Genomic DNA, 55405 nt, shown 5'->3' on the forward strand with positions numbered 1-55405 from the left:
AAAAGGAAATCCTGCGCACGCCGGTGATTGGTCAATACGCCAAGCTGTTGGACTGTGTGGCGGTGGACCGGGGCAAGCGCGGCGCCGCCATCCAGAAGATGGTTGCCGACGTGCATGCCGGGCGGCAGGAGGCGGGCCAGCTGGTGATCTACTCGCAAGGCACCCGCGTGGCCCCGGGCGTGAAGGCCGAGTATAAGGTCGGCACCGGCGTGCTCTACGAACAGCTGCAGCAAACCTGCGTGCCGGTGGCCACCAACGTTGGTGTGCTATGGCCGCGCAAGGGTATCATGCGCCGCCCCGGCGTTGCAGTGGTGGAGTTCCTGGACCCGATCGAACCGGGGCTGGAGCGGCAGGAATTCATGAAGATATTGGAAGAACGGGTCGAAGAGCGATCCGATGCATTGATGCGCGAAGCGGGGTTTGAACCGGATGGATTACATCGAAACACTTGAAGATCTGGAGGCGCTTTACGGGGAACCGGGAGCGCCTTCTTTACGTAAGGTGGCGCGTCGGATGACGCCGCTTTATCGCAAATGGATCATGGCCTCGCGGCTGTGCGTCCTCTCGACGGTCGGTCCCGAAGGCACCGATGCCAGCCCGCGCGGCGACGATGGCCCCTGCGTGCTGGAGCTGGACCCCGGCACCCTGGCGCTGCCCGATTGGCGGGGCAACCAGCGGATCGACTCCTTGCGCAATATCGTGCGCGATCCCCGGGTATCGCTGATGTTCTTCGTGCCCGGTTCAAACAACGTTGTGCGTCTCAATGGTCAGGCTCGGATCACCGCCGATGAAGCCCTGCGCGCCCGCTTTGACCGGAACGGCAAGCAGCCCGCCACGGTGCTGGTGATCGCCATCGACGAGATCTACAGCCAATGCGCCCGCGCCCTGATGCGGGCGGGAACCTGGACCGCAGGCGATCAAAGCGAAGGCCTGCCCAGCATGGGAGAGATCCTCGCCGAGCAGACCAATGGTGAGGAAGGCGGCAAACCCTATGACGATGCCTGGGGTGCACGTGCCGCAAAGACGATATGGTGAGAGATTAATCCGGCGTGGGTGGTGCCTTGAATGACAGAGAGCTGCCCGCGCTATCTCCCCAATCGGGGTAGGCAAAATGATATATTCCCCACCGTCCCGGTGAAGAAAAGCTGCCGATGAACCAGCCTTTGGCGAGGGCTTCATCGCCCATAACTGCCTTGGGATCATATACCAACTGGGGGAAATCTCTCGCGACGATGACGCCAGTCAATTCCAACAACTCCTCTGCCTCCTCAAAGGTCAGAGCATGGGGCGCGTAGGTGGACACAGTACAGCTGGTCGCAGCAACGCGCAGGAAACTGCCAGATTGTGTGTCGATCCACCGCTGTGCGGTACCCTCGTCATGTGTTCTGGTCAGGCTGGAGAACAGTGCATCGGGACTGTCGCCAGTCAATGCAGGCGCAAGGCAGATGCCATGAAACAGGTCTGCCATGCGTTCAGCGCGCGTTTGCTTCGGCCAGATTTGTGATGCTCCGCCGAGGCCTACCGCTAGGCCTGCTGCAACAATTCCGAGTAAAACGCGTTTCTTCAAAAATGCGGTCCTAAATTGCTAGCGGGTGGCACATTTCAGCCACCGCCACTTATTTCAGTTCATCAACAATTCGCCCACGAGGATCTGTGGGCGGATGTTGGTGAAATTGGCAACATCATCAATGATCACGCTGCCCTTTTCACCCATAGCAGTATTAAGCGCGTCATCGTTGGGAAAGGTGATTGTCGCGATCAGCAGATAGGGCGGTGGCACATCCGGGCCTCCGGCTAGCCCGCGCGAAGCCTCGACCGTTTCAATCAATTCGCCCCAGTGCTCTTCGATCAAAGGCAGATGGGTCTCGACGTAATAGTCATAGTCAAATGTCGCCTCATCGGAGGCGGGGTAAAGCACTTGCAGGCTGATGGTCATGGCTGTCTCCTGTATCAGACGGAAACGGCCCGCCAATATGGGCGGGCCGCTGAATTGGTGTGGAACGCGAACGCATCGCGTCGCCCGAAGTGGGCTTAAGCGTGTATCGCGCCGTCACCACAGGCGAGGGCCGCTTCGCGCACCGCTTCGGAGTAGGTCGGGTGCGCGTGGCAGGTCAGGGCCAGGTCCTCGGCAGAGGCGCCGAATTCCATGGCAACGCAGATCTCGTGAATCAGATCACCGGCGCCGGGGCCGATGATGGCTGCGCCCAGAATGCGGTCGGTTTCCTTGTCCGCGATCAGTTTGACGAAGCCTTCGCCCTGGTGCACGGCCTTGGCGCGGCCATTGCCCATGAAGTTGAACTTGCCGACCTTCAGCTTGCGGCCTTCGGCCTTCAGCGCGTCCTCGGTGGCGCCGACGGTGGCAACCTCAGGCGTGGTGTAGACGACACCAGGGATCACGCCGTAGTTCACGTGGCCATGCTTGCCCGCGATCACCTCGGCCACCGCCATGCCTTCGTCCTCGGCCTTGTGGGCCAGCATCGGACCCTCGATCACGTCGCCGATGGCGTAGATGCCTTTGACGTTGGTGGCCCAGTGGGCATCCGTTGCGATCTGGCCGCGTTCGGTCAGCTTCACCCCCAGCGTATCAAGGCCCAGCCCCTCGGCATAGGGTTTGCGGCCGGTTGCGACCAGCACCACATCGGCGTCAAGTACCTCGGCATCGCCGCCTTTCTTGGGCTGGTAGGTCACCTTGCCCTTGGTCTTGGTGGTCTCGACACCCTGAACGGCGGCGCCCATGATGAAGTTGAGGCCCTGTTTTTCCAGGATCCGCTTGAAGGTACGCTGCACGTCCTTGTCCATGCCGGGGCAGACCGCGTCCATGTACTCGACGACGGTCACCTCTGAGCCAAGGCGGGCATAGACCGAGCCAAGCTCCAGCCCGATGACGCCCGCACCGATGACGACCATCTTCTTCGGCACCTTGGGCAGCTCCAGCGCGCCGGTGCTGTCCACCACGATGCCCTTGTCGTTGTCGACCTCGACGCCGGGGAGGGAGGAGGGAACCGAGCCGGAGGCGATCACGATGTTCTTGGCCTCGTGCACATCGTCGCCAACCTTGACCTGACCGGCAGCGGGGATCGAGGCCCAGCCTTTCAGCCAGTCGATCTTGTTCTTCTTCATCAGGAATTCGACGCCGCCGGTGTTCTGGCCGATGACATCGTCCTTGTAGGCCTTCATCTGGTTCCAGTCGACGGAGGGGCTTTTGCCCTTCAGACCCATCTTGGCAAAGTTGTGCTCTGCCTCGTGCAGGGAGTGGGTCGCGTGCAAGAGCGCCTTGGACGGAATGCAGCCCACGTTGAGGCAGGTGCCGCCAAGGGTTTCGCGCCCTTCGACGATGGCGGTCTTCAGGCCCAGCTGGGCGCAGCGGATGGCGCTGACATAGCCGCCGGGGCCGGCGCCGATGATGATCACGTCATAGGAAGCCATAGGAGGTCCTTTCGTTGGAACTAAGGAAAGGGCAGGGGCGATGGTCATGCATCGCCAGCGGCCCGTATTCGGGAATATGGGGAGGAGCGCTGCGCATCAGATCAGCGCCGCGATCAGCATGAGGGTGGTGGCCAGGAAGCCCACCGACCAGACGACCGACCGCCAGGGCGTGAGGCCGAATGCATAGGCAGGCACGTAAAGCACCCGGCTCAGCAGATAGACCCAGCCGCAGGCGGCGGTGAAGGGGGTGGACTGGCCGCCAAGGGTCACCACCACGCAGGCGATGGTGAAGAGGATCAGCCCTTCGAAGTGGTTGTTCAGCGCCCGTTGCAGACGGCCTGCCGTGCCGGTCAGCTGCACTGGCGTGTCACGCGGCCCCATTGCTACCTTGGGGCCGACCTGCCGGTTGGCGGTGATGGAATAGGCGAAGAACTGCAGAACCTGCAGCAGGGCGGCAAGTGTGAGGGCGGTGAGTTCAGCGGTCATTCCTAGCCTCTTCGTTTGCCCGGCAGTGCCGGGCAGCGCCCGACCCTCCCCACGGGAGGGCGCTTTCGCACCCACCCAGGGTCGGGCGCTGCCCTATGTTCTTTACAGATCCATCAGCAGGCGGCGGGGATCTTCCAGCGCTTCCTTGACGCGCACCAGGAAGGTCACGGCGCCTTTGCCGTCGACGATGCGGTGGTCATAGGACAGCGCCAGATACATCATCGGGCGGATCACCACCTCACCATTGATGGCCATCGGACGGTCCTGGATCTTGTGCATGCCAAGGATACCCGACTGCGGCGGGTTCAGGATCGGCGAGGACATCAAGGAGCCATAGACACCGCCGTTGGACAGGGTAAAGGTGCCGCCCTGCATTTCCGCCATCGACAGCTTGCCGTCACGGGCGCGCTTGCCCTTCTCGGCGATTGCCTTTTCGATCTCGGCAAAGGACATGCTGTCCGCATCGCGAATGACCGGAACCACGAGGCCGGTGGGGGTGCCGGCAGCAACGCCCATGTGCACGAAGTTCTTGTAGACGATGTCGGTGCCGTCGATTTCGGCGTTGACCTCGGGAACCTCTTTCAGCGCGTGGCAGCAGGCCTTGGTGAAGAAGGACATGAAGCCGAGACGCACGCCGTGCTTCTTCTCGAACTGGTCCTTATACTGATTGCGCAGGGCCATCACCTCGGTCATGTCCACCTCGTTATAGGTGGTCAGCATGGCGGCGGTGTTCTGGCTGTCCTTCAGACGCTTGGCGATGGTCTGGCGCAGGCGGGTCATCTTCACCCGCTCTTCGCGTGCGGCATCATCGGCAGCAACCGGCGCGCGCGGTGCGGCCGGGGCAGCAGCAGGCGCGGGGGCCGAGGCCGCGGCGGCGACGGCGCGGGCGACGTCATCCTTCATGATGCGGCCATCGCGGCCGGTGCCTTCGACATTGGCGGCGGAGATCCCGGCTTCGGCCATGGCTTTTTCCGCCGAGGGCGCATTGGCGACGTCCTTGGCCGCGGCGGCAGGTGCCGCAGCTGCAGCGGGCGCAGCAGCCGGGGCCGCCGCCACCGCAGCACCGGAGCCCGAGATCACGCCGAGTTTCGCCGAGGCATCCACGGTGGTGCCTTCGGGCGCGGTGATTTCGGCCAGAACACCAGCGGCGGGCGCGGGCACTTCGACAGAGACCTTGTCGGTTTCCAGCTCACACAGCATTTCATCCTGCGCGACAGTGTCGCCGACCTTCTTGAACCAGGTGGAGACGGTTGCCTCGGTCACGGATTCGCCAAGGGTCGGCACCATCACGTCGGTGGAGGCACCGTCGGCCGCGGCGGTGTCATCCCCGCCTGCGGGGGCCGCTTCGGCCTGGGCTGCGGCCTTGGGCTGCGGCGTCTCGGAGCCGGCGCTGCCTGCTTCGGAGATATTCGCCAGCAGCGCATCAACGCCCACTGTGTCGCCTTCGGCGGCAACGATCTCGGCCAGCACCCCAGCGGCGGGGGCGGGCACTTCGACGGTGACCTTGTCGGTCTCCAGCTCGCAGAGCATTTCATCGGCAGCAACCGCATCACCGGGTTTCTTGAACCAGGTGGCCACGGTTGCCTCGGTCACGGATTCACCCAGGGTGGGTACGCGCACTTCGGTGGTCATATCTCTTTTCCTCAGATGCTCAGCGCTTCATTCACAAGCGCGGCTTGTTGGGCTTTGTGTTGGCTGGCCAGGCCCGTCGCGGGCGAAGCCGATGTGGCGCGGCCGACGTATTGGGGCCGGGTGTGCTTGGAGCCGATGCGGGTCAGCACCCATTCGATGTTGGGCTCGATAAAGGTCCAGGCGCCCTGGTTCTTGGGCTCTTCCTGGCACCAGACCACTTCGGCATCCTTGAACCGCTCCAGCTCCTTCACCAGGCTGATCGCCGGGAAGGGGTAATACTGTTCGATCCGCATCAGGTAGATGTCGTCGATGCCACGGGCGTCGCGCTCTTCCAAAAGGTCGTAATAGACCTTGCCCGAGCACAGCACGACGCGCTTGATCTTGTCGTCGGCAGCCAGTTTGGTTTCCGAATTGCCGTGCTGGGCGTCATCCCACAGCACCCGGTGGAAGCTGGAACCGGTGGTGAATTCCTCGGTCTTGCTGACCGCCAGCTTGTGGCGCAGCAGCGACTTCGGTGTCATCAGCACCAGCGGCTTGCGGAAGGTGCGGTGCAGCTGACGGCGCAGGATGTGGAAGTAGTTCGCCGGCGTGGTGCAGTTGGCGACGATCCAGTTGTCCTGTCCGCACATCTGCAGGAAGCGTTCCAGACGCGCCGAGGAGTGCTCGGGGCCCTGACCTTCGAAACCATGCGGCAGAAGGCACACAAGGCCGGACATCCGCAGCCATTTGCTTTCACCGGAGGAGATGAACTGGTCGAACATGATCTGGGCGCCGTTGGCGAAATCGCCGAACTGGGCTTCCCACAGGGTCAGCGCGTTGGGCTCGGCCAGCGAATAGCCGTACTCAAAGCCCAGAACCGCGTATTCCGACAGGGCGGAATCGATCACCTCGTATTGCGACTGGCCCGCCCGGATGTTGTTGACCGGGTAGTAGCGTTCTTCGGTGTCCTGGTTCACGATGCCGGAATGGCGCTGCGAGAAGGTGCCGCGGGTGGAGTCCTGCCCGGCCAGACGCACCGGGTAGCCTTCGGTCAGGAGCGAGCCAAAGGCCAGTGCCTCGCCGGTGGCCCAGTCGATGCCAGCACCGTTTTCGAACATCTTGGCGCGTGCATCGAGGAAGCGACCGATGGTCTTGTGCACCGGGAAACCGTCGGGCAGGCGGGTCAGAGCACCGGCAACCTCGTTGAAGGTCTCTTCGCTGATCGAGGTCTGACCGCGCTGATAGTCGTCCTTCTGCTTGTCCAGATGCGACCAGCGGCCATCCAGCCAGTCGGCCTTGTTGGGCTTGAAGTCCTTACCGGCTTCGAATTCCTCGTTCAGCTTGGCCTGGAAGGCGGCCTTCATGTCCTCGATTTCGCCCTCGGGGATCAGACCGTCCTTGACCAGACGCTCGGTATAGAGGCTGAGCGTGGTCTTATGGCTCTTGATGTTCTTGTACATCAACGGGTTGGTGAACATGGGCTCGTCGCCCTCGTTGTGACCGAACCGGCGGTAGCAGAACATGTCGATGACCACGTCTTTGCCGAACTTCTGACGGAACTCGGTCGCGACCTTGGCGGCGTGCACCACGGCTTCGGGATCGTCGCCGTTGACATGGAAGATCGGCGCCTCGACCACCAACGCGTTGTCGGTGGGGTAGGGCGAGGAGCGCGAGAAATGCGGCGCGGTGGTGAAGCCGATCTGGTTGTTCACCACGATGTGGATGGTGCCGCCGGTCTTGTGACCGCGCAGGCCCGACAGGGCGAAACATTCCGCCACAACGCCTTGACCGGCAAAGGCCGCATCGCCGTGCAGCAGGATCGGCAGAACCTTGGTGCGGGTGGCGTCACTCTTCTGGTCCTGCTTGGCGCGGACCTTGCCCAGAACCACCGGGTTCACCGCCTCAAGGTGCGAGGGGTTGGCGGTCAGGGACAGGTGAACGGTGTTGTTGTCGAACTCGCGGTCCGAGGAGGCGCCGAGGTGATATTTCACGTCGCCCGAGCCATCCACGTCTTCGGGCTTGAAGCTGCCGCCCTGGAATTCGTTGAAGATGGCGCGATAGGGCTTCTGCATCACGTTGGCCAGAACCGACAGGCGGCCACGGTGCGGCATGCCGATGACGATTTCCTCGATGCCGAGGTTGCCGCCACGCTTGATGATCTGCTCCATCGCCGGGATCAGGCTCTCGCCGCCATCCAGGCCAAAGCGCTTGGTGCCCATGTATTTGACGTGCAGGAACTTCTCGAAACCTTCGGCCTCGACCATCTTGTTAAGGATCGCCTTGCGGCCCTCGCGGGTGAACTGGATTTCCTTGCCGAAACCTTCGATCCGCTCTTTCAGCCAGGAGGACTGCTCGGGATCGGAGATATGCATGTATTGCAGCGCAAAGGTGCCGCAATAGGTGCGCTTCACGATGTCGATGATCTGCCGCATTGAGGCGACCTGAAGCCCCAGCACGTTGTCGATGAAGATCGGCCGGTCCATGTCCGCATCGGTGAAGCCATAGGTTTTGGGGTCCAGCTCCGGGTGCGGGGTCTGGCCGCGCATGCCCAGCGGGTCCAGATCGGCGGCCAGATGGCCCCGGATCCGGTAGGCGCGGATCAGCATCAGGGCGCGGATCGAATCCAGCACCGCGCGTTGGATCTGTTCGTCCGAGACTTCAACCCCGGCCTTTGCGGCCTTTTCCGCGATCTTCTTGCCTGCGGCCTTGGCCTCCACCGGAGCGGGCCATTCGCCGGTCAGCGCACCGGTCAGATCGTCATTGGGCGCGGGCGGCCAGTCGCTGCGGGCCCAGGACGGGCCTGCGGCCTCGGCTTTCACGTCAAGCTCGGCATCGCCCATCTGGCGGAAGAACTCGGCCCAGGCGGCATCTACCGCACTCGGGTCATTGGCATACTGGGCATAAAGCTGCTCCAGATATTCCGCATTGTGTCCTTGCATGAACGAGGACGCATGGAAAATGTCATTTGGGCTTTGGTCGGTCATCTATAACTCCCGAAGAGTCGGTATGCGGTTGTGGGGTCAGATCAGGGTTCGCACTGGAACGTGACTTGTTCCTTGGTCGGGTCAAGCGCCGGTTCCGGGCCGGAGGTAATTGTTATGGAACTGGCGCCTTTGCAGATTTCGTTTGCGAGGCGGGCTTTGATGTCCTCGATGGGGGTGCCGGGTTCGAAATTCAGAACACCCTGCATCGGGGCGGTGATGGCCGCAGCGGAGGTTGCGGTCAGCACGGAAAGACACAGCGCGCCTGCAGTGGTGTGCAGCCGCGTGCGGAATGAGGACGCAGGAAAGACATCATCTGGGTTGTGTTCAGTCATTTGGGCGCCTCTTGCAGGGTGGAACCGTTTGCGACGTGACCTGTGGTCATTCGGAGCAGACTGGCCGACCCGGGTTTCCGAAAGGTGAAGCCGCAACGGGACGCTGCTGCAAAAGATGCCGGGATGGCCTCTTCAGCAACAGGGTCCGGGTGAATGTGATTTGTCAAAACTGAAGACACCGCCCGGCGGCAACGCCGGGCAGCGCCCAACCCACTCCATGGGAGGGCGCTTTCGCACCCCCCCAGGGTCGGGCGCTGCCCGTGGCTGATATGGTCAGCCGCAGACACGTCAGCCCAGCTCGATCGCTTTCAGCACCGCTTCGCCCAGGCCCGCGGGGCTGTCGGCGACCACGATACCGGCCGATTTCATGGCTTCGATCTTGTCTTCGGCGCCGCCCTTGCCGCCGGCGACAATCGCGCCTGCGTGGCCCATGCGGCGGCCCGGAGGGGCGGTACGGCCGGCGATGAAGCCAGCAACCGGCTTCCAGCGGCCCTTTTTCTTCTGCTCGGCGAGGAAGGCTGCGGCTTCCTCTTCGGCGGAGCCGCCGATTTCACCGATCATGATGATCGACTGGGTCTCGTCGTCATCGAGGAACATGTCCAGCACGTCGATATGCTCGGTGCCCTTGATGGGGTCACCGCCGATGCCAACCGCAGAGGACTGGCCGAGGCCGATATCAGAAGTCTGTTTCACGGCTTCGTAAGTTAGGGTGCCGGAACGGCTCACAACACCCACGCTCCCGCGTTTGTGAATGTGACCGGGCATAATGCCGATCTTGCAGGCGTCGGGCGTGATGACACCGGGGCAGTTCGGGCCGATGAGGCGCGATTTGGAGCCTTCCAGCGCGCGCTGCACCTTCATCATGTCCAGAACCGGGATGCCTTCGGTGATGCAGACGATCAGCTCCATCTCGGCGTCGATCGCTTCAAGGATGGAATCCGCCGCGAAGGGGGGCGGCACGTAGATGACGGATGCATTGGCTTCGGTCACGTGCTTGGCCTCGTGCACCGAGTTGAAGACCGGCAGGTCAAGGTGGGTCTGACCGCCTTTGCCGGGGGTCACGCCGCCGACCATCTTGGTGCCATAGGCGATGGCCTGTTCAGAGTGGAAGGTGCCCTGCGAGCCGGTGAAGCCCTGACAGATGACCTTGGTGTTTTCGTCGATGAGGACTGCCATTTGGCGTTCTCCTTAGAATTCTGAGCTTTGGGGAAAGGTGGGTTGTCACCCACCCCAAGGATTAGCCTTTGACGGCCTTAACGATCTTCTCGGCGCCGTCGGACAGGTTGTCTGCCGCAATCACATCGAGGCCGGAGGTGTTGATGATCTCCTTGCCTGCTTCGACGTTGGTGCCTTCGAGACGCACGACCAGCGGAACCTTGAGGCCGACTTCCTTCACCGCGGCGACAACGCCCTCGGCGATGACGTCGCAGCGCATGATGCCGCCGAAGATGTTCACCAGGATGCCTTTGACGTTGGGGTCAGAGGTGATGATCTTGAACGCCTCGGTCACTTTCTCCTTGGTGGCGCCGCCGCCCACGTCGAGGAAGTTCGCAGGCTCAGCGCCGTAGAGTTTGATGATGTCCATGGTGGCCATCGCCAGACCCGCGCCGTTCACCATGCAGCCGATCTCACCGTCGAGCGCGATATAGTTCAGGTCATACTTGGAGGCTTCGAGTTCTTTGGGGTCTTCTTCTGTCTCGTCGCGCAGGGCGGCCACATCGGGGTGGCGGTAAACGGCGTTGCCGTCAAAGCCCAGCTTGGCGTCAAGCACCTTCAGATCGCCGCCATCGGTCACGATCAGCGGGTTGATCTCCAGCATCTCCATGTCTTTTTCGACGAAGGCTTTGTAGAGCTGACCCATCAGCTGCACGCACTGCTTGACCTGCGCGCCCTTGAGACCGAGCGAGAAGGCGATGCGGCGGCCGTGGAACGGCTGGTAACCGGTGGCCGGATCGACCGAGAAGGAGAGGATTTTTTCCGGGGTCTCTGCCGCGACTTCCTCGATGTCCATGCCGCCTTCGGTGGAGCAGACAAAGGAGATGCGCGAGGTCTGGCGGTCCACCAGCAGCGCCAGGTACAGTTCGGTCTCGATGCCGGAGCCGGCTTCGATGTAGATGCGGTTGACCTGTTTGCCCGCCGGGCCGGTCTGGTGGGTCACAAGGGTGCGTCCCAGCATCTTCTTGGCTTCTTCGGCGGCTTCTTCGACCGATTTGGTCAGGCGCACGCCGCCTTTTTCACCGGCATCGGCTTCCTTGAAGGAGCCCTTGCCGCGGCCACCTGCGTGGATCTGCGCTTTGACAACCCAGAGCGGGCCGTCCAGCTCGCCGGCTGCGGTTTTTGCTTCATCGGCTTTCAGCACCACGCGCCCGTCGGACACCGGAGCGCCGTAGCTGCGGAGAAGGGCCTTGGCCTGATATTCGTGGATGTTCATAGAAAACTGTCCCGTCTGGCTAAATTGGTCGTCACTATAACGCCGTCATAGAGCAAAGGTTTAAAGGGTTTTCTGACGGCAGTCCGAGAAATGATGAAGTTTTTTCGTATTTGTGATCACACGTTTGAGGGCTGTGATCACAAAAATGCCGACGAGGCGCTTGATTCGTCTGGCGCTGAAAATTTATTCAAAATACCGAATGTCGTCACCCTCGCGCGGGCGCCACTGCCAAGGCCCGTCACCATGGCACCCCCCGGAACAACACGGTGACCAGATCGTCAGCGCAACCCCGGAACGCAAAACGGGCCTCATCCCCTTTTGATTGAAGAAGGGATGAAACCCGCAAGACCCGGTTCTGGAGGTGGGTGGGTTAGTGCGCCGCCATCGGCTGGGCCGTGTCGACAGATCGCCCGCGCCGCAGCAGGATCAGCGCGCCAAGGACAAACGCCCATTCGGTCACCGTCACGATGATCAGTGCGGCATCCGGGGTACCGTCAAATCCGATGCTGACGATGCGGCCCAGCCCGTAGCCCGCATAGATCAGCAGGGACAGCAGCAGGGCAGGTTGCATATCCCGTCCGCGCAGCGCCGCGCCCAGCACGAAAAGGCCGGAAATCAGTACCACCACCCCGCCTGCGCGCAGGTCCGATCGGATCATGGTGCTATCCGGCAGGATTTGGGCAGAGCTGGCATAAAGCGCTTCGGGCGCAAAGCTGAGCATCACCCCGACGAAGAGCAGGACTGCAGCGGACAGAAACAGATAGGGTTTCACGTATTTCGACATGAGAATGCCTCCTTTGACATGGTGTAAGATTTGTGATCTTGTGGCGCATAATCTTACATCGTGTCAAGCTGGAATCTTACATCGTGTCAAATAAGCGCGTGCAAACCCGCAATCTACTCCTTGAAACCGTCCTGTCGTTGCTGCTGGCTCCCGGGGGATCGCCCCTGCGGATGGTGGATGTGGCCAAGGCCGCCGGGGTGACCCGGCAAACGGTCTATGCCCATTTTTCTAACCGTTCGGAGATGCTGATCTCGGCGATCCTGCATTTCGGCGATCAGCTCGATATCGAGGCGCGGCTGGCGCCCAGCCGCACGGCGCCGGACGGGCGCAGCCGCCTGGAGGCCTACACTCGGGCGATGCTGGAGTTCTTTCCGGAGATCTACCCGCTGAAACAGTCGTTGATGCGGATGGGCGCGAGTGATGAAGAGGCGAAATCCGCTTGGCAGGACAGGATCCGCGCCATGAAGGAAGGCTGTGCCGAGGCGGTGAAGGCGCTGAAATCAGATGGCGACCTGCTGGAGCATCTAAGCGAAGCAGAGGCGACGGATCTCTACTTCACCCTGCTCAGCATGGATGGATGGGCGCATTGCGTGCTGGAAAACGGCTGGTCCGATGCGGACTACCTGGCCGAGATGCAGCGGGTGATCACCCTGGCGCTGGTCAAGCAGTGAGCCGCTGATCCGCAACGAAAAAGGGCCCGGAAAACCGGACCCTTTTCCAAATCGCTTGATGCTGGTCTTAGGCCAGCGAGGCGTCGATGCCTTTGCAGGCGTCGACCAGACCTTTGACTGCGTTGACCGAGTTGTCGAACATGGCTTGCTCGTCTTTGGTCATCTTGATGTCGATGACGCGCTCGACGCCGCCGGCACCGATTACGGTGGGCACGCCCACGTACATGCCGTTGAGACCCAGGGCACCGTCCACATAGGCGGCGCAGGGCAGAACGCGCTTCTGGTCTTTCAGGTAGGCTTCGGCCATTTCGATTGCCGAGGTCGCCGGTGCGTAGAAGGCGGAGCCAGTTTTCAGCAGGCCAACGATTTCGGCGCCGCCATCACGGGTACGCTGCACGATGGCGTCCATCTTCTCTTGTGTGGTCCAGCCCATCTGCACCAGGTCGGGCAGCGGGATACCGGCAACGGTGGAGTAGCGGGTCAGCGGAACCATGGTGTCGCCGTGGCCGCCCAGAACGAAGGCGGTGACGTCTTTCATGGAGACCTTGAATTCTTCGGCCAGGAAGTGGCGGAAGCGGGCAGAGTCCAGAACGCCGGCCATGCCGCAGACTTTCTCGTGGGGCAGGCCCGAGAATTCGCGCAGTGCCCAGACCATTGCGTCCAGCGGGTTGGTGATGCAGATCACGAAAGCGTCGGGCGCGTTGTCGCGGATGCCTTCGCCAACGGATTTCATGACTTTCAGGTTGATACCCAGCAGGTCATCGCGGCTCATGCCCGGCTTGCGCGGCACGCCGGCGGTGACGATGCAGACGTCTGCGCCCGCGATATCGGCATAGCTCTGGGTGCCCTTCAGCGAGGCGTCAAAGCCTTCGGAGGGACCGGATTCTGCGATATCCAGCGCTTTGCCTTCCGGGGTGCCTTCGGCAATATCGAAAAGAACGACGTCGCCGAGTTCTTTCAGAGCTGCGAGATGGGCAAGGGTGCCACCGATCTGACCTGCGCCGATAAGGGCGATTTTGGGTCGTGCCATGGGGATGTCTCTCCGGTCCGGTTGAATTTGCAGCGATGCCTAAGCCCTAACGCGCCGCCACGCAAGCCTTCTGCGCTGCGGCGTGGGGTTTGCGCGGCTTGCGGGCCAGTGGATAGGCGGGCTAAATGATTTTGAAATAAAGGAGTTCTGCTGCGTGCCGATGGTGGATGTCAGCCCGATGTTTTTCGCCGTTGCGGTGCCTGCTGTGGTCTTTGCTGGGGTGTCCAAGGGCGGCTTCGGCTCGGGCGCGGCCTTTGCCGGAGCTTCGATTCTTGCGCTGATTGTCGAGCCGGGTCAGGCGCTTGCGCTGATGCTGCCGCTGTTGATGCTGATCGATGTGGCCTCTCTCAGACCCTATTGGCGGCGCTGGAATGGGCGCGATGGTCTGTTGCTGATCGCGGGCGGGTTGCCGGGGGTGGCGCTGGGGGCCTGGCTGTTCTCCGCAATCGAGGCCGATACCATGCGGCTGTTGATCGGGGGGCTGTCGATTGCCTTTGTGATCTGGCAATTGCGCGGCCGCATCGGGCTGGCCATGCGGGCGCAGCGCGATCTGCCGGGGTGGAGCGGAGTTCTGGCCGGGGGCATTGCGGGCTTCACCAGCTTCGTCAGCCACGCGGGCGGGCCGCCCGCCGCGGTCTATCTGCTGAGCCGCCGCCCTACGAAAACCGAATATCAGGCAACCACGGTGCTGGTCTTCTGGGTGCTGAACATCGCCAAGGCCGTGCCCTATGCCGGACTGGGCCTGTTCAGCGCCGAGACGCTGAAACTGGATCTGATGCTGGCGCCCTTTGCCCTATTCGGGACATGGGCGGGGGTGCGGCTGCACCACAGCATTCCCGAAAGGGTATTCTTTGCCTTGGCCTATGTCCTGCTGACGGTGACGGGCGTCAAACTGATCTGGGACGGGCTGACCTGAGAGCTACGCCCTGCGCATCCCGGCCCGTGTCAGCAGGCCGTATCAGGCGTCATTGTCTGCGTTGGGTAGGGCTTCGGCCAGCGCCTCGTAGGATTGGCCCGAGGCCATCAGGCAGGTCATGCCATTGGGCATCGTCACGGTGATCGTCCAGGTGCCGGATTCGGTCGAGGCAAAGGTCTCCATCACCACCCCCTGACCGCCAATGCCGATGCTTTGGCGGCTTTCGCCGTATTTTTCGGCCAGTCGTCCGACGACGACCTCGCGCGGGGCGCAGTTGCGGCCCTGGGCGAAGGATTGCGTTGCGGTCAGCACCAGGATGGCCAGACCTGCGGTTGTTTTGAACATCGTCTTCTTCATGGGTTTTACCCTTTCCCGAACGGCCTGACAGGGAAAGAGACAGCAACCTGCGCTCTTCCGAAGTCCCATGTGTGGGCCGGTGTGTGAGTGACGTAATCGTTATGCGGGCCTTTGGCCCAGGGGAGTGCTGCGGACCGCCGGGTCAGCAGGTTCAATGCAGGCCATTCCGGCCCCGTGCGGGCGGATCACAGTCGGACTGAAATGGGCTGGCCGTGATCACCTGCGCGATAGGTAAACTGTGCCAAGAAGGTGCTGATAACAGGTTAACCCTGTGCGCGCCCACGATTCGGTTGGAAATTCAAGGACTTTGTTGCGCGGATTTTGTGCTTTCTGCACTGCGGCAGGATTTTTCTTGAAAGTATCTGGCCGAATCTGTACCGGTTTGCGCAACAAAATAACTTGGAGAGATCAGATGGACCCGCGCACCCGCCCTTATCGTTCGGTTCTGTATATCCCCGGCTCAAAGCCGCGCGCGCTGGACAAGGCCCGCAACCTGCCGGTTGATGCGGTGATCTTTGACCTCGAGGACGCGGTTTCGGTCGAGGAAAAGGAAAACGCCCGCGACACGCTGGCTGCCGCGCTGGCCGAAGGGGGGTATGGCGCCCGGGTGCGGATCGTGCGGATCAACGGGCTGGACACCCAGTGGGGCCGCGCCGATGCCGAGGCGGCGGCAAAGATGGATTGCGATGCGATCCTGCTTCCCAAGGTTTCCTCGTCGGCTGATCTGGACGCGCTGGCCGAAATCACCGGTGACAAGCCGCTCTGGGCGATGATGGAAACCCCGCGCGGCATGCTGAATGCGGCGGAGATCGCAGCGCATCCCAAATTGCAGGGCATGGTGATGGGCACCAACGATCTGGCCAAGGAGTTGCAGACCCGGTTCCGCGCCGACCGTCTGCCGATGATGGCCGGGCTGGGCCTGTGCCTGCTGGCGGCCAAGGCCGAAGGCAAGATCATCGTCGATGGCGTCTACAATGCCTTCAAGGATGATGAGGGGCTGAAAGTTGAATGCGATCAGGGCCGCGACATGGGCTTTGATGGCAAGACGCTGATCCACCCGGCGCAGGTTGATGTGACCAACACCGCCTTTGCCCCGTCTGAGGCCGAGATTGATCTGGCCCGCCGCCAGATTGCCGCCTTTGAAGAGGTCGAAGCCTCGGGGCAGGGCGTGGCCGTGGTTGATGGCAAGATCGTCGAGAACCTGCACGTCGCGACGGCGCGGGAGATTCTTGCAAAAGCGGATGCAATCGCAGCCATTTCGGCCTAGGTGTGAATCAGTTTAACACCTAAATCGGAGACTGATATGGCACTTCTGGTCCTGGGCATCCTGCTTTGGTGGGGCGGGCATATGTTCAAACGCCTCGCCCCCGACGCGCGCGCCTCCCTTGGCGACAAAGGCAAGGGGATCACCGCATTGGCCATCGTGGCGGGCATTGTCCTGATGGTCATCGGCTATCGCGCTACAGATTTCATCTACGTCTGGGCGCCGCCGTCCTTCATGGTGCATATCAATAACCTGCTGGTGCTGATCGCCATCTATATGATGTCTCCGGCCCCGAAAAAGGGCGCGCTGCTGTCCGGTATGCGGCATCCGATGCTGACGGGTTTCGCGCTTTGGGCGATTGCGCACCTTCTGGTCAATGGCGATCTCGCCTCGATCGTGCTGTTTGGCGGTATGCTGCTTTATGTGCCGGTGCAGATGATGCTGATCAACCGCGCCGAGCCGCAATGGACGCCCGGCCCCAAGGGCAGCATCGCCAAGGATGGCATGTTCTTTGTCGCCTCGATCGTGCTGCTGGCGGTGATCGGCTATATTCATGGGCTGATCGGCCCCACACCATTTCCGGGATAACTGAGCCATGAAACTTTACCGCTTTCTGAGCGAAGACGACACTTCTGCCTTTTGTCACAAGGTGACCGATGCGCTGAACAAGGGATGGGAGCTGTATGGCAGCCCCACCCAGACCTTTGACCCGGTCAAGGGCATCATGCGTTGCGGCCAATCCGTGGTGAAAGAGGTGGAGGGCACATACACACCTGACACAAAACTAGGAGAGCACTGATGGCCAAGACCACAGCTGCGAAAACCAATCCGGGGCGCTTTTTCGAAGACTACAAGGTGGGGGATGTGATCGCCCACGCGGTGCCGCGCACCGTTTCGGGGGGCGAACGGGCGCTGTATCACGCGCTCTATCCGGCGCGTCATGCGCTCTATTCCTCGGATGAATTTGCGCGCGGCTGTGGTCTGCCTGCAGCGCCGCTGGATGATCTGGCGGCCTTCCACATCGTATTCGGCAAGACGGTACCGGATATCTCGCTCAATGCCGTGGCGAACCTGGGCTATGCCGAGGGCCGCTGGCTCTTGCCGGTCTATGAGGGCGACACGCTGCGCTCGGAATCCGAGGTGATCGGGGTCAAGCAGAACTCCAACGGCAAATCGGGCGTGGTCTACGTGCGGACCCGCGGGCTGAACCAGAACGACGATGTCGTGATGGAATACGTGCGCTGGGTGATGGTGCGTAAGAAGGACCTTGATGCGCCCGCGCCCGAAACCGTGATCCCCGAGCTGAGCAAAGTGATCCCGGCCTCGGATCTGAAGATCCCTGGCGGGCTTGATTTCAGCGACTACGATTTCACCCTCGCGGGTGAGGCGCATCGCTGGGGCGATTACGAGGTGGGCGAGACCATCGACCACGTCGATGGTGTGACGGTTGAAGAGGCCGAGCATATGCTGGCCACCCGTCTGTGGCAGAACACCGCCAAGGTCCATTTCGACGCCACCGCGCGGCCCGATGGTACCCGGCTGATCTACGGCGGTCACGTGATCTCCATGGCGCGGGCGCTGTCCTTCAACGGGTTGGCCAATGCGCAGATGATCGTCGGGCTCAACGGCGGTGCGCATGCGAACCCCTGCCTGTCCGGCACCACCATCCGCGCCTGGTCCGAGGTGCTGGACAAGGCCGATACCGAAGCCCCCGGCGTCGGCGCCATCCGCCTGCGTCTGGTCGCCACCAGCGGCGGCGCCCCCTTCGCGCTGAAGGGCGAAGACGGCAAATACCTGCCCGAGGTCCTGCTGGATCTCGACTACTGGGCGCTGATGCCCAAGTAAGCTCAAAAGGCACGCCCCCGCTTGCGACCCGGCTGTTGCCCAGGACGGTGCGGGGGCACTACACTTCTGACATCGAAATACGGATATATCGTCGGCCAGGCGGAGCCGAAGCGCCGCAGCCGTGATTCTGCGCGATTTTTGGGAAACCAAGATTTGTGATCACTTATCTGACCCGCGTGATCACAAAATCCGGCTTTTCTGCGATGCAGTACAAATATGACCCGATTTTTACCACTCGTTTGCGTGACAGCGCGCAAAAATCCGCTAAAACGTGAGCAGCTAACCGGAAAGGAGCCAACATGGCCGATGTAAATCGGGGCAATCGCCCGCTTTCGCCGCATCTGTCGATTTACCGCCCGCAGATCACCTCTGTCACCTCGATCCTCACGCGGATCACAGGCAACGCCCTGATCGTGACCGCATTGCTGGTTGTCTGGTGGTTCCTCGCTGCGGCGACCTCTGCTGAATATTTCGCAATCGCCAACGGAGTGCTGACCAGCTGGTTCGGCGATCTGGTCCTCAGCCTGTCGGTCCTGGGCATGTGGTATCACCTGCTGGCCGGTGTGCGTCACCTGCTCTGGGACAACGGCAAGATGATGGATCTGGAACCCGCGCAGAAACTGGGCTGGGTTGTCGTCATCGGGTCGGTCGTCCTGACCGCCATCACCCTGATCATCGTCTGACGCCAAGGGAGAGAGAAAGCTATGCGATATCTTACAGACCGCAAGCGCGCCATTGGCATGGGCGCCGCGAAATCCGGAACCGAGCATCATTGGTCGATGCAGGTCAGCTCGGTCGCGCTGCTGATCCTGGTGCCGCTGTTCATCTTCACCTTCGGCTGCGCGCTGGGCGGATCCTATGAAGAGATCACCGCCTATTACGCGCGTCCCTTCCCGGCGATCATCGCCGCGCTGACCATCTGGGTCGGCATGATGCACTTTAAATCGGGTGCGCAGATCATGCTTGAGGATTACGTCCACGGCTTCAAGGGCCGCCTGGCGATCATCCTGATGACCTGCCTGTCCTACGCCGTCGCCGTGACTGGGGTTTACGCCCTCGTCCGTCTGGCCCTTTAATCCCCGAGGTTCCCAATGGCTGCTTACGAATACGAAACACATGACTATGACGTGGTCGTGGTGGGTGCCGGCGGCGCCGGTCTGCGCGCGACTCTCGGCATGGCCGAACAGGGGCTGCGCACGGCCTGTGTAACCAAGGTTTTCCCGACCCGCTCCCACACGGTTGCGGCGCAGGGCGGTATCGCCGCCTCGCTGTCGAACATGGGCCCGGACCACTGGCAGTGGCACATGTATGACACCGTCAAAGGCTCGGACTGGCTGGGTGACACTGACGCGATGGAGTACCTCGCCCGCGAAGCGCCCAAGGCGGTTTACGAGCTGGAACACTATGGCGTGCCCTTCTCGCGTACCGAAGAGGGCAAGATCTACCAGCGTCCGTTTGGTGGTCACACCACCGAATTCGGTGAAGGCCCTGCCGTGCAGCGGACCTGTGCTGCGGCTGACCGGACCGGTCACGCCATCCTGCACACGCTTTATGGTCAGAGCCTCAAGAACAACGCCGAGTTCTACATCGAGTATTTCGCCATCGACCTGATCATGTCCGAAGACGGGCAGTGCCAGGGCGTTGTCTGCTGGAAGCTCGACGACGGCACCATGCATGTCTTCAACGCCAAGATGGTCGTGCTGGCCACCGGCGGCTATGGCCGTGCCTACTTCAGCGCCACCTCGGCCCACACCTGCACCGGCGACGGTGGCGGCATGGTGGCCCGTGCGGGTCTGCCGCTGCAGGACATGGAATTCGTGCAGTTCCACCCGACCGGCATCTATGGCTCCGGCTGCCTGATCACCGAAGGCGCGCGCGGCGAAGGTGGCTATCTCACCAACTCCGAAGGCGAACGGTTCATGGAGCGTTACGCGCCCCAGTACAAGGACCTTGCCCCGCGCGACTATGTCTCCCGCTCCATGACCATGGAGATCCGCGAAGGCCGCGGTGTGGGCGAACATGGTGATCACATTCACCTGAACCTGTCGCATCTGCCGCCCGAGGCTCTGGCCGAACGTCTGCCGGGCATCTCGGAAAGCGCCAAGATCTTTGCCGGTGTCGATGTCACCAAGGAGCCGATCCCGGTTCTGCCGACGGTGCACTACAACATGGGCGGCATTCCGACCAACTACTGGGGCGAAGTGCTGAACCCCACCGCTGAAGATCCCACCGCCGTGGTGCCGGGCCTGATGGCCGTGGGCGAAGCGGGCTGTGCCTCGGTGCATGGTGCCAACCGTCTGGGATCGAACTCGCTGATCGACCTCGTCGTGTTCGGCCGCGCCGCTGCGATCCGCGCCGGTAAGGTGGTGGATGCAGATGCGCCGAACCCGGTGCTGAACCAGTCCCAGATCGACAAGGCCTTTGACCGCTTTGACGGGCTGCGCAACGCGAGTGGCGGCATCCCGACCGCGGATCTGCGTCTGGAAATGCAGCGCACCATGCAATCCGACGCAGCTGTGTTCCGTACCTCGGAAACCATGGCCGAAGGCGTTGAGAAGATGACTGCCATCGCTGCGAAACTGGGCGACCTCAAGGTTACCGACCGCTCGCTGGTCTGGAACTCTGACCTGATGGAAACGCTGGAGCTGACCAACCTGATGCCGAACGCGCTGGCCACCATTGTTGGCGCAGAGGCCCGCAAGGAAAGCCGCGGCGCCCACGCGCATGAGGATTTCACCACCCGTGACGATGAAAACTGGCGCGTCCACTCGGTTGCCCGCGTCGAGGGCAACTCGGTTGACCTCAGCTATCGTCCGGTGGTCGTGGATCCGCTCAGCACCGAAGCCGAGGGCGGCATCAGCCTCAAGCGGATCGCGCCCAAAGCGCGGACCTTCTGAGGCAGAGCACCCATGCCTCTGGTCGCATATCCCTTGCATCACGCAGCGCGTCCCCTTCCGGGGGGGCGCCTGCCTGCATGCGGGGCTATGCGGGCCTGTGATATTGCCTGTGACGGGAGGGGCATCTGATGGCCTCTGTCGCATCGCAACCGGTCTTTGCATGGCAGCAGTTGGGGATTATCCCCGGCGTTGCCCTGCGCCTGTTCGGCATGCGCCGCTCGGGCAACCACGCCATCGTGGGGTGGATGCAACGCAATGCGCCGGGCGGACGGTCGGTGTTCCTCAACAATTGCAAGCCGGGCAGCGATCCGTTCCGGTCCTTTCGAGGGATCGAAGTGGATGGGGCCCATGCACCTCAGCACAAGGCGCTGCGTGATATGGCTTCGGTTGCAGGTACTGCAGGCAATGGCGCGCTTCTGGTGATGTCCTACGAGGATACCTCTCCGGCGGAATTCACCGGCGAGCGGCAGGTCTCCGGTCCCTTTGACGAGGGGCTCTTGACGCGCAACGTGGTGATCTATCGCAGTTTCCTCAACTGGTCTGCCTCGCTTCTGAAAAAGATGCAGGGCAATTCCGGTTACAGCCTGGTGCGGCGCAATGCGATCCTGCTGCGCGCGATGGACACCTATACCCGGCTGCTGGGACTTGTCGAACAGGCCCGCGATCTGGCGATCAGCTGCATCTCCTATGATCGTTGGTGCGGTGAGGACGCCTATCGCGCCGCGCTGCTGGCGGAGCTGGGTCTTGAGACCCGCGACAATACCCTTGGCTCCGTGCAGCGCTATGGCGGTGGCTCCTCTTTCCAGAAAGAGGCGCAGAGCGCCGAAGACCTGCAAACCGATCAACGCTGGCGCCAGATGGCCGGGGATGCGGAATATCAGGCGGTGCTGCACCTTGCGGCGCGCGATACTGCGCTGACTGACCGGCTGTCGCGCCTGTTCCCCGCAGATGCTGCCGTGCTGTCCGGCATCGCGGCCAAGGCACCGATGGCAAACGGAGGGCTGGCATGATGGCCCCCGCAGAGAACAACGCTGACGCCCTTTTGGGCGCAACACTCGTTTTCCGGCAGGGTCGCCCCGCGCCGGTTCATCCGATCTCCTGTCTGCAGGCACCGCTTTGGTCCCTGACGATGGGCGGCTAAGCAAGGAGACAGATCTATGGTCGAATTCGCACTTCCGAAAAACTCCAAGATCACCACGGGTAAGACGTGGCCCAAGCCTGAAGGCGCAACCAACGTTCGCAAGTTCCAGATCTATCGCTGGAACCCGGATGACGGCAAGAACCCGCAGGTCGACACCTATTTCCTGGACATGGACAAATGCGGTCCCATGGTTCTGGACGCGCTGATCAAGATCAAGAACGAGATCGATCCGACGCTGACCTTCCGCCGCTCCTGCCGCGAAGGCATCTGTGGCTCCTGCGCGATGAACATCGACGGGATCAACACCCTGGCCTGTATCTATGGCCTGGATGAGGTGAAGGGCGACGTGAAGATCTACCCGCTGCCGCATATGCCGGTGGTGAAAGACCTTATTCCCGATCTGACGCACTTCTACGCCCAGCATGCCTCGATCATGCCGTGGCTGGAAACCAAGACCAACCGCCCGGCAAAAGAATGGAAACAGTCCATCGAGGACCGCAAGAAGCTCGACGGTCTGTATGAATGCGTGATGTGCGCCTCCTGCTCGACCTCCTGCCCGAGCTACTGGTGGAACGGCGATCGCTACCTCGGCCCGGCCGCGCTGCTGCACGCCTACCGCTGGATCATCGATAGCCGCGATGAAGCCACTGGCGAGCGGCTGGATCAGCTGGAAGACCCCTTCAAGCTTTACCGCTGCCACAGCATCATGAACTGCGCCAAGACCTGCCCGAAGGGCCTGAACCCGGCCAAGGCGATTGCTCATATCAAGCAGATGATGGTCGAACGCGCCGTCTGATCCCAATAACGGTTTTGAAATCTGATCCGCCGCGACGAGTCCCTCGTCGCGGCGGTTTCTTTTGGGCTGGGGGCGCCGCGCCTCCTTGCCGCGCTTTGCCAAACCTGTCTAAGTCACCGGCATGGATCCTTTCATCTCTGCCCTTGTTCTGGCTGGTTTTGCCGGCTTGGCGCTGCCGATTGGTGGTGTGCTGGCGTGGATCGAGAACATCCGCGATGCAGAGCTTCACAAAGCGGTGCTGTCCTGGGTTACCTCCTTTGGCGGTGGCGCCCTGCTGAGCGCGGTAGCGCTGGTGCTTATCCCCGAGGGAACAAGAATGCTGACGCCGATGGAAGCCCTGTTCTGGCTGGGGGCAGGCGGGCTCGCGTTCTACTGGATCGACAAGGGCATGTCCCGGGGGCAGGGCAGCCTTGCGCTGCTGTTTGCCATGCTGCTGGATTTCCTGCCTGAGGCGCTGGCCCTTGGCGCCATGCTGAGTGCGGAGGATGGCACCGCGCTGTTGCTGGCGCTGATGATCTTTTTGCAGAACGTGCCCGAAGGCTTTGCCGCATTCCGCGATATCTGGCGTTGCGACAGTCCTGCCTGGCACGTGCTGCTGCTGTTTGTCGGCCTGGCAGCCCTTGGCCCGCTTTGTGCCGCAGTGGGGCTGATCTGGCTGGAACAGCAGTCGCATATCCTGGACGTGATCATGGTCTTTGCCTCGGGCGGGATCCTGTATCTGCTGTTTCAGGACATTGCTCCGAAAGTGCATGAGGCGGGCAGTTCGGCGCCGTCTCTGGGGGCCGTGGCAGGCTTTGCGCTTGGGCTGGCCGGGCATCTGCTGATCGGATGATGTGCGGGCTGTGCAGCGATGGCCCGTTTGTGGGGCGGCAGAGCTGCCGCTGCGCCAGGTCTTCTTGGGTCAAAGGTTTGTCATTTCTGCATGGCGACTTTGCTCAAAAGCGGCCTGCTCACGCCTGCGTTCCTTGCATATGTTCTGGCCAAGGGAGGAAGCAGCCTGAACACAAGGACATGTTTCCATGGAAAATACCGTCGCACAGACCGCCAAACTCATCGAAGACAAAGCCGCCGCAGCGCTCAAGGATCTGGAGCAGGCATGGGCCTATTTCACCCCCGCTGCCCTGCCGCAGCCGCGTGAAGAGCAGCCGGTTGCCGCCTACGCGCCTTACTACGAGGCAGCCTGACCCGGGCACCTTGGCTGAGGCCGGATTGATAGGCTTGCAGGAGGGCGCTAGACAGCGCGTATGCCCATTCTTCTGCTGATCCTTCTCGCCGGTGTCTTTGCCTATTTCATTTGGCGCCATAACACGTCTTCGCTGACCCGCAACTGCCGCTGGCGCGCAGAGCGCAGCAAGGGCCAGTGGCGCTGCACCTTCTGCGGTGCGGTGCAGCCGGGTGATGCGGCGCCGCGCCAATGCCTGAACCCCGCAAGACAGGGCAGGGGAGGGCGCTGATCGGGGCGCCGGGGGACCTCCCGCGCACGACACAGCAGCCGAGGCTGCCTTTCGCCCTTGGGCGTAGCGCCACGCGATACGCGGCGCGGGACACGCGGCAGATGGCGTGTTTCTGACGCGAGGGTTGCACCCCTAGGGTAGGGCCGGGCGTTGCCGATTCAGTGCAGCTTTCGGGGCGCTGAAAAAATCCGCAGCCTCGTGCAGAAAACCACTTGAACGACTCAAAGGTTTGCCCGATATGCGCGCTTAAGACGCCAACGCACGCGCCTCTGTCGAAAGGGCTCAAAGCCCTAGGGTTACGTAGCGACGGTAACGTCTCTGATTGAAGTGAGCGGTCATAGATGGCCGGGTCTTTTGGAGATGACCATGAACGCAAACGTCACCGGGCAAATCGCCCGCGAATGTGAAGTCGTACCTACAGCACGCCACATCGAGCATATCGCGAACACCGCTTTCGCACGTCCGACCCTTGTGATCGACGGCGCCGCAGTGTCGCGCCAGTATCAGGCGCTGGCAAATGGTCTGGGCCGCGCCCGCATCCACTATGCGGTCAAGGCCAACCCCGAAGCTGCCCTGCTGCGCCGCCTCGTGCGCTCGGGTTCCAACTTCGATGCGGCCAGCCGCGCCGAGATCGAGATGTGCCTGGCCGCCGGTGCCGCGCCGCATCAGATCACCTTTGGCAACACCATCAAACGCCCGGCTGACATCGCCTTTGCCCATGGCATTGGCATCCGTCATTTCGCTGTCGATGCGGTGGAGGAGCTGGAGAAACTGGCCGAACACGCCCCCGGCGCCCATGTCTGTGTGCGTCTTCTGGTGGATGCGACCGGCGCGGACTGGCCGCTCAGCCGCAAGTTCGGCTGCACCCCGGATATGGCGTTGGCGCTGATGGATCGTGCGCGCACGCTGGGCCTCGTGGCCGATGGTCTGTCCTTCCATGTCGGATCGCAGACACGTGACCCGATGATGTGGGGTGCAACTCTCGATCAGGTCCACGTTGTCTGGCAGGCCGCAAAAGATGCAGGCCATTCCATGCGCCTTCTGAACATCGGTGGCGGTTTTCCGGCGTCTTACGTCAATACCGTGATGGGGCCGAGTGACTATGCCCGCGCGGTGATGGCGCAGGTTGATGCACGTTTCCCCGATGCGTCCGAGGTGATGGCCGAGCCGGGCCGCGGTCTGGTGGCCGAGGCAGGCGCCATTGTGGCCGAGGTGCTGCTGGTGTCGAAAAAACACGACGAAGATCTGCACCGCTGGGTTTATCTGGATATCGGAAAGTTCTCGGGGCTGGCGGAAACCATGGATGAGGCGATCCGCTATCGCATCACCTCTGACCGCGATCATGAGAGCACTGGGCCTTGCGTTCTGGCGGGGCCCTCCTGCGACAGCGCGGATGTGCTTTATGAAAAGCAGCCCTACCAGCTGCCGCTTGGCCTCAAGGCAGGGGATCGCGTGGTGATCCATGCTTGTGGCGCCTATACCTCGACCTATGCCTCGGTCGGGTTCAATGGCTTCCCGCCGCTGGATGTGGTGGTGATCTGACCCCGGCGCGGGCCATGATCAGGGAAATTTGAAGGTCGCAAGGGCGTTCGGGGCTTGTACCCGGACGCCTTTGGTTTTTTGAATGCAGAGAACGACAACCGGACACCGCGCCCATCGTCGCAGATCGACCGCTTGTTCGGCCTTAGGCCGGACAGCCCCCGCCCGCCCCCAAGGCGGGGGCTTTGCCCCCACCACGGGCGAGGCCTGTCCTGCGCGCAATGGAAGAGGAGACACGGTACCCAGACACGAGGAGCCCTTGCGACCATGACCCATACCCATCATCCCGCCCCGGCAGACGCCGAGGCCCGCAAGGCCGTCAAACCGGTCATCTGCTATCCCAATGAAACACTGCCGGTGCCGGATCTACCGCTCTACCGGGCGGCGCGCGAGGGCGCGGAGAAGACCGGCGAGGTGCTGGTTCCGGCCCGCGATGCCGCTTGTTTCGAAGTGCCCGCCGGGCATTTCTTCCGCATCTCCTCGGTCGAGGGGCCGCAGGTGGGGGATCTCAACCTGTGGAACCGCAATGACCTGTCCGAGCGTTTCTATTCCGGCAAGAGCCGCGCCCTGCATGGCACCCACCTGACCAGCGGGGAGCGCATGTGGACCAGTTTCCCGTATCTGCGCCCAATGGCCACCATCACCGAGGATACGCTGGAGTGGTACGGCATGGATGCCTATGGCGGATCTGTGCACGATGTGATCGGCACCCGCTGTGATCCCTATACTGGCAATCTGCTGGCGGGCAGCCAGTACCACCATTGCTGCCACTCCAACCTGACCCGGGCGCTGGCCGATCATCTGGGCGTGAGCCTTGTGGAGGCCGAACCACATGTGCATGACGTGCTGAACGTTTTCATGTGCACCGGCTTCACCCGCGACACCGGGCAGTATTTCATGAAGGCCAGCCCGGTCCGCCCCGGAGATTATCTGGAATTCTTTGCCGAGATAGACCTGCTGGGGGCGCTCAGCGCCTGCCCCGGCGGGGATTGCTCCTCCGAGCATTCCAGTGATACCGCTGCGTGCCATCCGCTGCTGGTAGAGGTTTTTGCCCCCGCTGCGGGCGCGTTGGAGGGATGGAGCAGCCCGCCGGTGAATGGCTACGACCGCAGTCACGGCCGCTAAAGCGGGCTCTCCCGCGTCTCTTTGCAGCCCCCTGCCGGGGGCCGCAAAAGCCTTGGGCCCGGCAGCGCGCGTGCCGCGCGCTGCGCCATCGCCTGACGCAAGCACATGAAAAAAGGCAGCGGAGGCGATCCGCTGCCTTTCTTATGTTCCTTAGAGATCGTGACCACGCCAGTCTCAGGCGAAGGCGGCTTCCAGCGCGATTTCAACCATATCGCCAAAGCTGCGCTCGCGCTGATCCGACGGCAGCGCTTCGCCGGTTTGCAGATGGTCCGACACCGTCAGTACCGCCAGCGCCCGGCAGCCATAGCGGGCCGCGAGGGTGTAGAGCTCGGCGGCTTCCATCTCGACGCCCAGAATGCCGTGACGCACCATCTGTTCATTGAGGTCGGGCCGTTCGTCATAGAAGGTATCCGAAGAATAAATCCCGCCCACGTGTGTGGTGACATCACGCGCCTCGGCGGCCCGCGCAGCGGCCTGCAGCAGCGACCAGTCAGCGCAAGGGGCGAAATTGACCTCCTTGAAGATCGTGTCCGAGGGGGATCCGGCAGTGGTGGCCGTCATCGCGAGGATGACATCTCTCAGTCCAACCGTTTTCTGCATGCCACCGCAGGAGCCGATACGGATCAGGGTTTTGGCGCCAAAATCCCTGATCAGCTCATTTGCGTAAATGGAAAGCGATGGCATTCCCATGCCGCTCCCCTGAATTGTCACCGGATTGCCGTTCCAGCTGCCGGTAAATCCCAGCATGCCCCGGACGTCATTTACCAGACAGGCGTCCTGTAAAAAGGTTTCTGCCGCCCATTTCGCACGATAAGGATCGCCGGGCATCAGAACCGTTTCGGCAATCTCGCCATTTTTGGCGCCAATATGGATTGTCACTGCGTTTCTCCAGTCCGGTCAGGATCAGATTTCCAGATCCGAGATATCCATTCCGGCGGTCAGGGCAGCATGCACCCAGTGCGGTTTACGGCCACGGCCGCTCCAGGTTTCTTCGGGATTGTTCGGATTGCGGTATTTGGCGGCCGCTTTTTGTTTTTTACCGCCGCCACGCTGGTTGCCACCGGTAATCTCTTCCAGAGCAAAACCGTATTTGGCAGCAGCGGCTTCGGCGGCTTTCAGGGCTTCCTGACGTTCGCGGATTTCTGCCGATTTAATTGCCGCATCAATTTGAGATTTCAGCTCAACAAGTTCGCTGCGCGACATGGAAGAAAGATCAATGCTCATTGTGATACTCCGGATCGTTAGGGCCACACCCGATTTTTCGTGCGGCCCTATATGACGATATTGACCCGGAAATATTAGCGGAATTTTCCCCATTTTGGGAAAAAAATCGTGATCAACCCATTAAGATGCAATCGCGGGTGGTTTTGCGAGGTCGACAATGTCGCTCATAATTGAATTTAGCTCGAAATCTTTTGGCGTATAGACCCGCGCCACTCCCATTTTTTTCAACCGTTCGGCATCGTCATCGGGAATAATACCGCCGACAACCACCGGAATGTGATCCAGTCCGGCATCGCGCAGCAGCTGCATCATGTCCTCGACCAGTGGCAGGTGGCTGCCGGACAGGATCGACAGGCCGATCACATGGGCGTCGTCCTTCTGAGCCTGAGCCACCAGTTCCTGCGGCGTCATGCGGATACCGTCATAGGTGATGTCCATGCCGCAGTCGCGGGCGCGGAAGGCGATCTGCTCGGCGCCGTTGGAGTGACCATCAAGGCCGGGTTTGCCGACCACGAACTTGAGCCGCCGCCCCAGCTGGTCGCTGACCGCGTTGACGGCATCGCGCAGGTCTTCAAGACCCTCGGTCTTGTTCGAGGGGGAGCCGGAGACACCGGTCGGGCCGCGATAGGTGCCATAGGCCTTGCGCATTTCCTCGGCCCATTCACCGGTGGTGACGCCTGCCTTGGCTGCCGCGATGGAGGGTTCCATGATGTTGCTGCCGTCCTTGGCTGCCTGACGCAGCGCGGCCAGCGCCTGCTCTACGGCGGCATTGTCACGTTCGGCGCGCCAGGTGTTGAGGCGGGCGATCTGCTGCTGCTCTACGGCAGGGTCGACGACCATGATGCCGCCATCTTCGGTCTGCAGCGGCGAGGGCTCGCCCTCGGTCCAGCGGTTGACGCCGACCACGACGGTCTCGTTCCGCTCGATCCGGTTCAGGCGTTCGGCGTTGGAATCCACCAGACGCGATTTCATGTATTCAATCGAGGCAACGGCGCCGCCCATGGAATCGAGGTTAGCCAGCTCGGCGCGGGCGCCGTCTTTCAGTTCCTCGACCTTGCGATCCACCGCCGGGTTGCCGTCGAAAAGGTCCTCGTATTCCAGAAGGTCGGTCTCATAGGCCAGGATCTGCTGCATGCGCATCGACCACTGCTGATCCCAGGGGCGGGGCAGGCCAAGGGCTTCGTTCCAGGCGGGCAGCTGCACGGCGCGGGCGCGCGCCTTTTTCGAGAGCGTCACCGCCAGCATTTCGATCAGGATACGGTAGACGTTGTTTTCCGGCTGCTGCTCGGTCAGGCCAAGGGAGTTCACCTGCACGCCATAGCGGAAGCGGCGGAATTTCGGGTTGTCGACGCCATAGCGCTTTTCGCAGATCTCGTCCCAGAGATCGACAAAGGCACGCATCTTGCACATCTCGGTGACGAACCGGATGCCTGCGTTCACAAAGAACGAGATCCGTCCCACCAGCGCCGGGAAATCTTCGGGCGCGATACGCGGGCGCAGCTCGTCCAGAACCGCCTGTGCGGTGGCCAGTGCAAAGGCCAACTCCTGCTCCGGTGTCGCGCCGGCCTCTTGCAGGTGGTAGGAGCAGACGTTCATCGGGTTCCACTTGGGCACATTTGTGTAGCAGTATTCGGCCACATCCGCGATCATCTTGAGGCTGGGTTTCGGCGGGCAGATATAGGTGCCGCGCGACAGGTATTCCTTGATCAGATCGTTTTGTACCGTGCCTTGCAGCTTGCTGATGTCAGCGCCCTGTTCCTCGGCCACGGCGATATAAAGCGACAACAGCCAGGGCGCGGTCGCGTTGATCGTCATCGAGGTGTTCATCTGCTCCAGCGGGATCTGGTCGAAGAGAGTACGCATGTCGCCCAGGTGGCTGACCGGCACACCGACCTTGCCCACCTCGCCGCGCGCCAGCACGTGATCGCTGTCATAGCCAGTCTGGGTCGGCAGGTCGAAGGCGACGGACAGGCCGGTCTGGCCCTTGGCCAGGTTCGAGCGGTACAGCGCGTTGGAGGCCTCGGCGGTGGAGTGTCCGGCATAGGTCCGGATCAGCCAGGGACGATCGGCTTTGCGGTCATTCTGCGTCTGCGACATGGGCGGGCCTCGCGATTCTGTGGTGGGTAATTTTATTTCGCTGTGGCGATGTAAAGCGGAATAATAAACCCATGTCAATTCGCTGCGTTGCGGCGAACACTGCGTCAGGTGCTGATCCTGCGTTACAATTGCCCGTGCAGGCCTTTGCTGCCACAGTCGGGCCATGACGAGTACCGTAGAGCTTCCGCTTTGGCTGTTTGTGCTGATCCTGCTGTTTGCTGCGGTCACCTTTGCCTCGCATTTCCTGTTTCCATCCGTGCGCTGGTTCTTCCGGCGGCGGCTGGAACGGGCGGTGGCACGGCTCAACCAGCGACTGGAGCGCCCGATCGAGCCATTCCGGCTGGCGCGGCGCTATGACATGATCCAGCGGCTGATCTATGATCCGCAGGTGGCGCAGGCGGTGGCCGATCACGCGGCGACGGAAGGCATTCCCGACAACGTCGCCTTTGAAGAGGCGCGGCGCTATGCGCGCGAGATCGTTCCGTCCTTTTCCGCCTTCACCTATTTCAGCTTTGCCATTCGCGTCACGCGCTGGCTGTCCAATGCGATCTACCGGGTGCGTCTGGGCCATCAGGACGAAGAGGCGCTGCGCCGCATCGACCCAGAGGCAACGCTGGTTTTTGTGATGAACCACCGCAGCAATATGGATTACGTGCTGATCACCTATCTGGCAGCTCGGCGCTCGGCCCTGTCTTATGCGGTGGGGGAGTGGGCGCGGGTCTGGCCGCTGTCGCGGTTGATCCGGGCCATGGGGGCCTATTTCATCCGTCGCAAATCCCGCAATGAACTCTATCGCCGGGTGCTGGCCACCTATGTACGCCTTGCCACGCAGGGCGGGGCTACGCAGGCGATGTTCCCCGAAGGCGGCCTTAGCCTGGACGGCGCGCTGGCGCCGCCGCGTCTTGGGCTGCTGAAATACATTGTCGACGCGCGGGACCCGGCCGGGCCGGGGCGGGATGTGGTCTTTGTGCCGGTGGGGCTGAATTACGACTGGGTGCTGGAGGACAAGATCCTGACCTCGGCCGGGCGCGCCGGAGAGCGCCGGTTCCGCGCTCGTATCGGCGTGGTGATGGCGCGGATGCTGCGGCAGCTGTGGCTGTGGATGACCGGGCGCTATCACCGGTTCGGCTATGCTGCGGTGAACTTTGGCCGCCCTTTGAGCCTTGCGGAATTCACCGCCGCGCAGCAGGCTGCCGATCCTTCTGGGCCGGTCACGGCGTCAGATCTTCCCGAACCCCTGTCGCAGGAGTTGATGGAGCGGATCGGTGATATTGTACCGGTACTGCCGGTACCCGCAGTTTGCTCGTTGCTGCTGTCCGAAGGCGCAATGACGCGCAGCGCGCTGGAACAGCGGCTTGCGGCGCTGCTGGAGCGGATGCCGCTCTCCCATATCCATCTGCCCCGCGACAGCCGGTCCTATGCGGTTGAAACAGCGCTGCGGATCCTGGTGCGGCGCGGCATCCTGCGCTCCGAACAGGGGCGTTTCGTGCCGGTGCCCGCCAAACGGGACCTGCTGACCTACTATGCCAACTCCATTAGTCACCTGCTGCCTGCAGCGGCCCTGCCTACGGATGCTGCAGGCGCCAAGGAAATTTCTGCGTCTGCGAGGTCATAAAATTACAAAACAACCTCAAATGGGGTTGCATTATTACCTTGCCGTTTTTATTCCCTAGGTAGACCCGCGATTCTGCATTGCGGCAAAACCGTTTTAACGAAGGAGGCCATCATGGCTCTGGACACGCAGACCGACGTTCTGTCCTACGAGGCGCCCGAGAAGGATCTCTATGAGATGGGCGAAATCCCTCCGATGGGTTACGTCCCCAAGAAGATGTACGCCTGGACCATCCGCAAGGAGCGCCACGGTGAGCCGAACACTGCCATGGTCGAGGAAGTGGTGGATGTGCCCGAGCTGGACAGCCACGAGGTGCTGGTCCTGGTGATGGCCGCCGGCGTCAACTACAACGGTGTCTGGGCCGCGCTGGGCAAGCCGATCTCGCCCTTTGACGGTCACAAGGCGCCCTATCACATCGCCGGCTCCGATGCCGCGGGTATCGTCTGGGCGGTTGGTTCCAAGGTGAAGCGCTGGAAAGTCGGCGACGAGGTCGTGGTGCACTGCAACCAGGACGACGGCGACGACGAGGAATGCAACGGCGGCGACCCGATGTATTCGCCGAGCCAGCGTATCTGGGGCTATGAAACTCCCGATGGCTCCTTTGCTCAGTTCACCAATGTGCAGGCCCAGCAGCTGATGCCGCGCCCCAAGCACCTGACCTGGGAAGAAAGCGCCTGCTACACGCTGACGCTGGCCACCGCCTACCGCATGCTGTTCGGCCACGAGCCGCACGACCTGAAGCCGGGCCAGAACGTTCTGGTCTGGGGCGCGTCGGGTGGTCTTGGCTCCTACGCGATCCAGCTGATCAACACCGCCGGCGCCAACGCCATCGGCGTGATCTCGGACGAGAGCAAGCGGGAGTTCGTCATGGGCCTGGGTGCCAAGGGCGTTCTGAACCGCAAGGACTTCAACTGCTGGGGCCAGATGCCGACGGTCAACACCCCGGAATATGCCGCCTGGTTCAAGGAAGCGCGCAAGTTCGGCGCCGCGATCTGGGAAATCACCGGCAAGGGCGTGAACGTCGACATGGTGTTCGAACACCCCGGTGAGGCGACCTTCCCGGTCTCCACCTTTGTCTGCAAAAAAGGCGGCATGGTGGTGATCTGTGCAGGCACCACCGGCTATAACCTGACGCTCGATGTGCGCTACATGTGGATGCACCAGAAGCGCCTGCAGGGCAGCCACTTTGCCCACCTGAAACAGGCGTCTTCCGCGAACAAGCTGATGCTGGAGCGTCGTCTTGATCCCTGCATGTCCGAAGTGTTCACCTGGAACGACCTGCCTGAGGCGCATATGAAGATGCTGCGCAACGAACATCTGCCCGGCAATATGTCGGTTCTGGTGCAGGCGCCCAAGACCGGTCTTCGCACCCTTGAGGACGTTCTCGAAGCGGGCAAATAATCCCGCCCTGCCGGGTTTCTATTGCTGAAAATCAGAAGAGCGAATCATTTCAAGTGGTTCGCTCTTTTTTGTTTTCTGAATCTTAAAATATAACAATTTCAGAATGTTACTCTGGGCTTTCCTCACCATTTCTGGGGAAGGAAAATCTGCGAATATACGAAAAATTCTCGCAAAATTAGGCTGTCCTTGGGTGACATAGGCTCAAGGGGGGGCCGATATGGCAAAAAATGAATGGATTCTGGACGTTCTCGTTGACCTCAGAGAGGTTGCCGCTGCAAAAGGTCTGGGGAGGCTAGGCGACCAGCTCGATATCGCGCTGGATATTGCTTATGCAGAGATCACGCCTCAGCTTGATGACAACGGTACGCGATCCTATGGGGAAAACGGTAGATCTGGACGGCATCCTGGAGGACTTGGATGCCACCACGACACTTGAGGGTCTGCAAAAGATCACCGAGCGCGTCCGGGATGCCTTTGAGATCGATCATATCGTCTATCACTGGGTCGATAGCGCAGGCGAGCAATACGGCTGTGGCACCTATGATGATGTCTGGGTCCAGCGCTATCTGGAGCAGGGCTATCTGCGGACCGATCCGGTCATCATTGGTTGTTATCAGCGGTTTCATCCGGTCGATTGGAAGCGGCTCGACTGGTCCACCAAATCGGCGCGTATTTTTCTGAAAGACGCGCTGGCGCATGGGGTCGGAAATCAGGGTTATTCAATTCCGATTCGCGGTCCCAACGGGCAATTCGCGCTCTTTACCGTCAATCACAATTGCTCAGATGAGGACTGGGAAGAATTCACCGAAGCCCACAGCCGCGAACTGATTCTGATGGCGCATTATTTCAACCGCAAAGCGCTGGAATTCGAACCTGATCGCGGCCCGGAACAGGCCCAAACCCTGTCGCCAAGGGAAATTGATGCACTGACCCTGCTGGCAATTGGTTACAGCCGTGCGCAGGTCGCACAAACGCTTTCAATTTCGGAACATACCTTGCGCGTTTACATTGAAAGTGCTCGATTTAAACTCGGCGCGCTGAATACGACTCATGCAATTGCCCGCGCATTAAGCTGCGGCTTTATCGTTGTCTGATCCGGGCGCGAAAATCTGCTCAAATCCAATCTTATGAATTCGTTAATGTCTTTGGCGCATCGCCTTCTGGGCGTAAGCTCCCCCTGCATTTCAAGCAAAAGGGGACGAAAAAATGCTTCGCTATATCTACGGACACGACCTGCATAAACATCCTGAACTGGCCCGCTCCATGTTTCAGGATCGCGCCGACCAATTCCGCACCCGTCTGGGCTGGGAGGTCAGCGTCGATGCCAACGGACAGGAACGCGATCAATACGATGCGCTGGATCCGCTTTATGTGATCTGGGAAATGCCGGATGGCAGCCATGGCGGCTCCATGCGGTTTTTGCCGACCACCGGGCGCGTGATGGTGAATGAAATTTTTGGCCATCTCACTGGCGGCAGTCCGATCACCAGCCCGCTAATCTGGGAATGCACCCGGTTCTGCCTGTCGCGCAATGCGCCGTCCAAGGTGGCAGGTGCGCTGATGTTGGGCGGGGGTGAGATCATGCGCAATTTCGGCATCCGCCATTTCGTCGGTGTCTTTGACCGTCGGATGATCCGGATCTATCGCGCCATCGGCTCCAGCCCCGAGGTTCTGGGCACCGAGGGAGAAGGCCGTGACCAGATCAACGTCGGTCTGTGGGAGTTCACTCCGGACAGCTATGACATGGTGGCCAGCCGCGCGGGCATCGCGCCCGAGCTGTCGCGCCTGTGGTTCGACCGCTCCTTTGGCGGTGCCGACCCGATGAAGCAGATGGCGCTGACTGGCTAGGACCCGGGGCTGTCTTGCGACCCCACATGCCACGGGGCCGGTTGCATCTGGTGCAGCCGACCCCGCAGATGTAGGGTCGCGCCATGACAAAGCCGCTTATTCAATTCTCCGACGATCAGGCCGCCGCTTTTGACAGCGTGACCGCGCTTTTGCACCAGGCCGGGGTGGACCTGGACGATGGTCTGCTGCACCCGCCGCGCGGCGACGCCGGTGTGATGGCGGTGATCGGCAAGGCGGGGTCGGGCAAGACTCTGCTGCTGGCCGAGCTTTACAAGGCGCTGGAAGATGTCGGCGTCGAAGTGGTGTCGGGCGATTACGAAAGCCGCAAGAAAAGCGGCAAGCGCACCCTTGCGATTCTGGCCCCCACCAACAAGGCAGCCAGCGTGCTGCGGCTGCGCGGGGTGCCCGCGACCACCATTCACCGGATTCTCTACACGCCGGTCTACGATCCCGAATACGAACGCATCGCCGAATGGTTGGCCGGAAACGGCGAAGAGCCTGATATCGAAGGTCTTACCGAAGAGGCGCTGGCGCGCGCGGCGGCCTTTTACGAGCGCAACAAATCGATCCCCGGGGCGCTGGCGGCGGCAGGGCTGCGCGGCTCCGATTTCATCACCGGCTGGAAACGCCGCGAGGACCCGCTGGACATCGGCTTTGTAGATGAAGCCTCGATGCTGGATGACCGGCAGTTCAGCGATCTCAAAGAGATTTTCCCGACCCTGTTGCTGTTTGGAGACCCGGCGCAGCTGGCGCCGGTGAACCAGTCCGGTGCCATGGTTTTTGACGGGCTGCCAGAGACGCGCAAACTGGTGCTGAGCCGCATTCACCGACAAGAGGCCGATAACCCCATTCTGGACCTTGCTCATGCGCTGGCGGATCCGCAGCTTGGGTTCGAAGATTTCGAACGTATGGTCGAAGACACGGCCCGCCGCGACGAGCGCGTGGTCTGGGGGCAGCGGGTCGAGGTCGACCTGATGGCGCGCTCCCCGGTGCTGGTCTGGCGTAACAACACCCGGATCCGCCTGATCAACGCCTTCCGCAGCGTCCATGGCGCCCCCGAGGATGCGCTGATCGAAGGGGAACCGCTGATCTGCGACGGTATCGAACTGCCGCTGAAACACCGCAAGAAACGTCTTGATCTTGAGGCGCGCGGACTGATCAAGGGCGCGCAGGTGATTTACCTCGGCCCCGGCCGCAAACCCGGATTTTCCCGCCTGCACGTGATGGGCGCCGAGGATCCGCAGGTCTCGGCTGCCTCCATCGTGAAGATCGAAAAACCGGACGAGGAAGAGCCCTTCATCCCCTTTGCCGCGCGCATGGGGGCGACCTTTCTGCATGGGGCGGCGGTGACCATTCACAAGGCGCAGGGTTCGCAATGGGAGACCGCGCAGGTCTTTGCCCCCGATATCTATGCCGCTGCGCGCATGGGCCGGGTCGAGGCCGGTCAGCCGCTGTGGAAACGGCTCGCCTATGTGGCGATCACCCGGGCGCAGGAGCGGCTGATCTGGGTGGTGCGCAACCGGCTGGCCAAACCCACCGGGCCGCTCCGGGTGGACGATCTGCGCGCCGCACCGGTGGCGGCGCTGACACTCGAGGCAGAGGAGGAAACCGCGTTATGAGCAACAAGACAATCCTGATCACCGGCGCCAGCTCTGGCATTGGTCGGGCGGTGGCCGAACAGTTCCTGACCCAAGGCTGGACCGTGGGCCTGCTGGCCCGGCGCGCGGACAAGCTGGCGGATGTGGCGCTGGGGCACGACCGGGCCTATGTGCTGCCTGCGGACGTGACCGACGCCACTGCCGTGGATCATGCGGTCAACAGCTTTGCCATGCAGGCCGGACGGCTGGATGTGCTGTTCAACAACGCGGGTATCTTCACGCCGCCCGGCACCATCGATGAGATCGCGCTGGAGGATTGGCATGCCTCGGTCAATGTGAACCTCACGGGCATGTTCCTGGCGGCGCGGGCGGCCTTTCGGCAGATGCGCCATCAGGCACCGCAGGGCGGACGGATCATCAACAACGGCTCCATCGCTGCCCATGTGCCGCGTCCCGGCTCGGCGCCTTATGCGGCCACCAAATCGGCGATCACCGGGCTGACGCGCAGCATCTCGCTGGACGGTCGGCCCTTTGATATCGCCTGCGGGCAGATCGACATCGGCAACGCACGTACGCCAATGGTAGAGGATCTGGCCCATCGCCATGCCGAGGCCAATCCCGAGGCCGCGCCGATGGACACCTTTGATGTGGCGGATGCGGCGCGGTCGGTGCTGCATATGGCTGAATTGCCGCTGGAGGCCAATGTGCAGTTCATGACGGTGATGGCCACCAAGATGCCCTATATCGGCCGCGGCTGATCAAGGCAGGGCAGGGGGCTTAGAGGGGGAGCGCTCCCGCCCGTCTTCGATCTGCTTGCGCCGCTCTCATCCCGTTGGGCCCGGCACCGCGCATGGCGCGCTGCCTGTTTCGAGTGGTTGTGATCCTGTCGCCCTTGAAGACCTGGGCTAACCGTCTCGTCCCGGCTCGTTCGGGTTGCTGGAAAACAATGCTATCTTGTTGCCTTGTGGATCGCGCAAGTAGCCGACAAAGAACCGGGGACCATAGGCGGCGCGAAATCCTGGCGGCCCCTCATCAGTGCCACCTGCGGCCAGCGCGGCGGCGTGGAGGGCGCGCACCTGTTCCTGGCTGCGCGCCTCAAAGGCCACCATGGCGCCATTGCCAGCCGAGGCCGCCTCTCCATTGAAGGGCGGTTTGACGTAGAAATCAGGCAGAGCAGGAGACTGGCCCGGCTCCACTGGCAGGGCATAGCTTAGACCTTCAGGTCCCTCCGATAGCCCATAACCAAGGACCGGTAGGAAGGCAGAATAGAACTGTTTGGCACGCGTGATATCGTCAGCTCCGACGGTGACATAGGCGATCATGCTTGCTGTCCCATTGCGCGATACATCTGATTGCCAAGGTGGCAATCCGACTGGCTGTTTAGACTGCGAAACGGCATGAATTGACGCTCCTACCGGTCGCGCAGCAGCTGGAAGGCTGCCGAGGCGCCCCAGCCAGCAAGGACGGCAATGACCAGTGACATGATCCCGTAAATGAAGGGCCGTTCGCGCGAGAGGGCGTAGAGGAACCGCTCCAGCCCGACCTTGCGCACGTCGATTGCGGTTTCATAGCTGGAGACCACCTCGCCGCCGCGGGTCAGCAGGACGCGGGTGGTATAGGCGCCCTCGGTCAGGTTCGCGGGCATGTCGATCGCGGTGCGGAACAGGGTTTGCTGGTCCACGGTGACGGTGCTGGGCCGCAGGGAGTAAAGCCCTTCCTCGCGGCGGATGCGCACCACGGCCTCGGCAAAATCCTGGGCGCCGCGGATGTTCATCGCGGCCCCGACCGAGCGGATGGCGCGTTCGACCGATACCTTGTGGCGCAGGTCCTCGATATCCGTCAGCACCGCGCCGAAGGGGGCGCTGGTGGCTACGGCGTAAAAGCTAGGCGCGGAGTCGACCAGCACGCTGTCGACATTGACCCAGATGCCAAGCTTCTTTTCCTTGCGACGCACGGTGACCGGGGCGGAGGGGCCGGACACGGTGACGATCACTTCGAGCGGCGGCGCATCCGCCGGGATCGGAGTGTCGCGTTTCACCGCGCCGAAGACCAGGATTTCGGAGCCGTCAAAATCGGCGGTGATGGCGACGCGGTTCTGGCTGAGGCCAAGCACAACCGCTTCGCGCTCGTTGGCGCGACCTGGGGAAGCGAGAACCGCAGGAAGGCTGAGCAGGGCAATTAGCAACAGGCGGAAGAGCGGCGTCATCAGTGACCTCCTGCCACGCCGAGCGAGAACAGCTCGTCCGGCTGAATAAGAAGCTCAAGCCCCAGTTTACCGCAGACCAGCAGCACCATCAGTGCCAGCAGGATCCGCAGCTGTTCGGCCTTGAGATAGGTGCCGATGCGGGTGCCGATCTGCGCCCCGACGACGCCGCCAACCAATAGGAGCACGGCCAGCACGATGTCCACGGTAAAGTTGGTCGTGGCGTGCAGCATGGTGGTAAAGGCGGTGACGAGGATGATCTGGAACAGCGAGGTTCCGACCACCACCTTGGTCGGCATGCCGAGGATATAGATCATCGCGGGCACCATGATAAAACCGCCGCCCACGCCCATGATCGCGGCCAGAATGCCGACAGCTACGCCGACCAGAACCGGCGGGATCACCGAGATATAAAGACCGGAGGTGCGGAACCGCGTCTTGAAGGGCAGGGCATGCACCCAGCTGCGCTGCCGCCGCGCTGCTGGCGCGCCGCCCGATTTACGGGATTTGCGCAGGGCGCTGAGGCTTTCGATGAACATCAGCCCACCAACGACGCCAAGGAAGACGACGTAGCAGAGTTTCACCAGCAGATCGACCTGACCCATCTGTTTCAGATGGTTGAAGACCACCACGCCGAGCGCGGCGCCAAGCAGACCACCGGCCTGCAGCACAAGCCCCATCTTGATATCAACGGTGCGCCTTCGGAAATGGGCAAGGACGCCGGAAAAGGAGGAGGCGACGATCTGGTTGGCCTCGGTCGCGACCGCCACAGCAGGCGGAATGCCGATGAAGAACAGCAGCGGTGTCATCAGAAAACCCCCGCCGACGCCGAACATCCCCGAAAGGATACCCACCAGCCCACCCAGCCCCAGAAGAAGGAAGGCATTGACCGAAACCTCGGCGATGGGAAGGTAGATCTGCATACTCAATTTAGACCCCTTTGCCGGTGCAAAATCAACTGGCGATGCCGCCCCGCAGCATTCAGGACCGATAATCGGGATCAATCTGGACTTATCACCCCGTATGAGGGGAAAGAGCGCGTGCAAAACACAAAACCGCCCGGCGGGGGGCCGGGCGGTTTGACTGGGTCATGCAGCTATGTGACCGGTGCGCTCTTAGCGCTCCTTCACGTAAGGCTCGCCGCCGGCGCGGGGCGGAATGGCCTTGCCGACGAAACCGGCCAGGATCACCACGGTCAGGATATAGGGCAGGGCATCCATCACCTGCACCGGGATGGTGACGCTGCCCAGTTCGATATTCTGAAACCGTAGCGCGACCGCTTGCAACAGGCCGAACAGCAGGCAGGCGCCCATCGCGTGCCAAGGCCGCCATTTGGCAAAGATCAGCGCCGCCAGCGCGATGAAGCCACGACCGGCGGTCATGTCTTTCACGAAACCGGCCTGCAGGGCCGTCGCCAGATAGGCGCCCGCGATGCCACACAGAAGGCCGCAGATCGCAACGGCGGCGAACCGCAGGCCCACCACCGAAACACCGGCCGTGTCCACCGCTGCCGGGTTTTCCCCGACCGCGCGCAGACGTAGGCCGAAACGGGTGCGGAACAGCACCCACCAGGTCAGCGGTACCGCGAGGAAGGCGGCATAGACGAGGATGGAATGCCCCGACAGCAGCTCGGAATAGACCTGCTGGAACATGCCCGCTTCGGCGATCAGTTCGGACAGGGGGCGGCCCGCTGCCTCGGCGTCGCTGGGGCCGATGGCAAAGGGCAGTTCAAGACCGCCAAAGCGTCCCTCGCGCAGCAGGGAAGGGGTGCGCCCGCCTTGCTGGAACCAATCCTGGGCGATCAGCACGGTCATGCCTGCGGCCAGAAAGTTGATGGCGACGCCGGAAATCAACTGGTTGCCCCGGAAGGTGATCGAAGCGACCCCGTGCAGCCCAGCCAGCACCAGCGAGGAGGCGATGCCCGCGAGCAGTCCCAGCCAGACATTGCCGGTGACTGCGGCCACTGCAGCGGACAGAAAGGCGGCCATCAGCATCTTGCCTTCAAGGCCGATGTCAAAGATGCCCGCGCGCTCTGAGAACAGGCCGGCCAGGCAGGCCAGAAGCAGCGGCGTCGCCAGACGGACGGTGCTGTCCAGCACCTGAATGATGGTCAGGAATTCCATCAGGCTTTCTCCTTCCGCAATGCAAGGAAGATCTTTTCAAGCGGTATCCGCACCATATTGTCCAGCGCGCCGGTAAAGAGGATGACCAGCGCCTGAATGACGACGATCAATTCGCGCGGGATTGAGGTCCAGAGCGCCAGTTCCGCGCCGCCCTGATAGAGGAAGCCAAAGAGGATCGCGGCCAGAAAAACGCCAAAGGGATGGTTGCGCCCCATCAGCGCCACGGCGATGCCGATGAAACCAGCGCCCTCGGTAGAGTTCAAAACCAGACGCTCGGCCTCGCCCATGACGTTGTTGATCGCCATCATGCCGGCAAGCCCGCCCGAGATCAGCATGGCGATCATGGTGATCTTTACCGGGGAGATCCCGGCATAAAGAGCGCCGGGTTCGGAATGGCCATAGGCGCGAATCTCGTACCCCAGCCGCGTACGCCAGATCAACAGCCAGACGGCAAAACAGGCGGCGACGGCCACCAGCAGGCTGACGTTTGCCGGGGCGGATTTCGAGAAATTGATCCCAAAGGGCACCAGCAACTCGTGCAGGCTTGGCAGGTGCACGGCTTCGGCAAAGCGCGCGGTGGCCGGGTCCATGGCCCCTGCGGGCTTCAGCACGTTGACCAGCATGTAGTTCAATACCGCCGCGGCGATGAAGTTGAACATGATGGTGGTGATCACGATATGGCTGCCGCGCTTGGCCTGAAGGTAGGCCGGGATGGCGGCCCAGGCGGCCCCAAAGAGGGCGGCCCCGAGGGCGGCAAAGATCAGCGCCAGCGACCAGTGCGGCCAGGGGATGTAAAGGCAGACAAGCGCAACGCCAAGCCCCCCCAGCATCGCCTGACCTTCGCCGCCGATGTTGAACATGCGGGCGTGGAAGGCGACGGCGACGGCAAGGCCGGTAAACAGGAAATTGGTCGCATAATAAAGCGTGTAGCCCCAGCCATAGGTGGAGCCGAGCGCGCCGGTTACCATCATCTTGACCGCAGCAATCGGATCCTCGCCGATGGCCAGGATCACGAGGGCAGAGAGGAGGGCCGCCAGTATCAGGCTGATCAGCGGGATCAGGACCACATCGGCCCATTTCGGCATTTTTTCCATTTACGCGGCCTCCCCCGCGACACCGGCCATCAGAAGGCCCAGTTCCTTTTCATCGGTCTGATCGGCGGCGCGTTCGCCCATGATCATACCGTCAAACATCACCGCCACCCTATCAGACAGGGACAGGATCTCTTCCAACTCGACCGAGACCAGAAGGATCGCCTTGCCCTCATCGCGCAGGGCGACGATCTGCTTGTGAATGAATTCGATGGCGCCGATGTCGACGCCGCGGGTGGGCTGGCCGATCAGCAAGAGGTCGGGATTGCGCTCGATTTCACGGGCGACGACGATCTTCTGCTGGTTGCCGCCGGAAAAACTCTTGGCGGCCAGCCAGGGATCCGGCGGGCGCACGTCGAATTTCTCCATCTTCGCAGCGGTGTCGGCGCGCAGAGCTGCGTTGTCCATCAGAAGGCCCCGCTGGTATTCCGGCGCGTGGTGATAGCCAAAGGCGACGTTTTCCCAGGCGTGGAAATCCATGATCAGCCCTTCGCGCTGTCGGTCTTCGGGGACGTGGGCCACATGGGCGGCGCGGCGTGCCCGCCCGTCCGATCCGGCGCCAGACAGCGGCAGCGGCGTGCCATTGAGGCGGATCGTACCGGTGCCGGGGCGCATGCCGCCCAGCACCTCCAGCAGCTCCGACTGGCCATTGCCCGCCACACCGGCGATGCCGAGGATCTCTCCGGCGCGCACATTGAGGTCGATGCCCTTGACGCGCTCGACGCCCGCCTCGTCCACGACGCGCAGGTTCTCGACTTCCAGGATCGGCTTGCCGGGCTTCGCGGGGACCTTGTCCACGCGCAGCAGCACCTTGCGGCCCACCATCAGCTCGGCCAGATGTTCGGGGCTGGTCTCGGCGGTTTTTACCGTTGCGGTCATTTCGCCGCGGCGCATGACGCTGACCGTGTCGGTCGCCTCCATGATCTCGCGCAGCTTGTGGGTAATCAGGATGATCGTCTTGCCCTCGGCCCGCAGGCGGTCGAGGATGCGGAACAGCTGGTCGGCCTCTGCCGGGGTCAGAACGCCGGTGGGTTCGTCCAGGATCAGGATCTCGGCCTTGCGGTACAGGGCCTTCAGGATCTCCACACGCTGCTGCATGCCGACGCCGATCTCGTCGATGCGCTTGTCCGGGTCCACGAAAAGCTCGTATTCCTCTTCCAGCGCCTTCAGTTCCTTGCGGGCGCGGGTCAACGAGGGCATCAACAGCCCGCTGTCCTCGGCGCCCAGAACGATGTTTTCCAGCACCGTGAAATTCTCGACCAGCTTGAAATGCTGGAACACCATGCCGATCCCGGCGGAAATGGCGGCCTGGCTGTCTGGGATCTCGGTCTTCTTGCCGTTGATCCAGACCTCGCCGCTGTCGGCCTTGTAAAAGCCGTAAAGGATGCTCATCAGGGTGGATTTTCCGGCGCCGTTTTCGCCGATGATCCCGTGGATCGTGCCGGGGGCGACGCTGATGGAGATGTCCTTGTTGGCCTGGACGGGGCCAAAGGCCTTGGAGATGCCTTTCAGTTCAATCGCTGGTGCCGTCATTCTGGCTCCTCAACATGCGGGGGCGCGGACCGGGGGGATGCCGGTGTGATGCGCAGGGGGCGGATACCGGTGCGGCGGTGCGTCCCTCGAATGGGATGGAAAAACCAAACCCGGAGGCGGCGTTGCGGCAGCCTCCGGGTAAAGTGGACTCTGGCCGTACCTTCTGCAGGGCGGGCCAGAGCGGTTGCCGATCAGAACGACAGCGCCGGGCAGCTGTCGTCAGACATGTAGTCATGCACCTTCAGCTCGCCCGAGGCGATCTTGGCTGCTGCAGCGTCCACCATGGCTTTCATCTCGTCCGAAACCAGCGGTGCGTTGTTGTCGTCCAGCGCGTAGCCGACGCCGCCATTGGCCAGCCCCATGACCGAGAAACCGGTTTCCATGTCAGCGCCATCGCTGAAGGCCTCGTAAACCGCGTTGTCCACGCGTTTCATCATCGAGGTCAGTACCTTACCCGGGTGCAGGTGGTTCTGGTTGCTGTCCACGCCGATGGACAGGATGTCCTCATCCGCAGCGGTCTGCAGAACGCCCACGCCGGTGCCGCCTGCCGCAGCATAGACCACGTCAGCGCCCTGGCTGATCTGCGCCTTGGTAAGCTCGGAGCCTTTTACCGGGTCGTTCCAGGCCGCCGGGGTGGTGCCGGTCATGTTGGCGATCACCTTGGCGTCGGGGTTGGCGGCCATCACGCCCTGGGCATAGCCACAGGCGAATTTGCGGATCAGCGGGATGTCCATGCCACCGATGAAGCCGACGGTGCCGGATTTGGAGGCCTCAGCTGCCATCATGCCGACGAGGTAGGAGCCCTCGTGCTCGTTGAAGACAACCGAGCGCACGTTGGGCGCGTCCACGACCATGTCGATGATGGTGAATTTGGTGTCCGGGTAGTCGGCAGCCACCTGGCCCAGAGCGTCAGCAAAGGCAAAGCCTGCCATCACGATCGGGTTGGAGCCCGCTTCGGCAAAGCGGCGCAGGGCCTGCTCGCGCTGGGCCTCGGATTGCAGTTCGATCTCGCGGAAGCTGCCGCCGGTCTCGTCTGCCCAGCGTTTTGCGCCCATGAACGCCGCTTCGTTGAAGGATTTGTCGAATTTGCCGCCAAGGTCAAAGATCAGCGCCGGATCCGCCAGGGCCGCGCCCGCAGTGACGGCCAGTGCGGCCGAGCCGCCCATCAGGGTTTTCATCAGGCTCATTAGAATACTCCCAGTTGTGTTTTATGATTGTCACAGCCGCCGTTGGGCTGCCCGGTGCGTTATGTGACCGGGACGAATAGAGGTGCGGCAATTTAGCCCGCAGCATCGCGGCAGGGTCAACCGCTTTTTGACCAAACGGTGGAATTCCATACGGGTGGCCTAACGTAAGCTGCACCGCATAAGCACCGCGTCCACAGGGGCGGCGCCTTTGCGGGCATAATAACCGGGCCGGGTGCCGCAAGTGGCGAATCCGCATGCCTGGTAGAGCGCCTGCGCCGCGGTATTGTCGGCGGCCACCTCCAGAAAGGCTTCGGTGGCGCTGCGTGTGCGGGCGAGATCCTGCCAGTCCTGCATCACCTGCCGGGCCAGACCCTGGCGCTGGTGCGCGGGGTGGGTGGCGATGGTCAGCAACTCGGCTTCATCCGCGATGACGCGGACAAGGGCGAAACAGCGGGCATCACCGATTGCAAAGGTCAGGGGGCTGTCCAGGAGGTCGGCGAATTCCGCAGCGCTCCATGGGCGCGACTGGGTAAAGGCCGCCGCGTGTGTCCTAGCCATGTCGTCTGTGGCTGGGGCAGAGGCCACGGCGTCAGCCATCGATCAGCGCAGGCGGAGTATCGCGCGCGGGCGCGGCATCGGCAGCGCGCAGATAGAGGGGCGCGGGGGCGGCGGTGTCCTGATCCATCCGGGCGGCTGCCAGACGCGCGATCGCCTCGGCCAGCCCTGCGGGAGAGGCCTCGGGCGCAAAGGTCAGCCCGGCACCGCGCGCGGCTTCTTCGGCTTCCTCGCGGGGCATCAGACGCGGTGCCTGATCCGGCAGGGCGGCATAGACCTGATCACGCGGGGCGGGAATGCCGGGCAGGGTTCCTGTGGCGGCGCGGGCGTCAAAACCGTCGATGCCCACGGCCGGAACGCCAAGACCCAGCGCCAGACCTCGGGCGGCGGAAACGGCGATGCGGATACCGGTGAAATTGCCGGGGCCGACGCCAACACCGATGGCATCCAGATCCGCCCACGTGGCGCCGCCTGTCGCCAGCACCTCTTCCAGCAGCGGCATCAACCGTTCGGCCTGCCCGCGTGTCATCGGCTCCAGCGCCTCGGCAACAAGGGTGTCACCGCGCAGCAAAGCGGCCGCGCAATGCGCGGCCGATGTGTCAAAGCCCAGAACCAGTGGTTCGGTTGTCATCCTCTGTCCTTTCAGGTCGCCAGCATGGCGACGGGTCTGTCCTGCCGCTCAGACGGCGACCGGGCGGACCTCGGTGACTTCGGGGATGTAGTGGCGCAGCAGGTTCTCGATGCCCATTTTCAAGGTCAGCGTCGAGGAAGGGCAGCCCGCGCAGGCGCCCTGCATGTGCAGGTAGACGACGCCGCGTTCAAAGCCGTGGAAAGTAATATCACCGCCATCCTGGGCCACGGCCGGGCGCACGCGGCTGTCCAGGAGGTCTTTGATCTGGTTCACGACTTCGCCGTCTTCGCCGCTGTGTTCGGCATGGCCCGAGGCCTGCTCACCACCTGCGCTGATCACCGGCTGACCGGATTGGTAATGCTCCATCACCGCGCCAAGGATGGCAGGTTTGATGTGATCCCATTCGACGTCGTCGGCCTTGGTGACGGTGACGAAATCATTGCCGAAGAACACGCCGGTGACGCCGCTGACGGCGAAGATGCGGCTGGCCAGAGGAGAGCTCTCTGCCGCTTCGGGGCTGGCGAAATCGGCGGTGCCTGCCTCCAGAACGGTCTGTCCCGGAAGGAATTTCAGCGTCGCCGGGTTGGGCGTGGATTCGGTCTGAATGAACATTTCGGGTCTCCGTTGGTCTGCAGGAGATATGCGCGCCGTAGTCGCACAAGTCAAGGTTTGGAACGGTTCTAAATTGCCAAATCCACCTGTGCATCAGGGAACAGCGGCAGCAATTGAGGGCTCAGGTAATCGCTTCCAGCCGGTCTTTGGACAGATCGCCCGGCACGATGGTGATCGGTACCGGCAGGCTGCCCGAGGTCTTGCTCAGTTGGTTCACCAGCGGTCCCGGCCCCTTGCGGTCGGTGCCCGCGCCCAGCACCAGAACGCCGATGTCGGGATCGGCTTCGATCTGGGCCAGGATCTCGGGCACGGCCTCGCCTTCGCGGATGATCAGCTCCGGATCCACCCCCTGACGGTCACGCATCCATTTGGCGAAAACCTCGAAATGGGCATGGATGCGTTCGCGGGCCTCTTCGCGCATGACTTCGCCCACGCCGATCCAGTGGTTGAATTCATCGGGCGGGATCACTGACAGGATCGCCACCCCGCCACCGGTGCGGGCCGCCCGCATCGCGGCGAACCGCATGGCGTTCAGGCATTCACGGCTGTCATCCAGCACAACCAGAAATTTGCGCATCTGTAGCCTCCACAATCCTGATCAATCTGCCCGAGGGGCCGCGTCCTGTCCATTGCTTTTCAGTGCGGCGCTGTTTGCCACCCGGGTTGCGTAGAGCATCAGAACCACCGCCAGCACCATCAGGCGAAACAGATGCGCTGCCGCGACAAAGGTGGGATCGGCGCCAAGCGCGGCGCCGAGGATGATCATGGTTTCCAGCCCGCCGGGGGAAAATCCCAAGAGCACATCCAACAGCGGCAGCCCCGACAGATAGGCCGCTGGCAGGGCCGCTATCGCTGCCAGGCCGCAGGTCAGAAGGACGATCACGCCGCCCGCCAGCAGGCTGCCCTGCAATTCGCGCCAGCTCATGCCGGTAAAGCGTCCCCCGATAAGGCTGCCCATCAGGATCAGCGCGCCCTGCGCCCCCCAGCCGGGCAACCCGCCCGCAGTCCAGCCGCCAAGATGGGTCGTCGCAGCGACGGTTATCCCGGCGATCAGCGTCGGGGCGGGCAGTTTGATCCGGCGCAGCAGCGGCGCGATGGCAAGGGCGATGGCGATCTGGATCGCGATCCAGCCCAGTGGTGTCACCGCAGCGCTGCCCGGCAGGCCAAAGCCGATCTCCATCCCCGCAAGGGTGGCCCCCAGCGGCACCAGCAGGGTCAGCGACATCAGCCGGATTGAGGCCAGCACCATCGGCCGCGTCAGGGACAGAGACAGGCTGTCCGCCAGCGCGATCACCAGCCCCAGATGTCCGGGCGCGGCGGCGAGAAAGGATTCGTGTCGTTCAAACGGCAGGATGCGGGGCACCAGGCTACGCCCGGCGAAGGGCGTGACAATGGTCAGGGCCGCCAGCAGTCCAAAGGCCACTGGCCAGCGCATCATGGCGGCAAAACTTTCGGGGCTGACCATCGAACCGATGCTGAGCCCCATCACCAGAAACGCCGCATCCCGCAGCCGGGGCGCGATATCCATCGGTGCGCCCCAGAGCCCGGCAAGGCTGACGGCGATGGCAGGCCCGGCCAGCAGGGCCATCGGCATATGGATCAGGGAGGCGATCAAAGCTCCGACCCCGCCGACGGCGATGGTCAGAAAGCTTTGCCGCCACTCACCCATGCGTGGCAGCCCAGTCCCAATACATCTCGCGCACGCGGCGGGCCATGGGGCCGATCTGATACTGACGGTCGTCGAAAGCGGTGACCGGGGTGACCTTGCTCATGTTGCCGGACATGAAGACTTCGTCGGCCTCCTCAAAGTCCTTAAAGCTCAGCACGGTCTCATGCACGGTGACGCCGTCGGCCTTCAGGTTCTTGATGTGACGGGCGCGGGTGATGCCGGCCAGGAAGGTGCCGTTGGCGATGGGGGTAAAGACCTCGCCATCCCGCACCATAAAGATATTGGCGGTGGCGGTTTCGGCCACGTTGCCCATGGCATCCTGCACCAGCGCGTTGGCAAAGCCCTTGGCCCGGGCCTCGCGCAGCATGCGGGCGTTGTTGGGGTAAAGGCAGCCGGCCTTGGCGTTGACTACGGCGTTTTCCAGCACCGGACGGCGGTACTGGGTGCGGGTCAGCGTGGCGCTGGCATCCGCCGGGGCCATCGGGATCTCTTCCAGGCAGAGCGCGAACTTGGTGGTCTCCGGCTCGGGCGCAATCATCGTCGCATCGCCATCGGTGGCCCAGTACATCGGGCGGATATAGACCGCAGCGCCGGGGGCAAAGCGTTTCAGTCCCTCGCGGGTGATCTCCACCATATCCTCGACCGAGACGGTAGGTTTCATCATCAGCGCCGAGGCCGAGGCATTGGCGCGGGCGCAGTGTAGATCCAGATCCGGCGTCACCCCGTCAAACAGCCGCGCCCCGTCAAAGATCGAAGAGCCAAGCCAGGCCGCGTGGTCGGCGGCGGACATGATTGGCACGTCCCCGTCGTGCCACTGACCGTTGAAGTAGGTGTGGATGGTGCTGCCAGCTGCCATGATCGGGGCCTTTCAAAATGTCTTGCGTCCCCGGGACACTAGGAGGCTCTTCCGGCAAGGTCCAGTGCCCGGTCGGCGCTTCTTTGCACATGGGTGGGTGGGGGCTGTGGAGGTGTTGCGTTGCCACTGCGCGCCGGGACAAGGAGCTGGCAAGCTGTTTCGCACGCGAAACAAATGGGAAAACACCGAGGATCGGGCGCTTTGCGCGCGCCGCCCGGCGCGCGCCCGGCCCAAGGGGACAAGGCGCATCCGTGATGCGCAGTGTCCGGGCGGGAGTGCCCCGCCTGCCTGCCCGCCTGACTATATGGGCGCTTTTCTGGGAGACCGCGCAGGACCCTGTGTCGGGACCTGTGCCGGATTGGGGGACCGGAGCGGCTCAGTTGCCCGATGTCAGGCCCAGCTTCCCAAGGATCGCACCCGCGTCTGCGGCCCAGCGGTCGTGCAGCTCGGCATTGGTGCCATGGCGCAGGCCCATCGCGCGCAGCCCGTCGAATTTCTCCGAGGTTTGCGAGCCGAAAGAGGCGGCAACGCGGGGCCACCAGTAGTCCACCGCTTCCTGCGCCTGCGCTGTCTCGCCGTTCTCTACCAGCTGGGTCAGCCCCTCTTCGGCCAGCTCCGCATGGCGCTGCTCGATCGGGGCGATGCTGCGGAAGGCCTCTGCCAGAGGCTGGTAGGACACCTGCGACAACTCCCCAAGCTGCACCGTGACAGCGCGGCCCATCAGAAGGTTCATCACCACGGCGTCAAGCCAGCCTTCCAGCGGGTAGTTGAACACCGCAAGGCGCATGTCGTGCTTGCTGCGGCTCTGGCCGATGTCGGCATCGCGGGTCAGCCGCGCGGTCCAGGGGTGGTGATCGGCGTAGGCCTCGGTATCGGCGCCGAATTCCCCCATGATCCGCAACACCTTGTCGGCATTGTCGGATTTCTCCAGCACGATCTTGGCGGCGGCGATGCGGGCCTTGATGCCGGGACCTTCGTTGATGATATCGGCAAAGCCCGCGGCCCCGGCGAGCTCGCTGTCGACAAAGGTCGCGATCAGTTTCAAGAGTTCCGCACGATAGCGCGGCGGCACGTTGGATGGATTGGTGAGCTTGCCGCCCTGCGCAAGATAGCTGCTGAGGCTCATGTCCTCGGCCATATCTGATCCTCCCTGAATTCGGCCCTGTGAAACGGGCCCTTAAACACAGACGCGCCCGGAAGGGCGCGCCATGAAATGCATTACTGATCGTAATCCACGACCACCCTATCGGTGACAGGATAGGCCTGGCAGGACAAGACGTAGCCCTTTTCGACCTCGTAATCTTCGAGCGCGTGGTTGGTGACCATTTCCACCTCGCCTTCCAGCACCTTGCAGCGGCAGGTGGAGCAGACCCCGGCCTTGCAGGCGTAGGGTGCGTCCATTGCGTTCTCGAGCGCCGCATCCAGGATGGTGGTGTCCTTGCCCATCTCGATGGTCTGGGTGGCGCCATCAAGGGTGATCGCGGCAGAGGTCTGGTTGGCGTTGCTGGCCGCATCGGCGGCGCTCGCCTTGCGCTTGGCCCGGCCGGGCTGGGCGCTGGCGAAGAGCTCGAACTTGATCTGATCGTCCTTCAGGCCTGCCGTGCGCAGCGCTGCGGCGATGCCCAGCATCATCGGCTCCGGCCCGCAGATAAAGGCGGTGTCGACGTTGTCGATATCAATCCAGTGCTCGAACAGCTGGGCGCATTTCTCCTCGGTCACCAGCCCGGTGAAGAGGTCGATCTCCTGCGCATCGCTTTCCAGAATGTGGATGACGTTGAAGCGCCCCATGTAGAGGTTCTTCAGGTCTTCCAGCTCCTCGCGGAACATGATCGTGTTGACGCCCTTGTTGGCGTAAACCAGCGTGAAGGTCGAATTTGGCTCGGCCGCCAGGGTGGTCTTCAGGATCGACAGCACCGGGGTGATGCCGGATCCGCCGGCAAAGCCGAGGTAGGATTTTTCGGCGCCAGCATCGAGCGGCGTGAAGAAGGTGCCCATCGGCGCCATCGCCTGCAGGGTGTCACCGGGTTTCAGGTCGGTATTGGCCCAGGTCGAAAAGGCGCCGCCATCGACGCGCTTGATGCCGACCTGCAGGATGCCATCCTCCTTGCCTGCGCAGATCGAGTAGCTGCGGCGCAGCTCCTCGCCGTCGAAATCGCGGCGGAAGGTCAGGTACTGGCCTTGGGTGAAATCGAACTCCGCCGCCGCGCCATTGGCGGGCTTCAGGGAGACAACAACCGCATCGCGGATCGTCTTGCGGACATCGGTGACTTCTAGATCGTGAAAGCGCGCCATGGAGGTCTCCTCAGATGCACTTGAAATAATCAAAGGGTTCGAGGCAGTCCTGACAGCGCCAGTGTGCCTTGCACGGGGTGGAGCCGAACTGGCTCACACGGGTGACGTTCTTGCTGCCGCAATGGGGGCATTTTTCCGGGCCGCCTGCGGCCTGGGGCGGGGCGATGCCGTATTCCTCCAGCTTGGCGCGGCCTTTTTCCGACAGCCAGTCGGTGGTCCAGGGCGGGGCGATCTGGGTTTTGAGGCGGATGTCCTCGACCCCGTGATCGCGCAGGGCGGTTTCGATATCCATGTTGATCACCGCCGTCGCAGGGCAGCCCGAATAGGTCGGGGTGACGGCCACCTCCAGCGTATCGCCGTCCCAGGCGACACCGCGGATGATGCCGAGATCGACCAGAGAGATCACCGGGATTTCCGGATCGGGCACGGCGTCCAGCCATTCCCAGATCTGCTCCACGCTTGGCTTGTCTACTGTTTGGCTCATGTGGATGTCCTCATCGGCTGTACCGCCCGGCCGATAGGCCGGGCAGCGCCCGTCCGCCCCGTCAAACCGCAGGTTTGCCTCCGGCAAAACGGGGCGGGCGCTTCGATTCCGCCCGCGGACGGGCTCTGCCCTTGTTACTCTGCGCGCAGCCTTACCACTTGGCGCCGGGATAGGCGCGCTGCAGCCACTGCATATGGGTCAGCAGGTGGCCCAGGTGCTCGGTGTGCATCTTGCCGGTGCGCCCGCCCTTGTGACCAAAGGAACTGTCCGGGATGGTCAGCGTTGCCTCGCCCATGATCCGGCCGATCAGCGCATCAAAATCATCCCGCAGGCTGGCCGGATCGGGCGCAATACCCGCCTTGACCATCTCCGCGTCCACATCGTCGGACTGGAACATCTCGCCCACATAGGGCCAGAGGTAGTCCAGCGCCTCTTGCATGCGGCGGTGGCTTTCCTCGGTGCCATCGCCCAGACCTACGACCGTATCGGCCGAGCGTTCCAGATGATAGGCGACTTCTTTGCTGGCCTTGGCGGCAATCGCGGCGACCCGTTCGTCACTGGATTTCATCAGGTGACCCAGCTGGATCGAGTGCCAGGCATCGAACAGGCACTGGCGCATCAGGGTGCGGCCAAAGTCGCCGTTCGGCACCTCGACCAGCAGCACATTGCGGAAATCCCAGACGTCGCGCAGGAAGGCGAGGTCATCGGCGCTCTTGCCTTCACCCTGCACTTCGCCCGCAAGGCCAAGCCACATCTGGGTCTGGCCGATGAGGTCGAGCGCGGTATTGGCCAGCGCGATATCCTCTTCCAGAACCGGCGCGTGGCCGCACCATTCGCTGACGCGATGGCCCAGGATCAGGGTGTTGTCACCCATCCGCAAAAGGAACTGAGTAAAGGCTTCCTCGCGGGTCATCACATCGCTCCCACTTCTTCGGGGATGTCAAAGAAGGTCGGGTGACGGTAGACCTTGGATTCCGACGGCTCGTACAGCGGGCCTTTGTCACCGGGCGAGGAAGCGGCGATATTGTTCGCCTCGACCACCCAGATCGACACGCCTTCGTTGCGGCGGGTGTAGACGTCGCGGGCGTTCTTGATCGCCATTTCGGCGTCCGGCGCGTGCAGCGATCCGACGTGGCGGTGGCTCATGCCATGCTGACCGCGGATAAAGACTTCCCAAAGGGGCCATTCATGTTTCATGGGGTGTTCCTCCTGGCTGAGGGGCCACCCTGGCGCAGGTCGATCATGGACCGGGCAGGGGGCAGATAAGGCTTGGGTCGGTTATTCGGCGGCGTGTTTGCGCGCGGCCTTTTTCTGGGCGTGGGCCAGCAGGCCGTCACGGACCCATTCGCCGTCTTTCCAGGCGTCATTGCGCGCGGCCAGACGGTCGGTATTGCAGGGGCCGTTGCCCTGGATCACGTCGAAGAACTCCGACCAGTCGGGATCGGTGTAATCATAGTGACCGCGTTCCTCGTTCCACTTGATGCCGGGATCGGGCAGCTCAAGACCCAGGAATTCGATCTGCGGCACGGTCTGGTCGACGAACTTCTGACGCAGTTCGTCATTGGTGTTCATCTTGATCTTCCAGGCCATCGATTGCGCCGAGTGCACCGAATCCTTGTCCGAGGGACCGAACATCATCAGCGACGGGAACCACAGTCGGTTCAGCGCGTCCTGCGCCATCTTCTTCTGCTCAGGCGTACCTTCGGCCATCTTGCGGATGGCGTCATAGCCCTGGCGCTGGTGAAAGCTTTCTTCCTTGCAGACCCGGATCATGGCGCGGCTGTAAGGGCCGAACGAGGTCCGTTGCAGCGGCACCTGGTTCATGATCGCGGCGCCATCCACCAGCCAGCCCACTGCGCCGATATCGGCCCAGTTCAGCGTCGGGTAGTTGAAGATCGAGGAATACTTCATGCGGCCATCCAGCAGCATTTCCGTCAGCTCGTCACGGGAGACGCCCAGCGTTTCTGCCGCGCAGTAGAGATACAGACCATGGCCCGCCTCGTCCTGCACCTTGGCCAGCAGGATCGCCTTGCGCTCCAGCGTCGGGGCACGGGTGATCCAGTTGCCTTCGGGCAGCTGGCCGACGATTTCCGAGTGGGCGTGCTGGCCGATCTGGCGGATCAGCGTCTTGCGATAACCCTCGGGCATCCAGTCCTTGGGCTCGATCTTTTCGCCCCGGTCGATCCGCGCCTGAAAGGCGGCGAGTTTTTCGGGGTCGTCTTGCGTGGCCTCGGATTTCACCATCTGAGCATACATAGCGCGTTTCCTCCCTTACTGATTACACACGTTCAAGGATCAGGGCGGTGCCCTGTCCGACACCAACGCACATGGTGCACAGCGCGTAGCGCCCGCCAGTACGTTGCAGTTGATAGGCGGCGGTCAGCACCAGCCGGGCGCCGGACATGCCAAGCGGATGGCCGATGGCGATAGCACCGCCATTGGGATTAACATGGGGCGCATCGTCCGCCACGCCAAGGGCGCGAAGGGTCGCAAGCCCCTGCGAGGCGAAGGCCTCGTTGAGTTCGATCACGTCCATCTGGTCGATGGTGAGGCCGGTGCGGGCCAGAACCTTTTGCGTCGCGGGGACCGGGCCGATGCCCATCACGCGGGGTTCGACCCCGGCGGCGGCCATGCCGACGATGCGGGCCATCGGTTTCAGGCCGTTCTTGGCCGCGGCGGCCTCATTCGCCATCAGGATGGCAGCGGCGCCGTCGTTGACGCCCGAGGCATTGCCTGCGGTCACGCTCTTGTCCGGGCCGTTGACGCCCTTCAGCTTCGCCAGCTTGTCGGCGCCGGTGCCGGGGCGGGGGTGTTCGTCGGTGTCCACGACCAGGGCATCGCCCTTGCGCTGCGGAATGGTCACCGGGGTGATCTCTTCGGCAAAGACGCCTGCCTCATGTGCGCTGGCCCAGCGGGCCTGGCTGCGGGCGGCAAATGCGTCCTGATCCTCGCGCGAGATATCATAATCTTCTGCAACGTTATCAGCGGTCTGCGGCATCGAGTCGGTGCCATACATCTCGTGCATCTTCTTGTTCACGAAGCGCCAGCCGATGGTGGTGTCGTACACCGCGTTGGCACGGGTGAAGGCGCTGGTTGCCTTGGGCATCACGAAAGGCGCGCGGCTCATGCTTTCGACGCCGCCTGCGATGGCCATGTCATAGTCTCCGGCGCGGATGCCGCGGCTGGCCATGCCCACCGCGTCCATGCCGGATGCGCATAGGCGGTTGATGGTGGTGCCGGGCACATCCACCGGCAGACCTGCCAGCAGGGCCGCCATGCGGGCCACGTTGCGGTTGCTTT

59 protein-coding genes (2 of these 59 running past the window's edge) are annotated in these 55405 nt (G+C 62.5%); 24 read left to right on the plus strand and 35 right to left on the minus strand.

Annotated features, from left to right (window positions below; translation table 11 throughout):
* Nucleotides 1-452: the 3' portion of a lysophospholipid acyltransferase family protein gene (locus tag JL2886_RS13615; protein WP_065272500.1), read on the plus strand. Its footprint begins 298 nt before the window's first position; the window shows 452 of its 750 coding nt (coding positions 299-750); the start codon falls outside the window, past its left edge; the stop codon is at nucleotides 450-452.
* Nucleotides 430-1035 carry a pyridoxamine 5'-phosphate oxidase family protein gene (locus JL2886_RS13620; protein ID WP_065272501.1) on the plus strand — a complete coding sequence of 202 codons (606 nt, stop codon included), beginning with the start codon at nucleotides 430-432 and terminating at the stop codon, nucleotides 1033-1035. Before JL2886_RS13615 ends, JL2886_RS13620 begins: the two co-directional genes overlap by 23 nt.
* A gap of 4 nt (nucleotides 1036-1039) precedes the next feature.
* On the opposite strand, the gene JL2886_RS13625 is transcribed toward JL2886_RS13620, so the two are convergent.
* The 10 genes from JL2886_RS13625 to JL2886_RS13670 all read right to left on the minus strand — a co-directional run bounded on the left by JL2886_RS13625 (nucleotide 1040) and on the right by JL2886_RS13670 (nucleotide 12054).
* Nucleotides 1040-1567, minus strand: coding sequence for a hypothetical protein (locus tag JL2886_RS13625; RefSeq protein WP_065272502.1), 528 nt, complete (start codon nucleotides 1565-1567; stop codon nucleotides 1040-1042).
* 54 nt (nucleotides 1568-1621) lie between these two features.
* Nucleotides 1622-1936 (minus strand): EthD family reductase, encoded by a 315-nt coding sequence (locus JL2886_RS13630; RefSeq protein WP_065272503.1) that lies wholly within the window; start codon nucleotides 1934-1936, stop codon nucleotides 1622-1624.
* Nucleotides 1937-2031: 95 nt separating this feature from the next.
* Complete coding sequence (gene lpdA, locus JL2886_RS13635; protein ID WP_065272504.1) at nucleotides 2032-3426, minus strand: dihydrolipoyl dehydrogenase; 1395 nt, start codon at nucleotides 3424-3426, stop codon at nucleotides 2032-2034.
* A gap of 96 nt (nucleotides 3427-3522) precedes the next feature.
* Nucleotides 3523-3912: an MAPEG family protein gene (locus JL2886_RS13640; protein WP_065272505.1), complete on the minus strand. Its 390-nt coding sequence runs from the start codon at nucleotides 3910-3912 to the stop codon at nucleotides 3523-3525.
* Between the two features lie 102 nt (nucleotides 3913-4014).
* Nucleotides 4015-5544, minus strand: a complete 1530-nt coding sequence (gene odhB / locus JL2886_RS13645) for a 2-oxoglutarate dehydrogenase complex dihydrolipoyllysine-residue succinyltransferase (RefSeq protein ID WP_065272506.1) — start codon at nucleotides 5542-5544, stop codon at nucleotides 4015-4017.
* A gap of 11 nt (nucleotides 5545-5555) precedes the next feature.
* Complete coding sequence (locus tag JL2886_RS13650; protein ID WP_065272507.1) at nucleotides 5556-8507, minus strand: 2-oxoglutarate dehydrogenase E1 component; 2952 nt, start codon at nucleotides 8505-8507, stop codon at nucleotides 5556-5558.
* A gap of 41 nt (nucleotides 8508-8548) precedes the next feature.
* Nucleotides 8549-8839 carry a hypothetical protein gene (locus JL2886_RS13655; protein ID WP_065272508.1) on the minus strand — a complete coding sequence of 97 codons (291 nt, stop codon included), beginning with the start codon at nucleotides 8837-8839 and terminating at the stop codon, nucleotides 8549-8551.
* Between the two features lie 288 nt (nucleotides 8840-9127).
* Complete coding sequence (sucD, locus tag JL2886_RS13660; RefSeq protein WP_065272509.1) at nucleotides 9128-10015, minus strand: succinate--CoA ligase subunit alpha; 888 nt, start codon at nucleotides 10013-10015, stop codon at nucleotides 9128-9130.
* A gap of 61 nt (nucleotides 10016-10076) precedes the next feature.
* A complete protein-coding gene (sucC, locus tag JL2886_RS13665; protein WP_065272510.1) occupies nucleotides 10077-11270 on the minus strand; it encodes an ADP-forming succinate--CoA ligase subunit beta in 1194 nt (397 codons plus the stop codon).
* Between the two features lie 370 nt (nucleotides 11271-11640).
* Nucleotides 11641-12054 carry a DUF4345 domain-containing protein gene (locus JL2886_RS13670; protein WP_065272511.1) on the minus strand — a complete coding sequence of 138 codons (414 nt, stop codon included), beginning with the start codon at nucleotides 12052-12054 and terminating at the stop codon, nucleotides 11641-11643.
* An 83-nt stretch (nucleotides 12055-12137) separates the two neighbouring features.
* Here JL2886_RS13670 and JL2886_RS13675 point away from each other — a divergent pair, with 83 nt between their 5' ends.
* Complete coding sequence (locus JL2886_RS13675; protein WP_065273707.1) at nucleotides 12138-12725, plus strand: TetR/AcrR family transcriptional regulator; 588 nt, start codon at nucleotides 12138-12140, stop codon at nucleotides 12723-12725.
* A gap of 67 nt (nucleotides 12726-12792) precedes the next feature.
* Here the strand turns inward: JL2886_RS13675 and mdh are convergent, their stop codons facing one another.
* Nucleotides 12793-13755, minus strand: a complete 963-nt coding sequence (gene mdh / locus JL2886_RS13680) for a malate dehydrogenase (RefSeq protein ID WP_065272512.1) — start codon at nucleotides 13753-13755, stop codon at nucleotides 12793-12795.
* Between the two features lie 160 nt (nucleotides 13756-13915).
* On the opposite strand from mdh, the gene JL2886_RS13685 reads away from it, so the two are divergent.
* Nucleotides 13916-14671, plus strand: coding sequence for a sulfite exporter TauE/SafE family protein (locus tag JL2886_RS13685; protein ID WP_065272513.1), 756 nt, complete (start codon nucleotides 13916-13918; stop codon nucleotides 14669-14671).
* A 42-nt stretch (nucleotides 14672-14713) separates the two neighbouring features.
* Here the strand turns inward: JL2886_RS13685 and JL2886_RS13690 are convergent, their stop codons facing one another.
* Nucleotides 14714-15028, minus strand: coding sequence for a hypothetical protein (locus JL2886_RS13690; RefSeq protein ID WP_065272514.1), 315 nt, complete (start codon nucleotides 15026-15028; stop codon nucleotides 14714-14716).
* Between the two features lie 412 nt (nucleotides 15029-15440).
* Here JL2886_RS13690 and JL2886_RS13695 point away from each other — a divergent pair, with 412 nt between their 5' ends.
* From JL2886_RS13695 to JL2886_RS13755, 14 genes are all read left to right on the plus strand, one after another.
* On the plus strand, nucleotides 15441-16295 hold the full coding sequence (locus tag JL2886_RS13695) for an HpcH/HpaI aldolase/citrate lyase family protein (protein ID WP_065272515.1): 855 nt from the start codon (nucleotides 15441-15443) through the stop codon (nucleotides 16293-16295).
* A gap of 36 nt (nucleotides 16296-16331) precedes the next feature.
* Nucleotides 16332-16880, plus strand: a complete 549-nt coding sequence (locus JL2886_RS13700; RefSeq protein ID WP_065272516.1) for an NnrU family protein — start codon at nucleotides 16332-16334, stop codon at nucleotides 16878-16880.
* A gap of 7 nt (nucleotides 16881-16887) precedes the next feature.
* Nucleotides 16888-17091 (plus strand): DUF1737 domain-containing protein, encoded by a 204-nt coding sequence (locus JL2886_RS13705; RefSeq protein ID WP_065272517.1) that lies wholly within the window; start codon nucleotides 16888-16890, stop codon nucleotides 17089-17091.
* Nucleotides 17091-18137 carry a MaoC family dehydratase gene (locus tag JL2886_RS13710; protein WP_065272518.1) on the plus strand — a complete coding sequence of 349 codons (1047 nt, stop codon included), beginning with the start codon at nucleotides 17091-17093 and terminating at the stop codon, nucleotides 18135-18137. Before JL2886_RS13705 ends, JL2886_RS13710 begins: the two co-directional genes overlap by 1 nt.
* 299 nt (nucleotides 18138-18436) lie before the next feature.
* The gene (gene sdhC / locus JL2886_RS13715; RefSeq protein ID WP_065272519.1) at nucleotides 18437-18820 is read left to right on the plus strand and encodes a succinate dehydrogenase, cytochrome b556 subunit; all 384 of its coding nucleotides are present in this window, start codon (nucleotides 18437-18439) and stop codon (nucleotides 18818-18820) included.
* Between the two features lie 21 nt (nucleotides 18821-18841).
* The gene (gene sdhD / locus JL2886_RS13720; RefSeq protein WP_065272520.1) at nucleotides 18842-19213 is read left to right on the plus strand and encodes a succinate dehydrogenase, hydrophobic membrane anchor protein; all 372 of its coding nucleotides are present in this window, start codon (nucleotides 18842-18844) and stop codon (nucleotides 19211-19213) included.
* A 15-nt stretch (nucleotides 19214-19228) separates the two neighbouring features.
* Nucleotides 19229-21034, plus strand: a complete 1806-nt coding sequence (sdhA, locus tag JL2886_RS13725; protein ID WP_065272521.1) for a succinate dehydrogenase flavoprotein subunit — start codon at nucleotides 19229-19231, stop codon at nucleotides 21032-21034.
* Between the two features lie 128 nt (nucleotides 21035-21162).
* Nucleotides 21163-22044, plus strand: a complete 882-nt coding sequence (locus tag JL2886_RS13730; protein ID WP_065272522.1) for a hypothetical protein — start codon at nucleotides 21163-21165, stop codon at nucleotides 22042-22044.
* 147 nt (nucleotides 22045-22191) lie between these two features.
* Entirely contained in the window at nucleotides 22192-22971 is a 780-nt protein-coding gene (locus tag JL2886_RS13735) for a succinate dehydrogenase iron-sulfur subunit (protein ID WP_065272523.1), read from the plus strand.
* Nucleotides 22972-23092: 121 nt separating this feature from the next.
* Nucleotides 23093-23803 carry a ZIP family metal transporter gene (locus JL2886_RS13740; RefSeq protein WP_065272524.1) on the plus strand — a complete coding sequence of 237 codons (711 nt, stop codon included), beginning with the start codon at nucleotides 23093-23095 and terminating at the stop codon, nucleotides 23801-23803.
* A gap of 187 nt (nucleotides 23804-23990) precedes the next feature.
* Entirely contained in the window at nucleotides 23991-24155 is a 165-nt protein-coding gene (locus tag JL2886_RS19485) for a hypothetical protein (RefSeq protein WP_156767923.1), read from the plus strand.
* A 60-nt stretch (nucleotides 24156-24215) separates the two neighbouring features.
* A complete protein-coding gene (locus JL2886_RS13745; protein ID WP_065272525.1) occupies nucleotides 24216-24425 on the plus strand; it encodes a hypothetical protein in 210 nt (69 codons plus the stop codon).
* A gap of 360 nt (nucleotides 24426-24785) precedes the next feature.
* Entirely contained in the window at nucleotides 24786-25967 is a 1182-nt protein-coding gene (locus JL2886_RS13750) for a type III PLP-dependent enzyme (RefSeq protein WP_065272526.1), read from the plus strand.
* Between the two features lie 264 nt (nucleotides 25968-26231).
* Complete coding sequence (locus JL2886_RS13755; protein ID WP_065272527.1) at nucleotides 26232-27089, plus strand: urea carboxylase-associated family protein; 858 nt, start codon at nucleotides 26232-26234, stop codon at nucleotides 27087-27089.
* A 174-nt stretch (nucleotides 27090-27263) separates the two neighbouring features.
* Here the strand turns inward: JL2886_RS13755 and deoD are convergent, their stop codons facing one another.
* The 3 genes from deoD to JL2886_RS13770 form a co-directional block, all read right to left on the minus strand.
* Nucleotides 27264-27968, minus strand: a complete 705-nt coding sequence (deoD, locus tag JL2886_RS13760; protein WP_065272528.1) for a purine-nucleoside phosphorylase — start codon at nucleotides 27966-27968, stop codon at nucleotides 27264-27266.
* 24 nt (nucleotides 27969-27992) lie between these two features.
* Nucleotides 27993-28313, minus strand: coding sequence for an H-NS family nucleoid-associated regulatory protein (locus tag JL2886_RS13765; RefSeq protein ID WP_065272529.1), 321 nt, complete (start codon nucleotides 28311-28313; stop codon nucleotides 27993-27995).
* 120 nt (nucleotides 28314-28433) lie between these two features.
* Entirely contained in the window at nucleotides 28434-30410 is a 1977-nt protein-coding gene (locus tag JL2886_RS13770; protein WP_065272530.1) for a protein meaA, read from the minus strand.
* A 163-nt stretch (nucleotides 30411-30573) separates the two neighbouring features.
* Here JL2886_RS13770 and JL2886_RS13775 point away from each other — a divergent pair, with 163 nt between their 5' ends.
* The 6 genes from JL2886_RS13775 to JL2886_RS13800 all read left to right on the plus strand — a co-directional run bounded on the left by JL2886_RS13775 (nucleotide 30574) and on the right by JL2886_RS13800 (nucleotide 37627).
* The gene (locus JL2886_RS13775) at nucleotides 30574-32025 is read left to right on the plus strand and encodes a 1-acyl-sn-glycerol-3-phosphate acyltransferase (RefSeq protein ID WP_065272531.1); all 1452 of its coding nucleotides are present in this window, start codon (nucleotides 30574-30576) and stop codon (nucleotides 32023-32025) included.
* Nucleotides 32026-32136: 111 nt separating this feature from the next.
* Complete coding sequence (ccrA, locus tag JL2886_RS13780; RefSeq protein ID WP_065272532.1) at nucleotides 32137-33423, plus strand: crotonyl-CoA carboxylase/reductase; 1287 nt, start codon at nucleotides 32137-32139, stop codon at nucleotides 33421-33423.
* Between the two features lie 374 nt (nucleotides 33424-33797).
* On the plus strand, nucleotides 33798-34517 hold the full coding sequence (locus tag JL2886_RS13785; protein WP_065272533.1) for a helix-turn-helix transcriptional regulator: 720 nt from the start codon (nucleotides 33798-33800) through the stop codon (nucleotides 34515-34517).
* A gap of 112 nt (nucleotides 34518-34629) precedes the next feature.
* Nucleotides 34630-35271 carry an acyl-homoserine-lactone synthase gene (locus JL2886_RS13790; protein WP_065272534.1) on the plus strand — a complete coding sequence of 214 codons (642 nt, stop codon included), beginning with the start codon at nucleotides 34630-34632 and terminating at the stop codon, nucleotides 35269-35271.
* Between the two features lie 83 nt (nucleotides 35272-35354).
* Entirely contained in the window at nucleotides 35355-36890 is a 1536-nt protein-coding gene (locus JL2886_RS13795) for an ATP-dependent DNA helicase (protein WP_065272535.1), read from the plus strand.
* Nucleotides 36887-37627 carry an SDR family oxidoreductase gene (locus JL2886_RS13800; RefSeq protein WP_065272536.1) on the plus strand — a complete coding sequence of 247 codons (741 nt, stop codon included), beginning with the start codon at nucleotides 36887-36889 and terminating at the stop codon, nucleotides 37625-37627. Before JL2886_RS13795 ends, JL2886_RS13800 begins: the two co-directional genes overlap by 4 nt.
* Nucleotides 37628-37774: 147 nt before the next feature.
* Here JL2886_RS13800 and JL2886_RS13805 read toward each other — a convergent pair whose 3' ends face one another.
* From JL2886_RS13805 to pcaF, 20 genes are all read right to left on the minus strand, one after another.
* Nucleotides 37775-38191, minus strand: coding sequence for a VOC family protein (locus JL2886_RS13805; protein ID WP_065272537.1), 417 nt, complete (start codon nucleotides 38189-38191; stop codon nucleotides 37775-37777).
* Between the two features lie 89 nt (nucleotides 38192-38280).
* Nucleotides 38281-39075, minus strand: coding sequence for a TIGR02186 family protein (locus JL2886_RS13810; protein ID WP_065272538.1), 795 nt, complete (start codon nucleotides 39073-39075; stop codon nucleotides 38281-38283).
* Complete coding sequence (locus JL2886_RS13815; RefSeq protein WP_065272539.1) at nucleotides 39075-39995, minus strand: sulfite exporter TauE/SafE family protein; 921 nt, start codon at nucleotides 39993-39995, stop codon at nucleotides 39075-39077. The genes JL2886_RS13810 and JL2886_RS13815 overlap by 1 nt, the downstream gene beginning before the upstream one ends.
* A 192-nt stretch (nucleotides 39996-40187) precedes the next feature.
* Nucleotides 40188-41195 (minus strand): ABC transporter permease, encoded by a 1008-nt coding sequence (locus JL2886_RS13820; RefSeq protein ID WP_065272540.1) that lies wholly within the window; start codon nucleotides 41193-41195, stop codon nucleotides 40188-40190.
* Nucleotides 41195-42289: an ABC transporter permease gene (locus JL2886_RS13825; protein WP_065272541.1), complete on the minus strand. Its 1095-nt coding sequence runs from the start codon at nucleotides 42287-42289 to the stop codon at nucleotides 41195-41197. Before JL2886_RS13825 ends, JL2886_RS13820 begins: the two co-directional genes overlap by 1 nt.
* Nucleotides 42290-43819, minus strand: a complete 1530-nt coding sequence (locus JL2886_RS13830) for an ABC transporter ATP-binding protein (RefSeq protein WP_065272542.1) — start codon at nucleotides 43817-43819, stop codon at nucleotides 42290-42292.
* Between the two features lie 191 nt (nucleotides 43820-44010).
* On the minus strand, nucleotides 44011-45006 hold the full coding sequence (locus tag JL2886_RS13835) for a BMP family lipoprotein (protein WP_065272543.1): 996 nt from the start codon (nucleotides 45004-45006) through the stop codon (nucleotides 44011-44013).
* A 159-nt stretch (nucleotides 45007-45165) separates the two neighbouring features.
* On the minus strand, nucleotides 45166-45564 hold the full coding sequence (locus JL2886_RS13840) for a GNAT family N-acetyltransferase (protein ID WP_082996167.1): 399 nt from the start codon (nucleotides 45562-45564) through the stop codon (nucleotides 45166-45168).
* Between the two features lie 31 nt (nucleotides 45565-45595).
* Complete coding sequence (gene tsaB, locus JL2886_RS13845) at nucleotides 45596-46192, minus strand: tRNA (adenosine(37)-N6)-threonylcarbamoyltransferase complex dimerization subunit type 1 TsaB (RefSeq protein ID WP_065272545.1); 597 nt, start codon at nucleotides 46190-46192, stop codon at nucleotides 45596-45598.
* A 48-nt stretch (nucleotides 46193-46240) separates the two neighbouring features.
* A complete protein-coding gene (locus JL2886_RS13850; protein WP_065272546.1) occupies nucleotides 46241-46804 on the minus strand; it encodes a NifU family protein in 564 nt (187 codons plus the stop codon).
* A gap of 121 nt (nucleotides 46805-46925) precedes the next feature.
* Nucleotides 46926-47381 (minus strand): universal stress protein, encoded by a 456-nt coding sequence (locus JL2886_RS13855; RefSeq protein WP_065272547.1) that lies wholly within the window; start codon nucleotides 47379-47381, stop codon nucleotides 46926-46928.
* 21 nt (nucleotides 47382-47402) lie between these two features.
* Entirely contained in the window at nucleotides 47403-48473 is a 1071-nt protein-coding gene (locus tag JL2886_RS13860) for an AbrB family transcriptional regulator (protein ID WP_065272548.1), read from the minus strand.
* Nucleotides 48466-49329, minus strand: coding sequence for a branched-chain amino acid aminotransferase (locus JL2886_RS13865; RefSeq protein WP_065272549.1), 864 nt, complete (start codon nucleotides 49327-49329; stop codon nucleotides 48466-48468). Before JL2886_RS13865 ends, JL2886_RS13860 begins: the two co-directional genes overlap by 8 nt.
* Nucleotides 49330-49705: 376 nt before the next feature.
* On the minus strand, nucleotides 49706-50467 hold the full coding sequence (locus JL2886_RS13870) for a Phenylacetic acid catabolic protein (RefSeq protein WP_065272550.1): 762 nt from the start codon (nucleotides 50465-50467) through the stop codon (nucleotides 49706-49708).
* Nucleotides 50468-50547: 80 nt separating this feature from the next.
* Nucleotides 50548-51621 (minus strand): 1,2-phenylacetyl-CoA epoxidase subunit PaaE, encoded by a 1074-nt coding sequence (paaE, locus tag JL2886_RS13875; RefSeq protein WP_065272551.1) that lies wholly within the window; start codon nucleotides 51619-51621, stop codon nucleotides 50548-50550.
* Nucleotides 51622-51631: 10 nt separating this feature from the next.
* The gene (gene paaD, locus JL2886_RS13880; RefSeq protein WP_065273708.1) at nucleotides 51632-52105 is read right to left on the minus strand and encodes a 1,2-phenylacetyl-CoA epoxidase subunit PaaD; all 474 of its coding nucleotides are present in this window, start codon (nucleotides 52103-52105) and stop codon (nucleotides 51632-51634) included.
* 151 nt (nucleotides 52106-52256) lie between these two features.
* Nucleotides 52257-53018: a 1,2-phenylacetyl-CoA epoxidase subunit PaaC gene (gene paaC, locus JL2886_RS13885; protein ID WP_065272552.1), complete on the minus strand. Its 762-nt coding sequence runs from the start codon at nucleotides 53016-53018 to the stop codon at nucleotides 52257-52259.
* Nucleotides 53018-53302: a 1,2-phenylacetyl-CoA epoxidase subunit PaaB gene (gene paaB, locus JL2886_RS13890; RefSeq protein WP_065272553.1), complete on the minus strand. Its 285-nt coding sequence runs from the start codon at nucleotides 53300-53302 to the stop codon at nucleotides 53018-53020. The genes paaC and paaB overlap by 1 nt, the downstream gene beginning before the upstream one ends.
* An 81-nt stretch (nucleotides 53303-53383) precedes the next feature.
* Nucleotides 53384-54361: a 1,2-phenylacetyl-CoA epoxidase subunit PaaA gene (gene paaA, locus JL2886_RS13895; RefSeq protein ID WP_065272554.1), complete on the minus strand. Its 978-nt coding sequence runs from the start codon at nucleotides 54359-54361 to the stop codon at nucleotides 53384-53386.
* 22 nt (nucleotides 54362-54383) lie between these two features.
* A protein-coding gene (pcaF, locus tag JL2886_RS13900; protein WP_065272555.1) for a 3-oxoadipyl-CoA thiolase crosses the window boundary here: on the minus strand, nucleotides 54384-55405 show its 3' portion. Its footprint extends 181 nt past the window's final position; only the last 1022 of its 1203 coding nucleotides appear in the window; the start codon falls outside the window, past its right edge; the stop codon is at nucleotides 54384-54386.

This window comes from Phaeobacter gallaeciensis (assembly GCF_001678945.1).
In the GTDB taxonomy this organism is placed as follows: domain Bacteria; phylum Pseudomonadota; class Alphaproteobacteria; order Rhodobacterales; family Rhodobacteraceae; genus Phycobacter; species Phycobacter gallaeciensis_A.

Bases quoted from the DNA above. Each gene is read 5' to 3' on its own strand.
- paaE (WP_065272551.1), bottom strand. From the start codon at position 51,621: ATGGCGCGCTTTCACGATCTAGAAGTCACCGATGTCCGCAAGACGATC.
- JL2886_RS13870 (WP_065272550.1), bottom strand. From the start codon at position 50,467: ATGGCCGAGGACATGAGCCTCAGCAGCTATCTTGCGCAGGGCGGCAAG.
- JL2886_RS13770 (WP_065272530.1), bottom strand. From the start codon at position 30,410: ATGTCGCAGACGCAGAATGACCGCAAAGCCGATCGTCCCTGGCTGATC.
- JL2886_RS13640 (WP_065272505.1), bottom strand. From the start codon at position 3,912: ATGACCGCTGAACTCACCGCCCTCACACTTGCCGCCCTGCTGCAGGTT.
- JL2886_RS13620 (WP_065272501.1), top strand. From the start codon at position 430: ATGGATTACATCGAAACACTTGAAGATCTGGAGGCGCTTTACGGGGAA.
- JL2886_RS13860 (WP_065272548.1), bottom strand. From the start codon at position 48,473: ATGGGTGAGTGGCGGCAAAGCTTTCTGACCATCGCCGTCGGCGGGGTC.
- JL2886_RS13850 (WP_065272546.1), bottom strand. From the start codon at position 46,804: ATGTTCATTCAGACCGAATCCACGCCCAACCCGGCGACGCTGAAATTC.
- JL2886_RS13795 (WP_065272535.1), top strand. From the start codon at position 35,355: ATGACAAAGCCGCTTATTCAATTCTCCGACGATCAGGCCGCCGCTTTT.
- JL2886_RS13655 (WP_065272508.1), bottom strand. From the start codon at position 8,839: ATGACTGAACACAACCCAGATGATGTCTTTCCTGCGTCCTCATTCCGC.
- JL2886_RS13730 (WP_065272522.1), top strand. From the start codon at position 21,163: ATGGCCTCTGTCGCATCGCAACCGGTCTTTGCATGGCAGCAGTTGGGG.
- lpdA (WP_065272504.1), bottom strand. From the start codon at position 3,426: ATGGCTTCCTATGACGTGATCATCATCGGCGCCGGCCCCGGCGGCTAT.
- JL2886_RS13775 (WP_065272531.1), top strand. From the start codon at position 30,574: ATGACGAGTACCGTAGAGCTTCCGCTTTGGCTGTTTGTGCTGATCCTG.
- sdhA (WP_065272521.1), top strand. From the start codon at position 19,229: ATGGCTGCTTACGAATACGAAACACATGACTATGACGTGGTCGTGGTG.
- mdh (WP_065272512.1), bottom strand. From the start codon at position 13,755: ATGGCACGACCCAAAATCGCCCTTATCGGCGCAGGTCAGATCGGTGGC.
- JL2886_RS13835 (WP_065272543.1), bottom strand. From the start codon at position 45,006: ATGAGCCTGATGAAAACCCTGATGGGCGGCTCGGCCGCACTGGCCGTC.
- JL2886_RS13840 (WP_082996167.1), bottom strand. From the start codon at position 45,564: ATGGCTAGGACACACGCGGCGGCCTTTACCCAGTCGCGCCCATGGAGC.
- JL2886_RS19485 (WP_156767923.1), top strand. From the start codon at position 23,991: ATGGAAAATACCGTCGCACAGACCGCCAAACTCATCGAAGACAAAGCC.
- paaB (WP_065272553.1), bottom strand. From the start codon at position 53,302: ATGAAACATGAATGGCCCCTTTGGGAAGTCTTTATCCGCGGTCAGCAT.
- JL2886_RS13740 (WP_065272524.1), top strand. From the start codon at position 23,093: ATGGATCCTTTCATCTCTGCCCTTGTTCTGGCTGGTTTTGCCGGCTTG.
- JL2886_RS13690 (WP_065272514.1), bottom strand. From the start codon at position 15,028: ATGAAGAAGACGATGTTCAAAACAACCGCAGGTCTGGCCATCCTGGTG.
- JL2886_RS13685 (WP_065272513.1), top strand. From the start codon at position 13,916: ATGGTGGATGTCAGCCCGATGTTTTTCGCCGTTGCGGTGCCTGCTGTG.
- JL2886_RS13670 (WP_065272511.1), bottom strand. From the start codon at position 12,054: ATGTCGAAATACGTGAAACCCTATCTGTTTCTGTCCGCTGCAGTCCTG.
- paaD (WP_065273708.1), bottom strand. From the start codon at position 52,105: ATGAGCCAAACAGTAGACAAGCCAAGCGTGGAGCAGATCTGGGAATGG.
- JL2886_RS13815 (WP_065272539.1), bottom strand. From the start codon at position 39,995: ATGCAGATCTACCTTCCCATCGCCGAGGTTTCGGTCAATGCCTTCCTT.
- paaA (WP_065272554.1), bottom strand. From the start codon at position 54,361: ATGTATGCTCAGATGGTGAAATCCGAGGCCACGCAAGACGACCCCGAA.
- JL2886_RS13630 (WP_065272503.1), bottom strand. From the start codon at position 1,936: ATGACCATCAGCCTGCAAGTGCTTTACCCCGCCTCCGATGAGGCGACA.
- JL2886_RS13700 (WP_065272516.1), top strand. From the start codon at position 16,332: ATGGCACTTCTGGTCCTGGGCATCCTGCTTTGGTGGGGCGGGCATATG.
- JL2886_RS13865 (WP_065272549.1), bottom strand. From the start codon at position 49,329: ATGGCAGCTGGCAGCACCATCCACACCTACTTCAACGGTCAGTGGCAC.
- JL2886_RS13790 (WP_065272534.1), top strand. From the start codon at position 34,630: ATGCTTCGCTATATCTACGGACACGACCTGCATAAACATCCTGAACTG.
- sdhC (WP_065272519.1), top strand. From the start codon at position 18,437: ATGGCCGATGTAAATCGGGGCAATCGCCCGCTTTCGCCGCATCTGTCG.
- JL2886_RS13705 (WP_065272517.1), top strand. From the start codon at position 16,888: ATGAAACTTTACCGCTTTCTGAGCGAAGACGACACTTCTGCCTTTTGT.
- ccrA (WP_065272532.1), top strand. From the start codon at position 32,137: ATGGCTCTGGACACGCAGACCGACGTTCTGTCCTACGAGGCGCCCGAG.
- sdhD (WP_065272520.1), top strand. From the start codon at position 18,842: ATGCGATATCTTACAGACCGCAAGCGCGCCATTGGCATGGGCGCCGCG.
- JL2886_RS13695 (WP_065272515.1), top strand. From the start codon at position 15,441: ATGGACCCGCGCACCCGCCCTTATCGTTCGGTTCTGTATATCCCCGGC.
- JL2886_RS13765 (WP_065272529.1), bottom strand. From the start codon at position 28,313: ATGAGCATTGATCTTTCTTCCATGTCGCGCAGCGAACTTGTTGAGCTG.
- JL2886_RS13800 (WP_065272536.1), top strand. From the start codon at position 36,887: ATGAGCAACAAGACAATCCTGATCACCGGCGCCAGCTCTGGCATTGGT.
- JL2886_RS13785 (WP_065272533.1), top strand. From the start codon at position 33,798: ATGGGGAAAACGGTAGATCTGGACGGCATCCTGGAGGACTTGGATGCC.
- tsaB (WP_065272545.1), bottom strand. From the start codon at position 46,192: ATGACAACCGAACCACTGGTTCTGGGCTTTGACACATCGGCCGCGCAT.
- JL2886_RS13825 (WP_065272541.1), bottom strand. From the start codon at position 42,289: ATGGAAAAAATGCCGAAATGGGCCGATGTGGTCCTGATCCCGCTGATC.
- JL2886_RS13830 (WP_065272542.1), bottom strand. From the start codon at position 43,819: ATGACGGCACCAGCGATTGAACTGAAAGGCATCTCCAAGGCCTTTGGC.
- sucC (WP_065272510.1), bottom strand. From the start codon at position 11,270: ATGAACATCCACGAATATCAGGCCAAGGCCCTTCTCCGCAGCTACGGC.
- JL2886_RS13650 (WP_065272507.1), bottom strand. From the start codon at position 8,507: ATGACCGACCAAAGCCCAAATGACATTTTCCATGCGTCCTCGTTCATG.
- odhB (WP_065272506.1), bottom strand. From the start codon at position 5,544: ATGACCACCGAAGTGCGCGTACCCACCCTGGGTGAATCCGTGACCGAG.
- JL2886_RS13755 (WP_065272527.1), top strand. From the start codon at position 26,232: ATGACCCATACCCATCATCCCGCCCCGGCAGACGCCGAGGCCCGCAAG.
- JL2886_RS13750 (WP_065272526.1), top strand. From the start codon at position 24,786: ATGACCATGAACGCAAACGTCACCGGGCAAATCGCCCGCGAATGTGAA.
- JL2886_RS13810 (WP_065272538.1), bottom strand. From the start codon at position 39,075: ATGACGCCGCTCTTCCGCCTGTTGCTAATTGCCCTGCTCAGCCTTCCT.
- JL2886_RS13735 (WP_065272523.1), top strand. From the start codon at position 22,192: ATGGTCGAATTCGCACTTCCGAAAAACTCCAAGATCACCACGGGTAAG.
- JL2886_RS13745 (WP_065272525.1), top strand. From the start codon at position 24,216: ATGCCCATTCTTCTGCTGATCCTTCTCGCCGGTGTCTTTGCCTATTTC.
- JL2886_RS13855 (WP_065272547.1), bottom strand. From the start codon at position 47,381: ATGCGCAAATTTCTGGTTGTGCTGGATGACAGCCGTGAATGCCTGAAC.
- sucD (WP_065272509.1), bottom strand. From the start codon at position 10,015: ATGGCAGTCCTCATCGACGAAAACACCAAGGTCATCTGTCAGGGCTTC.
- JL2886_RS13805 (WP_065272537.1), bottom strand. From the start codon at position 38,191: ATGATCGCCTATGTCACCGTCGGAGCTGACGATATCACGCGTGCCAAA.
- paaC (WP_065272552.1), bottom strand. From the start codon at position 53,018: ATGACCCGCGAGGAAGCCTTTACTCAGTTCCTTTTGCGGATGGGTGAC.
- JL2886_RS13710 (WP_065272518.1), top strand. From the start codon at position 17,091: ATGGCCAAGACCACAGCTGCGAAAACCAATCCGGGGCGCTTTTTCGAA.
- JL2886_RS13820 (WP_065272540.1), bottom strand. From the start codon at position 41,195: ATGGAATTCCTGACCATCATTCAGGTGCTGGACAGCACCGTCCGTCTG.